General features: G+C 61.6%; 44 protein-coding genes. 9 read left to right on the forward strand and 35 right to left on the reverse strand.

All coding sequences use genetic code 11. From position 1 onward, the window contains the following. Positions 1-288, forward strand: a 288-nt coding sequence (locus tag INT40_RS20765) for a transposase (protein WP_226831632.1), incomplete at its 5' end; no start/stop codon positions are given. 86 nt (positions 289-374) lie between these two features. On the opposite strand, the gene INT40_RS18130 is transcribed toward INT40_RS20765, so the two are convergent. The 5 genes from INT40_RS18130 to pheS all read right to left on the reverse strand — a co-directional run bounded on the left by INT40_RS18130 (position 375) and on the right by pheS (position 6,870). Then, positions 375-635: a glutamine amidotransferase-related protein gene (locus INT40_RS18130; protein WP_226831633.1), complete on the reverse strand. Its 261-nt coding sequence runs from the start codon at positions 633-635 to the stop codon at positions 375-377. 311 nt (positions 636-946) lie between these two features. Then, entirely contained in the window at positions 947-1,951 is a 1,005-nt protein-coding gene (locus INT40_RS18135; RefSeq protein ID WP_146001494.1) for a HEPN domain-containing protein, read from the reverse strand. Positions 1,952-2,236: 285 nt separating this feature from the next. Next, a complete protein-coding gene (locus INT40_RS18140; RefSeq protein WP_101556972.1) occupies positions 2,237-3,118 on the reverse strand; it encodes an SDR family oxidoreductase in 882 nt (293 codons plus the stop codon). 118 nt (positions 3,119-3,236) lie between these two features. Further along, a complete protein-coding gene (gene pheT / locus INT40_RS18145; RefSeq protein WP_193096666.1) occupies positions 3,237-5,825 on the reverse strand; it encodes a phenylalanine--tRNA ligase subunit beta in 2,589 nt (862 codons plus the stop codon). A gap of 1 nt (position 5,826) precedes the next feature. Continuing rightward, positions 5,827-6,870 carry a phenylalanine--tRNA ligase subunit alpha gene (pheS, locus tag INT40_RS18150; RefSeq protein WP_193096667.1) on the reverse strand — a complete coding sequence of 348 codons (1,044 nt, stop codon included), beginning with the start codon at positions 6,868-6,870 and terminating at the stop codon, positions 5,827-5,829. 203 nt (positions 6,871-7,073) lie between these two features. On the opposite strand from pheS, the gene INT40_RS18155 reads away from it, so the two are divergent. Further along, entirely contained in the window at positions 7,074-8,729 is a 1,656-nt protein-coding gene (locus tag INT40_RS18155) for an acetolactate synthase large subunit (RefSeq protein ID WP_193096668.1), read from the forward strand. 114 nt (positions 8,730-8,843) lie between these two features. Next, on the forward strand, positions 8,844-9,623 hold the full coding sequence (locus tag INT40_RS18160) for an SDR family NAD(P)-dependent oxidoreductase (protein ID WP_193096669.1): 780 nt from the start codon (positions 8,844-8,846) through the stop codon (positions 9,621-9,623). A gap of 47 nt (positions 9,624-9,670) precedes the next feature. Here INT40_RS18160 and INT40_RS18165 read toward each other — a convergent pair whose 3' ends face one another. The 8 genes from INT40_RS18165 to infC all read right to left on the reverse strand — a co-directional run bounded on the left by INT40_RS18165 (position 9,671) and on the right by infC (position 13,955). Further along, complete coding sequence (locus tag INT40_RS18165) at positions 9,671-10,021, reverse strand: SdpI family protein (protein ID WP_193096670.1); 351 nt, start codon at positions 10,019-10,021, stop codon at positions 9,671-9,673. 9 nt (positions 10,022-10,030) lie between these two features. Beyond that, positions 10,031-10,690 (reverse strand): pentapeptide repeat-containing protein, encoded by a 660-nt coding sequence (locus INT40_RS18170; RefSeq protein ID WP_193096671.1) that lies wholly within the window; start codon positions 10,688-10,690, stop codon positions 10,031-10,033. A 113-nt stretch (positions 10,691-10,803) separates the two neighbouring features. Then, on the reverse strand, positions 10,804-10,929 hold the full coding sequence (locus INT40_RS21065; protein WP_264298433.1) for a hypothetical protein: 126 nt from the start codon (positions 10,927-10,929) through the stop codon (positions 10,804-10,806). 92 nt (positions 10,930-11,021) lie between these two features. Then, complete coding sequence (locus INT40_RS18175) at positions 11,022-11,291, reverse strand: hypothetical protein (RefSeq protein WP_193096672.1); 270 nt, start codon at positions 11,289-11,291, stop codon at positions 11,022-11,024. Between the two features lie 151 nt (positions 11,292-11,442). After that, positions 11,443-12,333, reverse strand: coding sequence for a TrmH family RNA methyltransferase (locus INT40_RS18180; RefSeq protein ID WP_193096673.1), 891 nt, complete (start codon positions 12,331-12,333; stop codon positions 11,443-11,445). A 145-nt stretch (positions 12,334-12,478) separates the two neighbouring features. Beyond that, entirely contained in the window at positions 12,479-12,868 is a 390-nt protein-coding gene (rplT, locus tag INT40_RS18185) for a 50S ribosomal protein L20 (protein WP_009885052.1), read from the reverse strand. 101 nt (positions 12,869-12,969) lie between these two features. After that, complete coding sequence (rpmI, locus tag INT40_RS18190) at positions 12,970-13,176, reverse strand: 50S ribosomal protein L35 (protein WP_009885053.1); 207 nt, start codon at positions 13,174-13,176, stop codon at positions 12,970-12,972. Positions 13,177-13,274: 98 nt separating this feature from the next. After that, the gene (gene infC / locus INT40_RS18195; protein ID WP_081448649.1) at positions 13,275-13,955 is read right to left on the reverse strand and encodes a translation initiation factor IF-3; all 681 of its coding nucleotides are present in this window, start codon (positions 13,953-13,955) and stop codon (positions 13,275-13,277) included. Positions 13,956-14,226: 271 nt separating this feature from the next. Between infC and INT40_RS18200 the strand changes: the two genes are divergently transcribed. Then, a complete protein-coding gene (locus tag INT40_RS18200) occupies positions 14,227-14,598 on the forward strand; it encodes a DUF1844 domain-containing protein (RefSeq protein WP_135447890.1) in 372 nt (123 codons plus the stop codon). 148 nt (positions 14,599-14,746) lie between these two features. Continuing rightward, on the forward strand, positions 14,747-18,145 hold the full coding sequence (locus tag INT40_RS18205) for an SNF2-related protein (RefSeq protein ID WP_193071927.1): 3,399 nt from the start codon (positions 14,747-14,749) through the stop codon (positions 18,143-18,145). A gap of 33 nt (positions 18,146-18,178) precedes the next feature. On the opposite strand, the gene INT40_RS18210 is transcribed toward INT40_RS18205, so the two are convergent. After that, positions 18,179-18,832: a TetR/AcrR family transcriptional regulator gene (locus INT40_RS18210; RefSeq protein ID WP_193071928.1), complete on the reverse strand. Its 654-nt coding sequence runs from the start codon at positions 18,830-18,832 to the stop codon at positions 18,179-18,181. A gap of 174 nt (positions 18,833-19,006) precedes the next feature. Between INT40_RS18210 and INT40_RS18215 the strand changes: the two genes are divergently transcribed. Further along, entirely contained in the window at positions 19,007-20,044 is a 1,038-nt protein-coding gene (locus tag INT40_RS18215) for a hypothetical protein (RefSeq protein ID WP_193071929.1), read from the forward strand. Positions 20,045-20,124: 80 nt separating this feature from the next. On the opposite strand, the gene INT40_RS18220 is transcribed toward INT40_RS18215, so the two are convergent. From INT40_RS18220 to INT40_RS18250, 7 genes are all read right to left on the reverse strand, one after another. Beyond that, entirely contained in the window at positions 20,125-20,892 is a 768-nt protein-coding gene (locus INT40_RS18220; protein WP_101571073.1) for an SseB family protein, read from the reverse strand. 4 nt (positions 20,893-20,896) lie between these two features. Continuing rightward, complete coding sequence (priA, locus tag INT40_RS18225; RefSeq protein ID WP_101571075.1) at positions 20,897-21,634, reverse strand: bifunctional 1-(5-phosphoribosyl)-5-((5-phosphoribosylamino)methylideneamino)imidazole-4-carboxamide isomerase/phosphoribosylanthranilate isomerase PriA; 738 nt, start codon at positions 21,632-21,634, stop codon at positions 20,897-20,899. Between the two features lie 91 nt (positions 21,635-21,725). Next, positions 21,726-22,355 (reverse strand): imidazole glycerol phosphate synthase subunit HisH, encoded by a 630-nt coding sequence (gene hisH, locus INT40_RS18230; protein WP_193071930.1) that lies wholly within the window; start codon positions 22,353-22,355, stop codon positions 21,726-21,728. Next, positions 22,352-22,954 (reverse strand): hypothetical protein, encoded by a 603-nt coding sequence (locus INT40_RS18235; RefSeq protein ID WP_193071931.1) that lies wholly within the window; start codon positions 22,952-22,954, stop codon positions 22,352-22,354. Before INT40_RS18235 ends, hisH begins: the two co-directional genes overlap by 4 nt. Further along, entirely contained in the window at positions 22,951-23,547 is a 597-nt protein-coding gene (gene hisB, locus INT40_RS18240; RefSeq protein WP_193071932.1) for an imidazoleglycerol-phosphate dehydratase HisB, read from the reverse strand. The genes INT40_RS18235 and hisB overlap by 4 nt, the downstream gene beginning before the upstream one ends. A 101-nt stretch (positions 23,548-23,648) precedes the next feature. Further along, positions 23,649-24,782, reverse strand: coding sequence for a histidinol-phosphate transaminase (locus tag INT40_RS18245; RefSeq protein ID WP_193071933.1), 1,134 nt, complete (start codon positions 24,780-24,782; stop codon positions 23,649-23,651). A 9-nt stretch (positions 24,783-24,791) separates the two neighbouring features. Further along, positions 24,792-25,130 (reverse strand): LysM peptidoglycan-binding domain-containing protein, encoded by a 339-nt coding sequence (locus tag INT40_RS18250; protein ID WP_101571085.1) that lies wholly within the window; start codon positions 25,128-25,130, stop codon positions 24,792-24,794. A 234-nt stretch (positions 25,131-25,364) separates the two neighbouring features. Between INT40_RS18250 and lexA the strand changes: the two genes are divergently transcribed. Then, on the forward strand, positions 25,365-26,120 hold the full coding sequence (gene lexA, locus INT40_RS18255; RefSeq protein ID WP_101571087.1) for a transcriptional repressor LexA: 756 nt from the start codon (positions 25,365-25,367) through the stop codon (positions 26,118-26,120). A 107-nt stretch (positions 26,121-26,227) separates the two neighbouring features. On the opposite strand, the gene INT40_RS18260 is transcribed toward lexA, so the two are convergent. Continuing rightward, the gene (locus INT40_RS18260; protein WP_193096674.1) at positions 26,228-28,195 is read right to left on the reverse strand and encodes an ATP-dependent DNA helicase; all 1,968 of its coding nucleotides are present in this window, start codon (positions 28,193-28,195) and stop codon (positions 26,228-26,230) included. Further along, entirely contained in the window at positions 28,192-29,667 is a 1,476-nt protein-coding gene (gene hflX, locus INT40_RS18265; protein ID WP_193071935.1) for a GTPase HflX, read from the reverse strand. The genes INT40_RS18260 and hflX overlap by 4 nt, the downstream gene beginning before the upstream one ends. Before the next feature lie 110 nt (positions 29,668-29,777). On the opposite strand from hflX, the gene INT40_RS18270 reads away from it, so the two are divergent. After that, positions 29,778-30,392, forward strand: coding sequence for a class I SAM-dependent methyltransferase (locus INT40_RS18270; RefSeq protein ID WP_193096675.1), 615 nt, complete (start codon positions 29,778-29,780; stop codon positions 30,390-30,392). Positions 30,393-30,481: 89 nt separating this feature from the next. On the opposite strand, the gene dapF is transcribed toward INT40_RS18270, so the two are convergent. From dapF to INT40_RS18330, 12 genes are all read right to left on the reverse strand, one after another. Then, complete coding sequence (gene dapF, locus INT40_RS18275; RefSeq protein WP_101571095.1) at positions 30,482-31,474, reverse strand: diaminopimelate epimerase; 993 nt, start codon at positions 31,472-31,474, stop codon at positions 30,482-30,484. A 66-nt stretch (positions 31,475-31,540) separates the two neighbouring features. Beyond that, entirely contained in the window at positions 31,541-32,476 is a 936-nt protein-coding gene (gene miaA, locus INT40_RS18280; RefSeq protein WP_193096676.1) for a tRNA (adenosine(37)-N6)-dimethylallyltransferase MiaA, read from the reverse strand. Positions 32,477-32,488: 12 nt separating this feature from the next. Next, complete coding sequence (locus INT40_RS18285; RefSeq protein WP_193096677.1) at positions 32,489-33,142, reverse strand: hypothetical protein; 654 nt, start codon at positions 33,140-33,142, stop codon at positions 32,489-32,491. 1 nt (position 33,143) lies between these two features. Then, positions 33,144-34,640: a tRNA (N6-isopentenyl adenosine(37)-C2)-methylthiotransferase MiaB gene (gene miaB / locus INT40_RS18290; RefSeq protein ID WP_101571100.1), complete on the reverse strand. Its 1,497-nt coding sequence runs from the start codon at positions 34,638-34,640 to the stop codon at positions 33,144-33,146. Between the two features lie 39 nt (positions 34,641-34,679). Continuing rightward, positions 34,680-35,426: a regulatory protein RecX gene (locus tag INT40_RS18295; protein ID WP_193096678.1), complete on the reverse strand. Its 747-nt coding sequence runs from the start codon at positions 35,424-35,426 to the stop codon at positions 34,680-34,682. After that, positions 35,407-36,519, reverse strand: a complete 1,113-nt coding sequence (gene recA, locus INT40_RS18300) for a recombinase RecA (RefSeq protein WP_101571104.1) — start codon at positions 36,517-36,519, stop codon at positions 35,407-35,409. The genes INT40_RS18295 and recA overlap by 20 nt, the downstream gene beginning before the upstream one ends. Positions 36,520-36,886: 367 nt before the next feature. Then, positions 36,887-37,114: a DUF3046 domain-containing protein gene (locus tag INT40_RS18305; RefSeq protein ID WP_101571105.1), complete on the reverse strand. Its 228-nt coding sequence runs from the start codon at positions 37,112-37,114 to the stop codon at positions 36,887-36,889. Beyond that, on the reverse strand, positions 37,114-37,443 hold the full coding sequence (locus INT40_RS18310) for a helix-turn-helix domain-containing protein (RefSeq protein ID WP_101571107.1): 330 nt from the start codon (positions 37,441-37,443) through the stop codon (positions 37,114-37,116). Before INT40_RS18310 ends, INT40_RS18305 begins: the two co-directional genes overlap by 1 nt. Positions 37,444-37,639: 196 nt before the next feature. Next, on the reverse strand, positions 37,640-38,164 hold the full coding sequence (locus INT40_RS18315) for a CinA family protein (RefSeq protein WP_319022021.1): 525 nt from the start codon (positions 38,162-38,164) through the stop codon (positions 37,640-37,642). Positions 38,165-38,168: 4 nt separating this feature from the next. Continuing rightward, entirely contained in the window at positions 38,169-38,888 is a 720-nt protein-coding gene (pgsA, locus tag INT40_RS18320) for a CDP-diacylglycerol--glycerol-3-phosphate 3-phosphatidyltransferase (protein ID WP_319022022.1), read from the reverse strand. Positions 38,889-38,987: 99 nt separating this feature from the next. Continuing rightward, positions 38,988-41,912, reverse strand: a complete 2,925-nt coding sequence (locus INT40_RS18325; protein ID WP_413463560.1) for a DNA translocase FtsK — start codon at positions 41,910-41,912, stop codon at positions 38,988-38,990. Positions 41,913-42,119: 207 nt separating this feature from the next. Beyond that, a complete protein-coding gene (locus tag INT40_RS18330) occupies positions 42,120-42,665 on the reverse strand; it encodes an ArsR/SmtB family transcription factor (RefSeq protein WP_101571115.1) in 546 nt (181 codons plus the stop codon). A 158-nt stretch (positions 42,666-42,823) separates the two neighbouring features. Between INT40_RS18330 and INT40_RS18335 the strand changes: the two genes are divergently transcribed. Continuing rightward, on the forward strand, positions 42,824-44,134 hold the full coding sequence (locus tag INT40_RS18335; protein WP_193096680.1) for an MFS transporter: 1,311 nt from the start codon (positions 42,824-42,826) through the stop codon (positions 44,132-44,134). The last annotated feature ends 136 nt before the right edge of the window (positions 44,135-44,270 follow it).

Consider the following 44,270-nt stretch of genomic DNA (forward strand, 5'->3'; position numbering starts at 1 on the left):
TCGGATGGGCAGTGTGAGAACTTCCATCATCGGAAGACCTCGACGTCTATCCGGGCAGCGACTCGCCCTATTTCAGATTCACCGACCTACACTCTCGTTTACGAAGAGCCCGATATCCTGGCCTACTTCGATCATCCTGGAACCTCGAACGGGCCAACTAAAGCGATCAACGGCAGGCTCGAGCATCTGCGCGGCATCGCACTGGGATTCCGCAACCGGGGCAACTACCTCATCCGTTCCCTGCTCCACGCTGGAGGACTGGGACCTCTTCTACAGCCCTATTTATGAAGAGCCATTTTAGTGTCGAATTTAGTTACCCAAAAGCAAGAACCGCAGATCGCTTACCAGCATAAACATTCAGCACCACCCTAAAATCACCAGACACCTGTGCAAGTCAGGATGGGAATCGGTGATTGCGCGACCACCTCGGCGCAAATTCCGAAGTCCGCCTGTTTCTTGGGAGTCCCTGGTCCCGGAGAGATGACGACGTTGTCGAACCCGCGCAGGTCGTCGACCGAGAACTCTGCCCAGTCATTAGGCACGAGCGTCGGGGCACAGCCATTGACCTCGGCGAGCAGGTGGAAGAGATTGAGCGTGAACGAGTCGGCGTTGTCGATGAGCAACGTGCGGATCAAGCTAGATTTCTCGCACACAACGATCAGCTCCTGATGGCCCAACAGGGTCCAGCCATCGCACGGCTATACGGTGGCACCACCCATCGTATTCGATGCGTAAGTCGCGACTCTTACCCATCATCGCCAGGTTAGTTAGGTCACTCACAACCGCCGCCAACTAATAAGGAGACCCACGATGTTCACCACGACGAAGTTGGACGTCTGAAAACCTCTCGTCATCGGGTGGTTCGTGAACGTGACACCCGACTGGCGCGGCGCTAACTGCCACAGCTCTTACCATGCATCGAGGCGCTTACAAGTCACCGCAAGGCTCAATCGTCGAATAACCACACTCGTTTCAAACGGTCAGGATCGTCGAATCCACCATAGGTACGATCGAAACACGCCTCAAGCGGCACATAACTCCACCAACCACTCTCAGTCAATACAGCGCTGGGCTCAAGCTGACGGTTCCAAGCAAGTTCGTCTAAGTGTGCAATGGCGGAATCATAACTACCCAGGTCTTCTGACAACGCTGCCATGGTTGGGACGAATCGCATCAGGGCCTGCTGGATATGAGTAACATCGGTAAACGTTGCGTGCTTTCCACTGTGGACTACAGAGGAACGAATACTATATAGCTTCCTAATCCGTCGAAGCACGCGCTCGGAATTTCCGCCCTCCAGCACCGTGGCTCGAAGAGAAAGTTTGAACGATATTTCCGTGTTTAACTTGTACCCTAGAAGAGTCTCCAACGCCACAGCAGAAAGAATGAATGCGTTGTCACGCTCACCGCGGTTCATAGATTTCACCGCCTGAGAATACAAATCCGCAGCACGAACGATTGGCGCATCGTTAGTACCGTTCATGCCCTCTCGCAGAGACTTCAGGGTTTCAAATCGCTCAGCTGGAAAGTCCTCAAACCAGGCATAATTCTCTGGAAGGTGAAACATCCCGCCCCGGACCCAAGTCCCGTCAACGAGCCTATCGAGTACTGAACCAAGTATTGTCAAAGGTCGTCTGACCACAAGATTGAACTGAGCCTCCAGCAATTGCCACTCTTCATAAACCTGATCGGCACGAACATTCAAGATCTCCAAACGATGGCCCACCGTCCAGTAGCTATGAGCTTCGTCTGAGAGATTTGCCAATCTCAATCGCTCTGATTCCGCCTCGTCCAATCGAACCAAAAATGCATCACAGCCGAGTGGAATTCGACTTGGCAATCCGTCGAATAGATCATCGTTGACACCGACCAGGGGCACTGTTATTCGATATTTTCGGCCCGTCAAATCAATCCCTGCAGCCTGGTCGCCAAAGTATTCTATTGAACTCAATGACAGCTCCTTCCCGCTATGAGACAACCGCAACCAAGAAACATAGCTCTACATGTGTTCGGCGTTGCCGTTCTCCACAGAATCTATCAATAGCGCCACGAAAACTTGGATATCTATTAAAATTGCGTCAATTCGAGCAGGGATAGCTCCTCGACACAGAAATTGACCTGGCGGCGATTTCGGCTACCTTGACCACCATTATTCGACACAGCCTGCCGCCTACATAACCTCGCACGATTCGGCATACGTGGCACCGGCTGAATCGCCTATTAAGCTTATTTCATCTCACCCGAGCACGAGTCGACGAGACGCATCCGACAGACCGGCGGCCGCCTCGGCGATGAGGGATTCCTCAGAGTCCGCCCCAGCACGCACGTACCGCCCGGTGAACGCGTCCAGCGTGCCCGAAGCCAGCGCCAGCGCCAGGCTGGTGACCTGCTGCGGGCTCGTCCAGTCGCCCTCACCGCGGAAGTCATGGACGGGCATGGACTTCGTCATCGCGGTCTCGACGACGCCGGGCGCCATCTCGAAGATGCGCAGACCCTTCTCGTGACCGAAGTGGACGACGGAATCAGCAATGCGGAACAGCGAGGCCTTCGACGCCGAGTACACGGCGTAGGCCGGCGTCCCCTGCGCCCCCGACCCTGAGTTGAGGTCGATGATGCGGCTGGGAAGTTCGGTCGCCTCGGCGTTTGTGATCAAGACGGGCGCGAAGACATTGATCATGAGGGCCACGCCGAGGACATTGGCATCAACGACACCCTTGATGCTCTCCGGCTCGGCCTCCCACAGCGGTCCTTCGGTCGACTCGATGCGACCGGCGTTGTTGATGAGGACCTGGAGACGACGGCCCGTCTCTGCTTCGAGGGCACCGATAGCCTCACGGAACGTGGTGACCGAGTCGATGTCGTCCGTGCGCAGGCCGTATCCGGTTGCCACTCCCCCTGTGGCTTCAACGATCTCTGCCGCCGCTGCTTCTGCCTTCTGGGCCGAGGTGGCCGTGACGACGACGTGGTAACCGGCCTTGGCGAAGGCCTCGGACAGGTAGCGACCGATGCCGCGGGCGCCACCGGTGATGATGGCGATGGTCTCGCCCGGCACGGCGGTGGCTTCACCGGCAACCGAATCAGTAGGCAGGGTGGTTCCGTAGGGCAGTTTCTCGGTCATTGTCAGGGCTCCTCGGTAATAATTTCTGAGTGGTCGGGTGTCGTGGTCTTCGGTTCAGATGTGACGGGGCCCGGCCGAAGCATCGAAGCGTACGACCGGGCCCTCATCAACGTATGTCTCAGCTGCGGACTTCGGCGCCGTGGCGCTCGGCGGCCAATGCCGTCGCCGCCTCGCGCATTGCCGAGGCCTCGTCGGCCTTGAGCGTGCGATCCGGTGCCCGGAAGGTCAGCCTGAACGCCAGTGACTTCTTGCCCTCGGGCAGCTGGTCACCGGTGTAGAGGTCGAAAGTCTCGAGCAGCTCAAGCTCCTCACCAGCTCCCTCACGCAGGGTCGCAGCCAGCGTCTGCGTGGGCAGCTGTGCATCGACGATGAGCGCCACGTCCTGCCTGGAGACCGGGTAGGTCGACAGTGCGCCATCCCAGGTCCGCAGGTCCTCCTGTGCCAGAAGTGCGTCAAGATCGATCTCGAAGGCCACGCTCCGCGCGGGCAGTCCGAGGTTCTCGCACACCTTCGGGTGGAGTTCACCCGCATGTCCGAGTTCCTGACCATCGGCAAGGAGGAACTTCGCCGCACGTCCTGGGTGCCAGGGTGCGATCTGGTCGGCTTCAACACTGACCTCGATGCCGTTGACACCGGCGATACGACGAACAGTATCGATGACGTCGGCGGCCTCGGCCTTGCGGCCCTTGCCCCAGACGCCGGGCAGTTCGACGTTGCCGGAGATGATGCCCGCGTAATGGTACGGCTGGACGGGAACCGAAGCGTAGACCTCATCGAGTTCGGCATCAGTCGGGTGGTAGCCGGGCAGGTGCCTAGGCCCAGGACCGGCAGGCAGTCCCGCCGAGGTGGAGACCAGCCCAGCTTCGAACAGAGCGACGTCCTTGGCTCCGCGACCGAAGTTGCGCGCCACAAGTTCGACCAGGGTCGAGAGCAGGTTGGTGCGCATCAACGGCAGGTCTTCGGACATCGGGTTCGCCAGGCGGATGTGCTTGCGGCGCACATCGTCGGCTTCGAGGCGCAGCTGATCATCACGCTTATCGGACGTGAACGGGTAGGACAGCACCTCCGTGAAACCATCGGCGGCCAGCAGGTTAGAGATCCGGCGCCGCGTGCGCTGTGCTTCGGTCATGCCCTGTCCAGCGCGAGCAGCCGGCTGGATCGATGGGATCCGGTCGTAGCCGCCGGTGCGGGCGACTTCCTCGATAAGGTCGACGTCTGCGGTGATGTCCGTGCGCCACAAGGGCACGGTCACAGCCAGACGGTCCTTGCCGATGACCTCGATGATTGCACCGATTCCTTCGAGCAGCCCGGTCACCTCAGCGGTGGTGTAGTCGACGCCGACGAGCGAGTCGACGCGCTTGACCGGAAGCTCGATAACGGTGGGTTCGGGCGCCTGCCCGACCTGTGTTGTCGCCGGGCTGAGCGTGCCGCCGGCGAGTTCGACGAGCAGATCGGCGCAACGACGTGCAGCCACCGGTCCGAGCAACGGGTCGACTCCACGTTCGAAGCGACGCGAGGCCTCGGAGGACAGCTTGTGCCTCCGCGCAGTCCTGGCGATCGAGATCGGGTCAAAGTGTGCGGCTTCGATGACGACGGCGGTGGTCTCATCGTTGACCTCGACTGCGGCTCCGCCCATGACTCCGGCGAGACCGATGATCTTGCCGCCGGTGCTGTCTGAACCCTGTCCACCGCGGTCGGTGATGAGGAGGTCCTCGGCATCCAGGGTACGTTCGACATCGTCGAGGGTCGTGAACTTCTGCCCCGCCTGTGCACGACGCACGACGATCTCCTCGCCCAGCAGCGCCGTGTCATAGGCGTGCAGGGGCTGACCGAGTTCGAGCATGACGTAGTTCGTGACATCAACGGTGAGGCTGATGGGTCGCATCCCGGCGGCGATGAGCCGGCGCTGCATCCAGAACGGGGTCTGTGCACTCGTGTCCAGGCCGGTGACCTGCAGTGCGGTGAACTGGTCGCATCCGACGTTGCCGTCGATGGGGTTGGAGTCCTCGACCACGACAGGGAACCCGTCATCGGTGGGGGCGTTCACCTCGGCGACGGTGGGGCTGCCGATGTCGGTGAAGGCCTGGCCCTTCATCTGCGCGTACTCGCGGGCGATGCCGCGCATCGACAGCTGGTAGCCGCGGTCAGGGGTGACGTTGACGTCGAGGGTGACCTGGTCGAGTCCGAGGAGGGCGATCGCGTCGTCGCCGGGCTCGCCACTGAGGCCGAGGTTCTTCAGGACGATGATGCCGTCGTGGTCCTCGCCCAGACCGAGTTCCTTGGCCGAGCAGATCATGCCATCGGACTTGTGTCCATAGGTCTTCCGCGCAGCGATCTGGAAATCACCGGGCAGCACGGCTCCGGGCAGGCAGGCGACGATGAGGTCACCGACGACGAAGTTGTGGGCACCGCAGATGATGCCGCGACTGGGTCGCTCCTCGCCGGGCTGTGGGTCCTTCGGGTCATCGGCATCTTCATTGTGCTCGGGTCCGACGTCGACCCGGCACCAGTTGACGGTCTTGCCGTTCGAGTGCTCTTCCTTGGTCAGTTCAAGGACGCGACCGACGACGAGGGGGCCGGTAAGCTCGGGGCCGAAGAAGTCCTCCTCCTCGAGTCCGATCGACGCGAACTCCGCGGCCAGGGCATGGGGATCGGTATTGGCCGGGAGATCGACGTAGTCGGCCAGCCAGTTCAGTGGGACGCGCATATCAAGCCTTCATTCCGAAACGTGCCGAGAAGCGCACATCGCCCTCGACCATGTCATGCATATCGTTGATTCCTTCGCGCAGCATCAGGGTGCGCTCGATGCCCATGCCGAAGGCGAAGCCCTGATAGACCTCGGGGTCGATGCCCGCTGCCTTGAGCACATTGGGGTGGACCATGCCGCAGCCGCCCCATTCGATCCAGCCGGGCCCGCCGACCTTGTTGGGGAACCAGAAGTCCATTTCCGCGCTCGGTTCGGTGAACGGGAAGAAGCTGGGGCGCAGGCGGGTCTTCGACTCGGGGCCGAACATCTCGCGGGCAAACCCGTCGAGGGTGCCCTGCAAGTTGGCCATGGTCAGGCCCTTGTCGATGGCGATGCCCTCGATCTGGTGGAAGACAGGGGTGTGAGTGGCGTCGAGCTCGTCGGTGCGGAAGGTCTTGCCCGGGCACACGACGTAGAGCGGGACACCGCGCTGCAGCAGCGAACGCGACTGCACCGGTGAGGTGTGGGTGCGCAGCACGAGGCCGGCATCGGCAGGATCGACGAAGAAGGTGTCCTGCATCTGCCGGGCCGGGTGATCGGGACCGAAGTTGAGGGCGTCGAAGTTCAGCCATTCGGATTCGATTTCGGGGCCTTCGGCGACTTCCCAGCCGAGGCCGATAAAGTAGTCCGCGGCCTGTTCCTGGATGAGGCTGAGAGGATGACGGGCGCCGAGGCGGTTGCGGTCTGTGGGCAGGGTGACGTCGATGGACTCTTCGATGAGAACGGCTGCGTCGCGCTCGGCTTCCAGCTCGGCCTGACGAGCGTCGAGGGCCTTCTTGACCTGACCTCTGGACTTGCCGACGATCTTGCCGGCGACGGCCTTATCGGCCTTGTCGAGTCCGCCGATGGCTCGGTTGGCCAGCGCCAGCGGGGCCTTGTCGCCCGTGAACTCGATCTTCGCGGCCTTGAGATCGTCGAGGGTGCGTGCGTCCGCGAATGCGCTCAGTGCCGCGTCAACGGCCGCATTCACGGCCGACTCGTCCAGTGGGTCGAGCTGGTCAGTCATCAATGTCCTTTACGTGCCTGCGTAGGTACTGTTCGTCTACCGCGGACAAGTCTATCGTCTGTGCCACCACGCCTGATCACACGTGGCGGATTATGTCCCAGCGGCGCCTGGGGCAATGGCCCGGTCGCCACTGGGGATCACCACTGGGGATCTCTGTGACCTGGTTCATCGAGACCTGCGGCCAGAAGATGTAGTGTCGAAGAATGACGACTCAGCGAGCTTCCGATGTCATGGTGAAGGCCCTGGAGAACGAGGGAGTCGAACGTATATTCGGCATCCCCGGTGAGGAGAATATCAACTTCATCGATTCTCTGCGCCAGTCCTCCATCGAATTCGTCCTCACCCGCCACGAGCAGGCTGCCGCCTTCATGGCAGCGACCTATGGGCGCCTGACCGGCAAACCCGGAGTGTGTCTGACGACGTTGGGCCCAGGCGCTCTCAATCTCACCACCGGTGCCGCCTACGCCCACCTCGGCGGGATGCCTATGATCATGATCACCGGACAGAAGGGCATCCGCACCGCAGAGCAGGCCCGATTCCAGATCGTCAACCTGGTCTCCACGATGGCTCCGCTGACGAAATCGAGTCAGCAGATCACCTCGGCGAGGCGAATCCCGACGATGATCAGTGAGGCGTTCCGAACTGCCAAGGCCGAGCGACCTGGCCCGGTCCACCTGGAACTGCCCGAGGACATCGCGGCCATGCCTGTTGACTCCTTCGACCTGGTGGAGCCTCACACCAATGGTCGGGCCGTGGCCAACGAACATTCCATCGAAGCCGCAGCGAAGGTGATCCGGGAGGCGAAGCGGCCGCTGCTCATGCTCGGCGAAGATGCCTCACGGGCGGACTGCACCGACTTGCTCTCGCAGTTCGTTCACCGGGTGCGCATCCCCTACTTCACCACGCAGATGGGCAAGGGCTCGGTCTCGGGTTCTTCTGAGCTGTATATGGGGACCGCGGCTCTGACCAGTGGCGATTATGTCCACGACGCGGTCGACAAGGCCGACGTCATCGTCACCATCGGACACGACACCACAGAGAAGCCTCCGTTCACCATGGACGAGAACGGTCCGACCGTTGTGCATGTCGGCTACCGACCTGCCGTCGTCGAACAGGTCTATTTCCCCCAGGTCGAGGTCGTCGGCGACCTCGGACCTTCTCTTAAACGCCTCGCGGTGGAGCTGGTCGGTCATGTCCCGAAGGCCGGCGCACTGCTGCCCTTGCGCGAGGGCATTCTCGAGAACCTCAAGGAAGGCTCAACAGACGAGCGGTTCATCCCTCAGCGCATTGTCGCCGAGGTCAGGAAGGTCATGCCCGTCGACGGCATCGTCACCCTCGACAACGGCATGTACAAAATCTGGTTCGCCCGCAACTACCGCACGACCCGGGCGAACACGTTGCTGCTCGACAACGCACTGGCAACTATGGGCGCCGGTCTCCCCTCCGCGATCGGAGCCAAACTGACCCATCCAGAGCGTCGTGTCATGGCCGTGGTCGGCGATGGCGGGTTCATGATGAACAGCCAGGAGATGGAGACCGCGGTGCGCCTGGGTCTCGACCTCGTCGTGCTCATCCTCGAAGACTATGCCTACGGCATGATCCGCTGGAAGCAGGCCGTCGACGGAATGGAAGACTACGGTCTGACGTTCGGCAACCCGGACTTCGTCAAGTACGCCGAATCCTACGGGGCCACCGGGCACCGCCTGAACGATGTCAACGAGATGCACGATGTGCTTGAGTCCGCGCTCAGCGCCGGCGGTGTCCACGTAGTTGTCGCGCCGGTGGACTATTCGGAGAACAAACGCGTCCTGATCGACGAGCTGGGTGAGCACGCGGCTGCGGAGCTGGATAACCAGTAGAACCATGCGCGCCTGAGACGAGTCCGCACGTGATCGCGCAGGCGCACGGTCTGCCGGACGTCAGGGACCCTCCGGACGACCCCGCAGATGCTCAGCAAGAAGGAAGTGTCAGTCATGACAAGCCACGAATCTCCCCGCCTCGAGCTCCCTCTTTCCGGCAAAGTGGCGATCGTCACCGGTTCCGGCCGGGGCATAGGGGCGGCAACAGCGCTGTATCTGGCTGATTTGGGTTCCGATGTCGTCGTGAACTATCTCAACAATTCAGAAGCGGCGCAGGAGGTCCGTGACCAGATCGTGGGCAAAGGCCGACGCTCCATTGCGATCGGTGCCGACGTCTCTACGCCCTCCGGTGCCGATTCTCTGGCCACGGCCGCTCTCGACGAGTTCGGGCGTATCGACATTTTGGTCAGCAACGCCGGTCCGTTGTTCCGTCCGATCTCGCTCGTCGACATGACATGGGACGATTTCGGCGGACTCCTCAATCAGGATCTGCAGGCGGCATTCAACTCCACCAAGGCTGTGCTGCCGACCATGATTGAGAGCCACTTCGGCAGGATCGTGTATGTCGGATCGGCCTCGGCGTATCATCCCACCCCGGGACTCGCCCACCACGGCAGCGCTCGGGCCTCCATCAGCACGTTCTCTGCCTATGTAGCCAAGGAAATGGGCGAATACGGCATCACATCCAATGTCGTCTCATCGGGGATGGTGCGTACAGAGCGCACAGCTGCCGCCGGTGACACGATTGCGCGCATGGACGCGATGACTCCTGCCGGACGCATCGCGGAACCGGGTGATGTTGCTCGCGCGATCGGAGTCTTTGCCGACGACGCAGAGGGATTCTTCACCGGCACGAACTTCCCCGTCGATGGCGGTCTGACTGCTGGTCGATAGGCCGAGTCCGCGTTCTTGGGTGGACTGGGCGCACTGTGTACCAGGTGTCAGTCGTGAGTTGATTTCGCTGCCCGGTTTGCCGCTATGACCGCGAGTGCGCAGCAGACGAGGATGAGCACCCAGCCGAGCAGGGACAGTACGTTTCCTGCCCTCGTGGCATCGGAGAGTTCGACGCACAGCAGTGCCACGGCATGGCCGATGCTGATGACGGCCATGGCGTAGAGGTAGGGCACGCCAGTTTCGTGCCCTGCTTCCCATGCGGCACCGGATGCCAGCGTATGCCGCGTCCGAATGCCGATCACAGAATTCCTGCCGATCAACTGTCTGCGTTGAGCAACGACGAGAAAGATGCTGACTGCTGCCACGATCAAGTAGCCGGCCATCGGCGGATAGAACACAGGCTTTCCTCACTCGACCCTGATGCCGAGTTCGCTGGCGAAGAGTTCGGCGAAGAGCATCATCTGCATCTCATCGATCGTGGCTCCGCGTAGCGAGTGGACTCCGGAGATCTTGTGCGGCTGCAGTCCTCGCAGATCCACATTGCCCAGGGCCGCACCTTCGCACTGCAGAACCCCGACAGTCGAGCCAGGGAAGGACACACGGCTGGCCTTGGCCCGGTCAAGATCGATCTCGTCGATGACACAATCACGGAATTCGACGTCGATGAGTTTGGCTGCGCGCAGGTTGAGATAAGAGATCCGACAGTTGCTCACGACGACCTTCTCCCAGACGTTGTCGTGAACAACTCCCGCACCGATTCGTGTACCCGAGATCTCGGTGTGGATGAGACTCCCCCGCGGCATCGTCAAAGTATCAGCTCGACAGTCCTCGATCTTGCTGCCGGAGAAACGGGCTCCTGTCAGGTCCACCGGCGACTCGGCGGCACCGAAATTCACTCGGGCCAGGGAACAGTCCAGGTATGTGGCCTGGGTGGAATCCACCTCGGCGAGGTCGAGATCATTGAATTCCATGCCCTCGAGAAACTCTTCGGGACCGATATCGCCGAGGTAGCCCGGAGCCAGTTGTCCCATTTTGATCTTCGGTGCGCGCGGAGCTTCAGTCGTCATAGGTTCACCGTATCGGGTGGGTGGGACACGTCCATATTGTCATCACTGCATCGACTATTCGACGACGAAGTTACTCAGCCCAGCCGCCTTAAGAATGAACGGGGCGATTGACATCAGCACCAGGATCGATGCAACGGCAGACCGTAGAACACCGGAGTGAGAACGAACGTAAGAGCCAGGAAGCCGATGAACTTCCATTCTGTCTTCGAGAAGAAGCCTTCGCGTGGCTGGGAATCCATAAACTGTACTTCTCCCCGTTTTTCAATAGGTGGATCCACCGCAGGCCGGTAGCCGGCACCACTGCTGCAGCGAACTCCACCGCTGAGGCAGGCTATGCCGACGATGCCCCGGCAGGCAACGGCTGCACGAAGTCGAATCGTCTCTTTGCACGGAAGTAATCAAGAAGATCCCTGAAAATCAAAGCGGGCATCGTCGCAGTCACGAGCAGGCGCGGGACCGAGGGCGAAGATTCGGTACCGAAGTTGACAGCCCAGAACAGCGCGGCGACCGCAATACACACCAGGACAGAGCTCAGCACACTATCGACGCACTTCGCGTGCAGTTTCGACAACGTCTGCGGCTGAAATTTCGTGTCAGGCATTGCATCGCTCCGTCCTGCGTCTCACCCTTGAATGAACAGGTACCTTGCTTTCAACGCTAGCAGACTACGCTCTGATCGAGAATACTTGGTCGGCGCAGGCCAGTCGCAGTCGCGTTCGCCGACAAAGTTCGCTGAACGAGACGCGCGCGAATCACATCCGCTGGTTGCGTGCACTCTCATAGATGCAGACGCTGGCGGCAGTCGCGAGGTTGAGGCTCTCTGCTTTGCCATAGATCGGCACGGCCGCCGATGAGTCGCAGAGGTCGAGGTCCTCTGTCCTCATCCCCCACGCTTCGTTGCCGAAGACCCATGTGGTGCGGGCCGTCAGGTCGAGCCCGCTGTCCCAGGGATGATGAATGTCGTGCGACTGCTCGTTGGCATCTGCGGCGAGCACCTGCAGCCCACGGGCACGGGCCAGTTCGGTCACCTCGGAGAGTCCGACGCCAGTGACGACTGGGACATGGAACAGTGATCCGGCGGTGGAGCGAACTGTCTTGTCGTTGTAGATGTCGACACTTGATGAGGTGAGCACGACAGCGTCGGCTCCTGCCGCGTCGGCGAGGCGGATGATGGTGCCGGCGTTGCCAGGATCACGGACCTGGGAGAGCACGACGATGAGCTGGGCTTCCGTGTCGATGACGGAGGCCAGGTCGACGTCGATGCGTTCGCACACGGCGACAACGCCCTGCGAGTTGACCGTCGCGGACAGCTCGGCCAGCACCTCATCGGTGATGATGTTCCAGCGGATGTCACAGTCTTTGACGGCCTCCACGAACTCGGGATACGCCTCGGCGGCCTCTTCGGTGATGAAGAGCTCGATGACAGCACCCTGCGGGTCAACACTCGACCCCACCCAATCCGGGACGCCCGGTGCCTGTCCGGGAAGATCCAGCTCGGCATGTCGTTCCAGAGCCTCACGCACGGCCTGGGGTCCTTCGACGAGGAACTGACCCATCGCCTTACGGGAGTGGCGCTTGAGCAGCTTGACAGCGTTCTTGACCCGTTTGGAGTTCGGTGAGGAGATGGCGTCTGGAAGTTTCATGAAGTTAGCTGACCCGCGTTCTGACTGAAGGGACTACTGGTGACTGGAGGGACTACTGGTGACTGAAGGGAGTGGTGCTTGAGAACAGATCAACGGCCCCGAACCAAGTAAGTTCGGGGCCGTTGAGAGTATGAGGACCGGCAGCTCAGGCTGCGGCGGTCTTCGCTGCGTTGACGTCAGCCGGAAGAGCTTCCTTGGCAACCTTGATCAGGTGCGCGAAGGTGGCTGAATCGTTGACGGCGAGCTCGGCGAGCATACGGCGGTCAACCTCGACGCCAGCGGCCTTGAGGCCCTGGATGAAACGGTTGTACGTCATGCCGTTGGCGCGAGCACCGGCGTTGATGCGCTGGATCCACAGGCGACGGAAGTCACCCTTGCGGGCGCGACGGTCACGGTAGCTGTAGACCAGCGAGTGGATGACCTGTTCTTTGGCCTTGCGGTACAGGCGCGAGCGCTGTCCACGGTAGCCGCTTGCCCGGTCAAGGATGACCCGGCGCTTCTTGTGAGCGTTGACCGCTCTCTTAACACGTGCCACGTGTTACTCCTTCAAAATTGGTTCTGCCGGCGGTGCCGGAGTCTGGTTCAAGCTGTGGGAACCACATCAGTGGCTGCCCGGGATGGAGACCCGAGAGGGTCTCACCTGCCCTTGAGCTTGCCCAGAAGCTTGCGGGCTTTGGCGCGATCTCCGCCGGTGAGGACCTGGTCCTCGGCAACGCGACGCTTACGGGCCGAGGACTTGCCCTCGAACTTGTGCTGGTTGTTCACGCCTTCACGCATGATCTTGCCAGTACCCGTCACACGCATGCGCTTCTTGGCGCTGCTGTTCGTCTTCTGCTTCGGCATCGAGCCGTTCTCCTTTGCATTTCGTTGTCGGTGGCGACCACCGGCAACTACTTCACACGCTGAAACCGTTCAGGCTCCAGCGAATCGGTACTTACTTCTCACGCGTCGGGCGCTGCTTGTTTCTCTGCAGCGACGCGATCGCGTCGGGACTTCACCTCGGCGACGTTGCCCTTGGCATCGGATGATGCCTTGCGGGCCTCGGCCTTGGCGTCGGACTTTGACTTATGTGGGGCAATGACCATCACCATGTTGCGTCCGTCGACCCGTGGTGAGGATTCGACGGTGCCCAGTTCCGACACATCTTCGGCCAGGCGGTTGAGCAGCTTGATGCCCATTTCGGGGCGAGACTGTTCACGACCGCGGAACATGATCATGACTTTGACCTTGTCGCCACCGGACAGGAAGCGGGTCACATGCCCCTTCTTCGTCTCGTAGTCGTGTTCATCGATCTTGAGACGGAAGCGGATCTCTTTCAGCGCAGTGTTCGCCTGGTTCTTGCGGGCTTCTCTGGCCTTCTGAGCAGATTCGTATTTGAATTTCCCGTAGTCCATGAGTTTGGCGACGGGAGGCTTCGCCTGCGGTGCAACCTCGACCAAGTCGAGATCTGCCTCGCGAGCGAGGTCGAGTGCCTTGCGAATGGCAACGATACCGACCTGTTCACCGTTGGGTCCGACCAACCGGACCTCGGGAACCCGAATCCGGTCATTGATGCGCGTCTCGCTGATGTGTTCACTCCTTTTTAGCTCAAATGATGTCGTGGCAATAGAAAAGGCTCCCATTGACCACATGCCAAGGGAGCCTGCACACACATCAGAGCACGGTATTGAAACCGCAGCACTTCAAGTGAATACACCTCGATCTGAAATCTTCTGCCTCAGGCTTGCACCTGGACTGTCGATCATCAGATCATTGGACCCGATCGCTCTACGCGATCAAGGTGGGAGTCAGACCCCGCTTCGCACCACGACTTAGTGTACTACGCTTCATGACTCTTCGCACATCGAGGCCGAACGTGCAATCGACGCGTCGTTCATATGTCAAGCTAGTCCCATGAGTTCTGAAAGTTCTGTACCCGCCGAGGCGGTTGCCGATGTCACGCGTGACATCGCCGAAGTACCAGCCATCGAGGTCATCACATCAGCAGCCGTGCACTTGATGTCCGCTGCCGCCGTCAAATGCGGACTGGCCGAAGACTCCCCCGAGGCTCCCGCAGCAGAGCTGCAGGACCTGGACGAGGCACGCAAGCTCATCACTGCGCTGGCCGGCCTGGTCACCGGCGCCGCCACCGTCATCGGCGACCACCATGCTCGCCCTCTGCGCGACGGCCTGCGCAGCCTCCAGCTGGCCTTCCGCGAAGCCTCGGCGATTCAGGATGAGCCAGGACAGGGTCCCGGCGAGAAGTACACAGGCCCTGTTCGCTGAGACACCCCACCGTGCGTGCCGACTCTTTCGTCGTGCGCCATGGCCCCAAGATATCCGCTGCGGCTCCCGACCACTGGTCGGGGGCCGCTTCTGTCATGTCAGTGCCGGGTGAGACCATCGTCCTATGTCTCCCGTAGAATTGCCGTACGTGAGTGCCAAGGAGTTGCAGGACTACTTCGGCACCACGTTCTACGAGCGCGGACGCAGCTACGCCAACAAGGGCATGGTCGGGCAGGCACGTTGGGACCCCGAGGACAATACTCTGCGGGCAGACGTCGCAGGCAGCGCGGCACAGGATTACACCAGCATCGTGCGGCTGAAGCGACACAGTCCCACGGCGAAATCATTCACCGTGCTCTCCTCGCAGTGCACATGCCCCGTGGGCGGAGACTGCAAACATGTGGTGGCTGCGCTCATGGCGGCATCGGTTCGGCAGGTGGCTCCATTCGGTTCGACGGCACTGCACGACCCGGACCAACGCAGTTCCCCCGACCCTCCCAGCTGGCAGACTGCCCGCAGCAGAACAGCTTCCCGCAGTGGGACGTCGTCACCTCGGCGTGCGGAGTCGGATTGGAAGTCGATCCTCTCCGGTTTCTCCTCCGACCGCGTCGATGCATCGGTGTGGGCCTCTGGCCCCGGCGGCACCCTGGCTGGGACTGCACCGACGCGGCTTGCGCTCGGCTTCGAGATCTCCGAACTGCGGCGCACTCGCTTCGGGAACTTCGAAGTGCACCCGATCACGCGCACGAAGCTGACCGGTTACACCGACCTCGTCGTCACTCTGCGTCCTCTGATGGAGGGGGCACGCCGCAACTGGATCAAGGGCAACGTGTCCTGGTCCAACATCGCCAACAACTCCACCACCCGCGCCTATGCGCGCGGTCAGGCGGCATGGTTCGCTCAGCTGTACGGGCTCTCTGCCATCAACTCGAATCGCCTTGTGACCAATGAGGACACTGTGGTCCTTGACTGGTTCGCCTCACCCTTGCTGTGGCATCTCTTCGATCAGGCGAGGACTTTGGGCATCGAACTTGTCGGCACCCGCCGCGAGCTCACGGTCCGCCTGGCTGACGAGGCCACCACGGAATGCGATGTGGTCGCGACGCCACAGGGGCTCGAGGTTCGCTCCCTGATCACCGTTGACGAAGAACCGTTCGACCAAGGGCTCAGCGGGCCGATCGACGATCATGGCTTCTACGGAATCTCGACCGCGGCAGGACTCGCCCTCGTCCTGGCACCTGCAGAGAAGACCACCGACCATGCGGTCGTTGAGATGCTGCGTCGTTGGGAACCGGTCACCATCTCGAAGGACCAGATGGATGACTTCTTCACAGGCTTCTATCCCAAGCTCGCCTATGCCACCACCGTCATCTCCTCTGACGATTCGGTGACCCTGCCCGTGCTCGTCCCTCCCGACCTCGCGCTCACCGTCACCTACGGAGATCATGGTGCACATCTGACGTGGGAGTGGCACTACCATCACCCGACTCATACGTTCCCGATCCGCCGAGGTTTAGCACCAGACCGCGACCGCAGCATTGAACACGAAGACACCGTGCTCGCGAATCTCAGCTCCACGGTTGCGGCAATCCCAGTCCCACTGACCCTCCCCAGTGCGTTGGGTCATGCAGGCACCGTGGACCTCGACGGTCTGCAGACGGCTGTCTTCGTCGACAAGCTCCTGCCCACCCTGAGCGACATCGACCATCTCGAGGTCCATGAGGTCGGCGATCGCCCGGACTATCGGGAAGTCACCGAAGCACCGTTGGTGTCGATGTCGACCGACGAGGCCGAAGACAGCGACTGGTTCGACATTCGCTTCCACATCATGATTGCCGGACAGAAGGTTCGCTTCGCCGACCTGTTCGTCGCCCTCGCACAGGGGGCAGAGATGATAGTCCTGCCCGATGGCGCGTACTTCTCCCTTGACGGGCCCTTCTTCGACAAGTTTCGTCGCATGCTCGCTGAATCGGATGTCATTGCGGATTGGCAGCCGGACTCACCTCGCCTCTCGCGCTATCACATGGATCTGTGGGCCGAATTCGACGAACTCGTCGACGACTCCACAGCGGCGGCCTCATGGCGACGTTCGGTCGAAGCGCTCAGCCACCTCGGCGAGATTCCGTCTCTCGACGTGCCGGAGGGAATCGAGGCCACACTGCGGCCCTACCAACAGGAAGGGTTCAGCTGGCTGGCCGCACTGTGGTCCAGCGGACTCGGCGGCATCCTGGCCGACGATATGGGTTTGGGTAAAACTCTGCAGGCACTGAGCCTGTTCACTCATATCAAGAACACGACGGCGAATGCCTCCCCCATTCTCGTCGTCGCACCCACATCGGTGATGTCGACGTGGCGTGCGGAGGCCGAGAAGTTCGCACCTGGTCTGCGAGTCACCACTATCTCGGCCACAGAGAAGAAGCGGAAGACCGCCTTGGCCTTGGAGATCGAGGATGCCGACCTCGTCATCACCTCCTATGCGATTCTGCGCCTCGACGCACAGGCCTTCCGATCGATCCAATGGGACACCTTCGTCCTCGACGAGGCGCAGTTCGTCAAGAACCGGACGGCCAAGGTCCACACTGCGGCGAAGGGAATCCAGGCGCGATTCCGCCTGGCCATCACGGGCACACCGATGGAGAACTCGCTGACCGACCTGTGGTCGCTGTACTCGATCACCTCACCGGGACTGCTGCCGGGCATCGAGAAGTTCCGTCGCGAGATCGTCTTACCCATCGAATCGGGCGAAAGTCCGGAGGGCATGGCGCTGCTGCGGCGGCGGATCAGACCGTTCATGAAACGGCGGAACAAGGAACTGGTCGCGGCCGACCTGCCGCCGAAGCAGGAACAGATCCTCAGCGTCGAACTCAGCTCCAAGCACCGGGACCTGTACAACACGATCCTGCAGAAGGAGAGGAAGAAACTTCTCGGCCTCATCAACGATATGGATCGCAACCGCTTCGCGATCTTCCGGTCGCTGACTCTTCTGCGGATGCTGGCCATCGATCCATATCTCATCGATGAGAAGTATGAATCGATCGGCTCGAGCAAACTCAGTGCGCTCTTCTCTCACCTCGATGACATCGTCGCCGAGGGCCACCGCACCATCATCTTCAGCCAATTCACCTCGTTCCTGTCTCGAGTCGGCGAGCAGCTTGAACATCGCAATATCAACTACTGCTACCTCGACGGTTCCACTCGCAACCGCGGAGCAGTCATAGGGGACTTCAGGACCGGAGACTCACCTGTCTTCCTGATCAGCCTCAAGGCCGGCGGATTCGGGCTGACACTGACGGAGGCCGATTATGTCTTCCTCCTCGACCCCTGGTGGAACCCTGCGGTCGAGGCCCAAGCAGTTGACCGCGCACACCGGATCGGACAGACGAAGAACGTCATGGTCTATCGGATGGTCGCTGAGAAGACTATTGAGGAGAAGGTGCTGGCATTGCAGGAAAGGAAGGCGCAGCTCTTCGACTCCCTGGTCAATGAGGGTGAGGGCTTCTCCTCGAAGATCACGGTTGAGGACATCCGCGGACTCCTCGACGGGTGAACTAGTTCACTTCACCCCACTCCTTGCGCTGTGTCAGTGCCCGAGCGCCGACACGAGCCCCTGCATCAGCTCGTCTTCGACTGACTCGACCCCTCGACCGAACTGCCCAAAGCGCAGAGCATTGATGAGACCGACGATCGCTGACCAGACGGTCACAGAGGCCATGATCACCCGATCATCGGGTTCCAGACCCAGTTCTTGCAGTCCTTCACGCAGCGCGTCCAAAGTGTGAGCCGGAGGCAACTGAGAACGCGAGGTCTGCACGGAAGGCTCTGCGAGCAGATTTGTCAGCGACACCATGATCCTCGTCCCCGGCACCACGGTCTCATCCCGCGGCGCCTGGTAATCCGGGATGGGCGTGCCGTAGATGAGCGCCCACCGGTTGGGGTGTGTTCGCGACCACGCCAGCATCGTCACGCCGACGGTGAGGACTGACTTGTCGTGCTCGAGGGCGTCGTCCACCTCGTTCGCGATCGAAGTGAACGCATCGCGGATGAGTATGGTCAGCAGCTCGTCACGGTTCTTCACGTAGCGATAGATGGCGCTTGAGACGATTCCAAGCTCCCGGGCGATCGCCCGCAGCGACACTCCCTCGAGCCCATCGGCATCGAGCATGCGGTTCCCGATCCGGGTGATCTGCGCTTCAGTCTCCAGCCGGGCCCGCTGGCGCGGAGTCGAGTTCGTCATGCCACAAGCCTAGAACGAGAGAGCAAAGATAACAATAGTGAGCATTGCTCTTGAATTACGATCGCCATCGGCCTAGCCTGTTTTCAGAGAGCAGTGCTCTCGTCAATCGGAGTCTCGACGGTTCTTGCGACTTCAGACCATCACTACATTTCGACGATTCGAAGGAACACCATCATGAAATCAGCACTCGTCATCGGCTACGGACAGATCGGCAGAGAAGTCGCGTCCCAACTTTCGGCAGCGGGCGTTCACACGTCGGTCGCAACCCGTTCGGCCCCATCTCCTGCCACGGCTGAGGTTGCAGCAGGCAATGTGGATACCGCACCGGCCTCGGCATCAGCAGCTGATGGAATCACGACTGCCGCTCTGAGACCTCCTGAGTCTGCCTCTCTTCCGCATGCCGATCCTCCTCCCGCCGAGATCGCTCGTGTGCGCGCAGACGCAGCCGATCCTGCTCAGCTGCTCGAGGCCGCTGCGGGTACAGATATCATCTTCGCCTGTGTCCATGCTCCCTATGACAGTCGAGTGTGGGCGCAGGTTCTACCGCAGCTGGAAAAGACCATCATGGATGTCGGCGCGAAGCTGAGCATTCCGGTCATCTTCCCCGAATCTGTCTACGCCTTCGCCGGCCTCACCACTCCGGTGACGGGGTCCTCTCCGTTTGCACCGGTGGAAGAGAAGGGCCGGATCAGACAGCAGCTGATGGAAGCTCGATCCGCACATGGAGCCCGCACAGCCAGCGTCATCGCCGGTGACCTGATCGGAGAAACCGCTCAGTCAGCCTCCTCTGTGGTCAAAATGTGCATTTCGGACAGAATCAGTCAGAGCCACAGGGCAATCGTGCCGGCCCGTACCGATGTGCCGCATGGCATCACGGTGATTGCCGATCTCGGCGCCGCAATGATCAGCGCGGCCAGGTCAGTGGAGGCCGACACCGCAGGCAGCCATCGGATGCTCCTAGCACCTGCATCGAATCCGACCCTGGCCGACATAACCGAGTTCACATACAGCTACCTGGGCACGACAGCGCGCAAACCGATTGCTCTGCCCCGCTGGACGACACGAGTCGCGGGCCTAGTCGAACGCTCCATGTTCGAACTCCACCAGCTTTCACCCATCTGGTATCAGCCAAACATCATCGAGACAGGAGAACTCGCGGAACAAGTCGGCACAACCCGCTGGCAGGACGGCGTCATCGCCATGCTGCAGTGAGCTCGGACATGCCCGGCACGCTGTTGTCTAGCTAGCTCAGCACTGTCTAGCTGGCTCGGCGCTGTCTAACTCAGCGCTGTCTAGCTCAGTAGATGCAGACGAATGGCCAGTGAGTCGATCTTCTGCACCAATTCCTCATCCGCTGCGATCGTTTCCTGGAAGTGCTGCAACTCGGATTCCGAAACCTCGGACTCCACGCCGAGGGTGATGCCCAGTTCAGGTCCCCCGACATTGACCTGCCTGCTCCCCGGGCTCAGTGACAGGCGAGTCAGCCAGGAGAAGGACTCGGCGATGGCCGCGAGACGTCGTCCCACCTCGGCGTCGGCCCAGGATGGCGTCCAACCCTGTCCGTGGACGAATGCGAACATCGCGGGTCGACGCAGCAGGAACGAGGTCGGCGCTCCAGGGTCGAGGACGACGAGCTGCGAATCGGCCTCGATCGCGCCGAGAACGAGTCTCTCCGCTTCGATCGGGACGGGCCGAGCGTCCGAATGCCATGCCGTCAATGGCGGGATTGAGCAGAACCCGGGTGTGCATTCCCGGCCGTCATCGGCCTGCAGCCGGACCATGGCCATCTCCGAAGAGTTGTCGACCATCAGCCCGTTTTCTCCGACCTCTTGGTCGAGTGCCATGGGTACGATCGGCGCATACAGCCGTGCCTCCGACAGCACGGAGAGTACGTTGCTGTGCAGCTGCGGATCCAGCGGATCCCTGCCCACCTGATGCAGGGCTTCCAGAAGGCCGGCATCGGCTTCTCCGGAATCGCCCGAGAACGGGTTAGGCCGCAGATCACGGCCGGACCAGGATTGGCCGGCAGAGTCGGAGCGATCAGCCGAGTCCGAAATCACTGCTTCAGCCTCCAGCGACTTCGAGTGCTTCTTCCAGAGTGAACTTTCCAGCGTACAGAGCCTTGCCCACGATGGCCGAGTCCACACCGAAGGGGACCAGTTCGCGTAGGTTGCGCAGGTCGTCGAGGCTGGAGACCCCGCCAGAGGCCACGATCGGCTTGTCGGTCTTCTCTGCCATCGACTTCAGCAGTTCCACGTTGGGTCCCTGCAGAGTGCCGTCCTTACGGACGTCGGTGACGACGTAGCGGGCGCAGCCGGCCTTCTCCAGGGTCGAGAGAACTTCGTAGAGGTCTCCCCCGTCCTGGGTCCAACCGCGGGCGGCGAGGGTGGTGCCACGGACGTCGAGCCCGATGGCGACCTGATCACCGAAGCGCGAGATCATGTCGGCGGTCCATTCCGGGTTCTCCAACGCCGCAGTCCCGATGTTCACTCGCTCTGCACCCGTGTCGAGTGCTCGTTCGAGGCTCTCGGTGTCGCGGATGCCTCCGGAGAGTTCGACCTTGATGCCGACGGCTTTGACGACCTGGTTGAGCAGATCCGAGTTCGATCCCCGCCCGAATGCAGCGTCGAGGTCGACGAGGTGTATCCACTCGGCTCCCCGACTTTCGAAGTCATGAGCCGCGTCGATGGGTGAGCCGTAATCCGTTTCGGTTCCGGCTTCACCCTGGACGAGACGGACGGCTTTGCCATCGGCGACGTCTACGGCGGGCAGGAGGACGAGCTTGTTGGGGGTTTGAGTCATTGTGACCTTTCTCTAGAGGCTGTGGAGACTGAGTTGGACGAACTGGAACGGGTATGACTGGAGGAACTGGAGCTGACGTGTAGGGGCAATGCTAGTGGCGTGCGCGACCGGTGTTCGGGAAGGAGCCGACCCAGTTACGCAGCAGACGCGCTCCCGCATCGGATGACTTCTCGGGGTGGAACTGGGCGGCCCAGGTGGTGCCGTCCTCGACTGCCGCGATGAAGTTGCCACCGTGAGTGGCCGTGGTCACCAGTGTGTTCGCCGGCGCTTCGGTCGCAGCATAGGAATGGACGAAGTAGAAACGCTCTTCGGCAACGCCGTCGAACATCACTGAGTTCGTCGGTGCGCTGACCTGTGACCACCCCATGTGCGGCACGATGGGGGCATCGAGTGCTGTCACTGCGCCGGGCCAGAGACCAATACCCTCCGTCTTCTGCCCGTGTTCTTCTCCGCCGGCGAAGAAGACCTGGAGACCGACGCAGATGCCCAGCAGAGGACGGCGATTTTCGTGCCAGGAGCGGATCAGGTCAACCCCGCCGACTCGCTTCAGCCCGGCCATCACGGCCGAATAGGCACCGACCCCGGGGACGAGCAGACCGTCTGCGGCATCGATGACAGCGCGGTCGGCAGTCAGCACGACCTCTGCACCAGCAGCGGCGACAGCGCGCACGGCCGAACGCACGTTGCCTGCGCCATAGTCTAAGACAGCGACCGTGCTCATTGCTTGGCACCCCTGTTCAGGACTCTGTAGATGCGCCACAGGGAGAATCCGAGGACGATCGCACCAAAGACGGCGACGACCCAGGCCATGGTGTTTCCGCTCAGACCGATGGTGATTCCGAAGGCGGTGATGAGCCCCGCGAGGACCGCCACGACGATCCACAGCAGCGCGGTCCGAGCCACGGCCGCCCGGCCTGGAGACATTGTGGCGGCGCTGGCCTGCAGTTTAGTCATGGAGGAGGTGGGAATGCTGCCTTCAACTTCGTCGGCAGACACGATCTCGAGCAGGAGCTGCTCAAGAACGTCCGGAAGGTTCTTCAGGGCCAGGCCGGCCGGCACATCCGATTCGCGGGCTCCGTGCCGGAAGTGTCCGGCGTCGATCTGTTCCTCACTGCGGGCCAACAGCAGGACCTCATGTTTGCCGGAGAGTTTCGAGATCGCCGCGGCCGCCTCGTTGCCTGCCTGAACATCAGTATCGGCCAAGACGATTCCGGTGAAGTCGCCGATGGGGACGATGGTTCCCTTGATGTTCGACAGCACGCAGGCAGCAGCCAGCTGCTCAGCGACTCCGAAAGGAGTCACGATGACGGTGGTGCTCACAGGACTCCCTTCGTGCTGGGTACCGAGTTATTGCGTTCATCGAGTTCGATAGCCTCACGCAGGGCGCGGGCGAAGGCTTTGAATTCAGCTTCGGCAATGTGGTGCGGGTCGCGGCCGCGCAGCAGGTCGAGGTGCACGGTGAGACCGGCATGGAATGCAATCGACTCCAGAGAGTGTGAGGTCATCGATCCCGTAAAGTGACCGCCGATGAGGTGGTACTGCTGGCCTTCCGGCTCACCTTCGTGCACGAAGTAGGGGCGACCGGCCACGTCGACGACGCAGCGAGCCAGCGCCTCGTCGAGTGGCACAGCGGCAAGCCCGTAGCGACGGATGCCGGTCTTGTCGCCCAACGCCTCACTCAGCGCTTGACCCAGCACGATGGAAGTGTCCTCGACCGTGTGGTGAACGTCGATATGTGTATCGCCCTCGGCCTTGATCTCCATGTCGATGAGAGAGTGCTTCGACAGCGCCGTGAGCATGTGGTCGAAGAAGGGAACACTGGTCGAGATATCGGACTGGCCGGTTCCGTCGAGGTCGATGGATACGGTGACCGCAGATTCCGAGGTCGTGCGGGAGCGTTGTGCCTGCCTCATGAAGGGCCTTTCGTAGGAAGGGTGGGTGCCGCCTGAGGACCATTGTCCTCTGATTTAAGTGATGTGGTGTGCCTCAGTGTGCGCATGCCATGGAATGCGTCTCAGCCCGTTGTCAGCAGAATGCCGGGGGGCTCGGCCAGGATCTCGTCGACCGCTGTGAGGAAAGCGTCGGTCTCTTCCTCGGTGCCTGCATTGACGCGAGCATGGTTGGTGATGCCGATGTCGCGGATCAGTATTCCTCGATCCAGCAGCTTCTGCCACAGCTCATGTGGTGAGGAGATGTTGCCGAACAGGACGAAGTTCGAATCACTGGGGTAGACGGTGAATCCGACGTTGCTCAGATGTGCCGAGATTCGATCGCGCGAGTCGATGAGTCGGTCGACGTTCTCCAGGAGAAGATCAGCATGTTCCAGCGCAGTGCAGGCGAGGACCTGGGTGATTTCCGAGAGATGGTACGGCAGGCGAACCAGGCGCATGACGTCAATGAGCTCCGGGGCCGCGATGGCGTAGCCCAGGCGCAGACCTGCACAGGCGAATGCCTTGCTCATCGTGCGGGACACGACCAGACGAGGGCGCCCGGCCAGGAGGGTCATCGCCGAGGCTCGTGCAGGCCTGGAGAATTCGGCGTAGGCCTCATCGACGATGACGATGCCCGAACAGTTGTCGTATGCGGCTTCGATGACGTCGAGACCGATCGAGGTGCCTGTCGGGTTGTTCGGTGTGCACAGGAAGACGATGTCGGGATCGGTTGCCGCAACTTCGGCGCCGACGGTTTCAGCATCAAGGGTGAAATCATCGTTGCGTGCTGACGACTGCCAGGTGGCACCGGTGCCGGTGGTGATCAGCGGGTGCATGGAGTAGCTGGGAGTGAATCCGAGGACCGTGCGACCCGGTCCTCCGAATGCCTGCACGACATGGGAGAGGACCTCGTTCGATCCGTTGGCCGCCCAGATCATGTTGGGGCTGAGGCCAACCGTGTGACCGGATCGGTCATTGACTCCGTGCAGGTAGGTCACCAGATGTTCGCGCAGTTCCTCGAACTCTCGGTCAGGGTAGCGGTTGAGTCCAGCGAAGTGCCCGTCGACCGCCGAGCGCATGCTCTCTACGACGGCGTCCGGGATCGGATAGGCGTTCTCGTTGACGTTCAGCTGCACCGGAACATCAAGGTGCGGAGCCCCGTAGGGCTTGAGGCCGACTAGGTCCGAACGTACTGGCAAAGACTCGTTATTTCCCACCGCATCAGTCTAGCGTTGGGGCACATCCAGGGTCTGACCCGGGTGCACCACAGGCGTGGCCAGATGGTTGATGTCGACGATGTCAGACACCACATCGCGAGTGTCTCGGTCGAGCCCGAGATCTACAGCCACAGCCCACAGCGACTCACCTTCGCCGACGACGACCGCGTCGGCGTCGATGCCGATGTCGGTGCTCTCGGCTTCTGCTCCGGCCGCGGCCGAGAACGACTGCGTGGCGACGAAGAATGCTCCGCCGACGATGACGAGAGCGCACACCATGGTCCGAAGCAGGCGCATCGCCTGGCGTCCACGAGTGGTGAAACGCAGTTCCTGGTTCTGTGCAGACATCGCTTAACCTCTTTCCTTCGTACGATTCCACCCGTAATAGGTAGAACGTCTGTTCTATTCAACATGCCAATCGAACATATGTCCAGTCCAACTCGAACATTTATGCGACAATGAGAGGGAACCAGCGTTGTTGATTGATCTGAAAGAACCATCTCAGGCGGCACTGACACGAGAATTCTCGACGTGAGGATCAAGCGGTGAGGCCAGCGAGAATAGAACGAAGGGGAACGAGCAATGGTTCAGAACAAACGAGGAAGAGGCCGTCCTCGTAATGAGGACGTCGCCAGCGAAATCGCGGCCGCCCGCCACGATGACGAAGACGTCTCGATTCCGGAAGGCTCCACTGGCGAGGGCGACTTCCGTCTGACCCCACGCCAGCGCCTGGTCCTCGAGACCATCGAACGTGCAGTCGTCACCAACGGCTATCCACCGAGCATGCGCGAGATCGGCAAAGCCGCCGGACTCGCCTCACTCTCCAGCGTGGCCCACCAACTCTCGCAGCTCGAACGCCTCGGCTATGTCCGCCGAGACCCGAAGCGCCCGCGTGCCATCGAAGTGGTCAATCCCTTCGAAGAGGAAGAGGCAGAGCGGGCTAAGTACGAAGAGCTGGCCAACAATACCGTCCAGGTTCCAGTGGTGGGTCGCATTGCCGCCGGTGGTCCGATCCTGGCCGAGCAGGAAGTCGATGACGTCTTCTCTCTGCCGACTCAGGTCGTCGGTTCCGGTGACATGTTCCTGCTCAAGGTTGTCGGTGATTCGATGATCGAAGCCGCCATCTGCCACGACGACTGGGTGGTCGTGCGCAAACAGCACACGGCTGACAACGGTCAGATCGTGGCTGCGTTGCTCGACGGTGAAGCAACGGTGAAGACCCTCAAGCGCAAGGCAGGCCACCAGTGGCTGCTCCCCCAGAACAAGGACTACGAACCCATCGATGGCACCTATGCCCAGATCATGGGTCTCGTCGTAACGGTCATTCGCCGCCTTTGACACAGCCGGCCAGGCCCCTGCCCTCGTCGGTCTGACAACCGCTCAGGCTCCACTAGCTGTGCCCCCGACCGATATCGGTCGGGGGCACAGTGCGTTTCAGTCTCCGGTCATTTCTCGGTGGCGGCCAGACGTCCCAGGCTGCTCTTCACGAGTGCCGAATCGGTCGTCGGCCACATCGATGGCATCGAGTTCACCAAGTAGCCGCCGTAGCGGGCCGAGCGCAGGCGTGAGTCGAGGACAGCCACGATTCCCCTGTCCGATGTCGACCGAATGAGGCGGCCCGCGCCCTGTGCCAGGCGCAGTGCGGCATGAGTGGCGCTGACGGCCATGAACCCGTTGACTCCCCGATCATCGGCATCTCTCGACCTGGCCTGCATCAGCGGGTCATCGGGGCGTGGGAACGGAAGCCGGTCGATGATGACGAGACGATTGGTCCGGCCCGGCACGTCCACTCCCTGCCACAGCGACATGGTGCCGAAGAGACAGGCTTGGTCATCTGCGGTGAATTGAGAGACCAGCGACGGCAGCCCGTCATCACCTTGGAGCAGGATCGGGAAGCCCAATTTCGCCCGCAGGTGTTCGGCTGCGGCATTCGCGGCCGCGCGTGAGGAGAAGAGTCCCAGTGCACCGCCCTGGGACGCGGTGACCAGTTCCTCCAACTCGTCCAGAGCCTGTTCGCTCAGGCCGCTGCGGCCCGGACGCGGAAGGTGGGCTGCGACGTAGAGGATGCTCTGCTTGCCGTAGTCGAAGGGTGATCCGACATCGAGGCTGTCCCATTTGGGGGCGTCGGGGCCGAAGAGTCCCAATGACGCTGCGACCGCGTCGAAGTTACCACCCAGCGACAGAGTCGCCGAGGTGGCCACCACCGTCGATTCTTCGAAGATCCCTGACCTCATGGTCCCGGCAACGCTGAGCGGCGCGACGACGAGGTTCGTGGTCTCCCGTTCGCGGAAGGTGCTTCTCGACAACCACACGACATCGTTCTTGCCCGGTGCACAGAAGCGCTCGGCGAGTTCGAAGATCTCCTGGCACCGGGCCTTGGCCATCTGCCGACCGGCGTCGGACTCTTCGGTTTTGCCGCCGATGTCATTGATGATCTGTCGCGTGGAGTCACGAATCTGGGCCAACGCGAGGGACAGTGCCTCGCTCATATTCATGATCAGGCCCTCGGCGACTCCGCTCTGGGCACGTTCGAGTGCTGCGGCGGCCGAGTCGAGCAGCGCGACGACACCGTCCTGCACGATCGTGTGCTTGCGCACGGAACTAGTGGCGGCCGCGAGCAGGCTGGTATTGATCTGACCAGACAGTGCGTTGGTGACCCGGTCCTTCAATTCGTGGGCCTCGTCGATGATGATGACATCATGTTCGGGCAGCACCGTGTTCTCACCGAAGGCGTCGATGGCCAACAGGGCATGGTTGGTCACGACGATGTCAGCCTCGGCGGCATTGTTGCGGGCCAGCTCCGCGAAGCATTCCGTGTACAGGGGACAGTTCGAGCCGAGGCAGTCGAAGGCGTTGACTGAAACCTCTGACCACGCCCTGTCGCTGACACCAGGCAGAAGATCATCGCGATCCCCGCTGTCAGTGGTCTTCTCCCACGTACGGATCCGCTGAATCTCCTCACCCAGACCCGACCGGTCGTTGGCCTTGCGACCGGCCTCCGCATCGGCACCGAGGTCGAAGAGCATCCCTTCGCCCTCATCGGGATACCCGCCGGAGAGCTTGTGCTTGCACACATAGTTGCGTCGGCCTTTGAGCAGGGCCGCGCGTGGCAGCGGGTCGAGAGTCTTCTTCACCGACTTGAACAGGCGCGGCAGGTCACGGTGGATGATCTGTGTCTGCAGAGCCAAGGTGGCCGTGGACACGATGACGCGCTTGCCTGTTCGACTGGAGTACTCGGCCGCAGGAACCAGGTACGCCAACGACTTTCCTGTGCCGGTTCCGGCCTGAACCAGAAGGTGGATGCCCTTGTCTACCGACGAGGCAACCGCCTCGGCCATCTCCGTCTGTCCGTGTCTGGGCGAGCCGCCGATGGCACCTACGGCGGACTCGAGCAGATCTTCGACCTTACTCACTTGCCGATGACCAGGTCCGGACGTCGGAAGTCTGCGAGCTCCGCTGCCAGGTCTGCCGGAACCTTCGCCTGCATGGCGGTTCCCTCGGCACCGTGTTCTTCGTGTTCGACCGTGCCCAGTGCATAGATCTTCGACACGAGGTCGCCGCGCTCATAGGGGATGAGCACTGTGACGTCAATATTCGGCGAGGGCAGCATCGCCTCGATTCTTTCGACGAGCTCGGCGATTCCCTCCTTGGTCACAGCGGAGACGAAGCAGGCATCCGGGTACTCCGCGTGGAGTCCGGTCACCACTGCTTCATCGGCAAGGTCGGCCTTGTTGAAGACCAGGAGTTCGGGGATATCTCCGGTCTCGACGTCTTTGAGCACGTCCCGGACGGCATGGATCTGTCCATGCGGATCCGGGTGCGAGGCATCGACGATGTGAAGGATCAGATCCGAGTCGGAGGCCTCTTCCAATGTCGACCGAAATGCTTCGACCAACTGGTGTGGAAGGTTTCGGACGAAGCCGACAGTGTCCGTGTAGGTGAATGTGATGCCCTCCGCGGTCCGGGACTGTCGCACAGTCGGATCCAGGGTGGCGAAGAGCGCATTCTGCACCATCACCTCGGCGTCGGTGAGCTGGTTGAGCAGGGAGGACTTGCCGGCGTTGGTGTAGCCGACGATCGCCACCGACGGGATGTGGTTGCGTGCGCGGTTCTTCCGCTTCGTCAACCGTGAGGGTGCCATCCCTTCGATCTGTCGGCGCAGCTTCGACATTCTGGCCCTGATTCGACGGCGGTCGAGTTCGATCTTCGTCTCACCGGGACCGCGGGAACCGATTCCAGCACCGCCGGCAACCTGGCCACCCGCCTGACGCGACAGTGACTCGCCCCAGCCGCGTAGGCGTGGGAGCAGGTATTCGAGCTGAGCCAGTTCGACCTGGGCCTTGCCCTCGCGGGACTTAGCATGCTGGGCGAAGATGTCGAGGATGAGGGCAACGCGGTCGATGACCTTGACCTTGATTACGTCTTCGAGTCCGCGGCGTTGGCTGGGTGCGAGTTCGGAGTCGATGATCACGGTGTCAGCACCTTCGGAGGCAACGATCTCGGCCAGCTCGGCGGCTTTGCCCTTGCCGAGGTAGGTTCCAGGGTCCGGGGTCTCGCGGCGTTGGATGATGGCGTCGAGCACCTCGGATCCAGCGGTCTCTGCGAGGGCCGCGAGCTCCCTGATCGAGTTCTCGGCGTCAGCCTGCGTGGTGTTCCACAGTCCGGCGAGGACGACCTTCTCCAGGCGGACCTGGCGGTATTCGACCTCGGTGATGTCTTCGAGTTCGGTGGACAGGCCGGCGACCCGTTTGAGTGCCGCCCTCTCAGCCAGATCGAACTGCGAGGCGTCATCGACGTTTGATTCGTTGGTACCCAAGGCTTGAGCACCTCGTGCGAGAACGCGGTCGAGCATCGCGTCCCGACGCTCTTTGTCAGTGGACGTCATTCATTCCTTTGTTCGTTTCCACTCTTCGCGGCACTGCTGCCGTGTGAAGAGTTTCCTCTCAGAACAGAGAGGTGTCCATCAATTCTCCCACAGCCGTCTAGACTGTAACGGTGTCTGAGCACTATTTCACCGAATCGCCCAGCAGCGAAGCCAAAACACGCGAGCTGACCCTTGATCTCGCGGGCCGCGAGGTCACGGTCGAGACAGTTTCGGGGACGTTCTCCCCCACGCGTTTGGATCTGGGAACAGCGGTTCTGATACGCCATCTCCCGACACCGGAGCCCGGCGAGATCCTCGATCTGGGGTGCGGTTGGGGTCCCATTTCCTTGGACGCAGCGCTTAGTGCCAAGGACGCCGAGGTAGATGTTCGTGTGTGGGCGCTCGACGTCAATTCCCGGTCCCTTGATGCCACGCGCAAGAATGCGCAGCGTCATGGTCTGAGTTCGATTCGTCCCGTCACCGCTGATGAGATCCCGTCGGACATGCAGTTCAGTGCGATCCGTTCGAATCCGCCGATCAGGGTTGGCAAGGAGGCTCTGCATGAGCTGCTGACCACTTGGCTGCCACGCTTGGCTCCCGCCGGACGCGCCGATCTCGTCGTGTCGAAGAACCTCGGTGCGGATTCTCTGCAGAAGTGGCTCATCGAAGCTCTGGGACAAGGCTTCAGTGTCGTGCGCACCGGGTCGTCGAAGGGTTTCCGGGTCCTCACCGTCACCCGGGACTGATCGAACCGCAAACCGAACAAGCCGCAGGCTGGTTGAGGTCAACATCTGGTTGAGGTCAACATCTGGCTCAGGTCAGCTGCCGGCGAAAGTCAGCTGATTGTGCCGCTGGCGACCAAAACAGCCGGTCCGGAGAGGGTGACGTTGCCGCGGGTGCCGTCTTCGTTCACAGTGATGCCGATGCGCAGCTGACCGCCGGGAACATCCACACGCCACTGCAGTGGAGAGGCAGGTCCTGCCCAGTGGTGGGCGGCAATGGCTGCGGCGCACGCTCCCGTACCGCAGGACCGGGTCTCTCCGACACCGCGTTCGAATACCCTCATGCGCAGGGCACCTTCTCCCCCGGCCACGTCGCTGCGTGCTGGTTCCATAACGATGTATTCGACGTTCGATCCTTGAGGTGGAACCGGGTCGAGGATCGGTGCGTCGCGCAGTTCTGCGCTGTCGAGTTCAGCCAGCTCGGCGAGTGCGACCACCGTGTGAGGGTTGCCGGTCTCGACGCGCATGCCGGGGCGGGGAACTTCGATGCCCGAGGTCGTTACGAGAACGTGGTCACTGTCATCCAGAGACCATTCGCCCATGTCGATCATGTACCAGGCATCGCTCGCGGAGCCGGGAAGCCTCGGTCCTGCCGCGGCCGCTGTCTCGTCACCGGTCTGCTTGCCCAGTGCAGGGTTGAGGACCGTGCGGACGGTCTTGATGCCGTCTCGTGTGCCGACGAGGATCTCTCTGGCATCGGCTGGGACGCGACCAGTGGTCACCAGCACGTGGGCGAAGACGCGGACGCCGTTGCCGCACATTTCGGAGAGGCTGCCGTCGTGGTTGTAGTAGTCCATGAACCATTCGGCTCCGGCCTCGGCCTGCTCGAGAGCGCCGGGGATCCCGCTGCTTGCCGAGCGGACGATGCGGATGACACCGTCGCTGCCCAGGCCCGAGCGACGATCGGCCAGGAGCGCGATCGTTTCAGGATGCATCTCAAGGGAACTGTCGTCGTCGGCTAAGAGGACGAAGTCGTTCTGCGTGCCATGGCCCTTGATGAAGTCGGTGCCTGCGATATCGGCGAATGGTGACTGGGAGGAACTCATGAACTTATCCTATCGGTGAGCGATCCGCGCTTGGCACAGTCGGCTTTCAGTTCTGGAGAATGGACTTCAGCTCTCGGGGTATGTTGTGCCTGCGATGGTCTCGAGGGCGTGGGCAGCATTGGCCTCATGGTCGCCGGCGGTCGCGTCGATCCAGACGGTGCGCGGATCCCTGCGGAACCAGGTGTCCTGTCTGCGTGCGAATTGCCGGGTTCTGATGGTCGTCTGCTCTTGGGCTGTGTCTTGGCCGAGTTCGCCGCTCAGGTGCTGCTGGATCTGTGCATACCCGATGGCCCGCGATGCGGTTCTGCCTTCGGCCAGGCCACGCTCGAGGAGACTGCGGACTTCGTCGACCCACCCTTGTTCCCACATGATTTTCACTCGGGCAGCGATTCGTTCGTGCAGGGTGGCCCGCTCCACGCTCAGTCCTAGGTGGAGGGTCGGTTCGATGGCCTGGTAGTCGGGCAGCTGAGCGCTGAAGGGGCGTCCGGTCAGCTCGATGACTTCGAGGGCACGCACGATGCGTCGGGAGTCGTTTGGTGTGATCTTCTCCGCGGCGGCGGGGTCGACTTCCTGCAGGTGCCGGTGCCTGCCCCACCGGTCGGCGTCGACTTCAGATTCGATTCGTGCCCGCACCTCGGGGTCGGTGCCGGGGAATTCCATGCGGTCGGTCGCGGCTCGCACGTACAGTCCCGATCCGCCGACGAGGATGGGTCGTCTCCCCCGGGTGCGGATGTCTGCGATGGCCTCACGCGCCTGCCTTTGAAAGGTCTGTACGTTCGCTTCTTCACGCACGTCGAGGATGTCGATGAGGTGGTGGGTGATTCCTCGGCGCTCATTGAGGGGCAGTTTGGCGGTGCCGATGTCCATGCCTCGGTAGAACTGCATGGAATCCGTATTGATGATCTCCCCGCCGAGGTGTTCAGCCAGGTTGAGTGCCAGGTCCGATTTTCCTGTGGCTGTGGCCCCGGCGATGGTGATGATGGGCTCTTCGGCCGTGCTCAAGGGTGGCTCATCTCAATACGTTCCGGTCCCGCACAACGAACGGACCTCGTGGACGTTCTCGTCGAAGACCGTGCTGAACGAATAGTCGGTTCCTTCGCGAAGAAGCATATGTGCGGTTGCAGCGTCGAGGAGGTCGAGGTCGGCGTGCACGTCGGCACCCGCCGACGTCGCTGCGACTACTGCGTCGACATCACCGGCTGTGAGTGCATGTACGACACGGGCGTCTGCCTCCGCTGCGCCGGGCACTGGTGCCAGTGGAGCGTTTTCGGACGCAGCGACGGACAGGTCGATGGGAATCATCAGGTCATCTGTGCTGCCCAGCGTGCCGATTCGAACACCACAGGAATGAGCGTGGAGGAGCGCCACTGCTATGGCCGGATGCGCGGATTCACTGGCGGCACGCTCGGCAGGATTGAGCGCGGACACGGTCTCAACCCATTCCTCGCCTTCGAGCAGCTCATTCGTTCGGGTATCAATGCCACGATCGATGCCCAGCCCGCCGAGGCCGGCTACGGGAGGCAGCTCGCGCACCGGAAGCGCCCACTTCGTCTTGGTCTGCAGAATGGATTCGATGACAGTTCGCAAGGGTCCGATCTGCGCGGATTCTGCCAGGTCCACACCGTCTAAGAGGATCGGTGCGGCCGGGATGATCGCAAATTCGGGCATCTCAGCCGCGGGTGCGGATGGTCGGCATGCCCAGATTCGTGGATCCGGCACTTGTCTGTCCCGGCGCTGGGGCTCCACAGCTGTCCGCCTGTGCCCGGTCATAGGCATCGCCTGCTCGGGAGGGACGTACCGCGAAGCCGGAGTCGGCCAAGAGGAAGAATGGTTTGGCTTCGGTCACGGTGGCAGTGACGAAGTCACCGGGACGCGGCATATCGATTCCGTCAGGGATCCCCACGTGGACGAGTCGGTTGTCTGCCGCGCGGCCGGTGAGTCGTGGTGAGTCATCGTGTGGTCTGGTCGTGACGAGCACTTCGATCTCCCGGCCGACCTGTACCTTGTTCTCCTCCCAGGAGATCTCGTCCTGGAGCGCAGTCAGTCGCTCGAAGCGTTCCTGCACGATGTGCTTGGGTACCTGATCGTCCATCGTGGCGGCGGGAGTGCCGGGGCGTATCGAGTACTGGAAGGTGAAGGCCTGTGAGAAGCGGGCACGACGGACGATGTCCATGGTGCCGAGGAAGTCTTCTTCGGTCTCCCCTGGGAATCCGACGATGATGTCGGTGGTGATCGCTGCATGCGGGATCTTCTCGCGCACGGAGTCGAGGATGCGCATGAACCTGCTGGTGCGGTAGGACCGGCGCATGGATTTCAGAATCGAGTCGGAGCCGGACTGCAGCGGCATGTGCAGCTGCGGCATGACGGTCGGCGTCTCTGCCATGGCCTCGATGACGTCATCGGAGAACGAGGCAGGATGCGGGCTGGTGAAGCGCACACGTTCGATGCCCTCGACCTTGCCCACGGCGCGCAGCAGTTTCGCGAATGCTCCCTTGTCCCTGAATTCGGCACCATAGGAGTTCACGTTCTGGCCCAGAAGTGTGACTTCGACGACGCCGTCGGCCACGAGCGCTTCGACCTCGGCCAAGATGTCGCCGGGTCTGCGGTCCTTCTCCTTGCCGCGCAGGCTGGGGACGATGCAGAAAGTGCAGGAATTGTTGCATCCGACCGAAATCGAGACCCACCCGGAATGCTGTGATTCGCGGCGGCTGGGCAGAGTGGATGGGAAGACGTCGAGGCTCTCGAGGATCTCGACTTGGGCTTCCTGGTTGTGGCGTGCTCGTTCGAGCAGTGCCGGCAGCGATCCCATATTGTGAGTGCCGAAGACGACGTCGACCCAGGGGGCCTTCTTGACGATCGTGTCCCGATCCTTCTGTGCCATGCAGCCGCCGACTGCGATCTGGAAATCAGGGTTGCGTTCCTTGATGTGCGCCAACTGACCCAGGTTTCCGTAGAGACGGTTGTCCGCGTTCTCGCGGACCGCGCAGGTGTTGAAGACGATGACGTCGGCTTGGTCATCGGTGTCTGCGGGAACATAGCCCGCATCATCGAGAAGTCCGGACAGCCGTTCGGAATCGTGGACATTCATCTGGCAGCCGTAGGTCTTCACCTCGTAGCTGCGCGGTGATTTCTCGGTGGAGGTGGGTGCATCAATCAGTTCAGTCATGGCGAAACTATTCTAGCTGTTGTCTGTCATCGGCGAAGCTCAGTCTTCGGCGAGGACTTCGCGTGTCACCTTGATACAGATTGAGGATGCGAATCCGCGTCGTGCGAGCATGCCCAGAATTCGACGCTCACGGACCTCGTAGTCGAGTCCGCGTGTCGATGCGGCCTTCTTCTCGGCGACCTGGCGGGCGAGGTCGTCTTCCCCGTCCACATCCTCGACGGCGTCGGAAACGATCTCTGCGGGCAGGCCCTTTTTGTTCAGTTCTCGTTTGAGCGCGGTGCGGGACAGTTTTCGACGCTCCCTGTGAGCTCGGACATAACGGTGTGCGAACTCTTCGTCGTTGAGGAGTCGTGACTTCTGCAGTTTGGCAATGAGTTCGTCGACTGCTTCGGGCAGGAAATCGCGCTTGAGCAGTTTGTCCCGCAGTTCGCCGCTGGCGTGATCGCGCATGGCCAGCATGTTCATGGCCGTCTTCTTCGCCTTCGCATAGGAGGCGTCGAAGTCCAGCGGCTCATCGTCGTCATCGAATGACAGCGCGTCGGCGAATGAGGGAACGTCCTCAGATGGTGCAGCACCCACACCCATCGGAGACTCCGACGACGAGGCGGTGTCAGCGAAGTACTCGGGCTCCCCTTCGGCGTGGCGTTGGTCGATCTCGGTGATGGCTTCGCGCAGCTGCGTCAGCTTCGCGCTCGGCGCATCTGATCTCGCCGAGTCGCCCCCGTGGGGACGTGACTCGGCGAGATCGCTGTCGCGATCGATCGGATCAGGAAACTTCGACGTCATCCGATTTCGAGCTCTCTGCTGCGCTGCCCTCGGCCTTGTCTGCTCCTGCCTCAGCTTCAGGCTCGTCGACCTTGATCAGACCCATCTTGTGTTTGATCTTGAGTTCGATCTCCTCGGCCAGTCCTGGGTTGTCGCGCAGGAAGTTGCGCACGTTTTCCTTGCCCTGGCCCAGCTGGTCACCGTCGTAGGTGAACCATGATCCGGATTTGCGGATGATGCCGTTATCGACGCCCATATCGATGAGGCTGCCCTCACGGGAGATGCCCTGGCCATAGATGATGTCGAACTCGGCCTGCTTGAACGGCGGTGCGATCTTGTTCTTGACGATCTTGGCGCGGGTGCGGTTGCCGACCGCGTCCTGGCCTTCCTTCAAAGTCTCGATGCGTCGCACGTCGATGCGCACGGAGGCGTAGAACTTCAGTGCCTTACCACCAGAGGTGGTCTCCGGTGAACCGAAGAAGACGCCGACTTTCTCACGCAGCTGGTTGATGAAGATCGCGGTGGTCTTCGACTGAGACAGGGCGCCTGCGATCTTACGCAGTGCCTGCGACATCAGTCGCGCCTGGAGGCCCACATGGCTGTCGCCCATCTCGCCTTCGATCTCGGCCTTCGGCACGAGGGCCGCGACGGAGTCGATGACGATGACGTCGAGCGCTCCGGAGCGGATGAGCATATCGGCGATCTCGAGTGCCTGCTCACCGGTGTCCGGCTGGGACACGAGGAGCTGGTCGGTGTCGACGCCGAGCTTCTTCGCGTATTCCGGATCTAGGGCGTGCTCAGCATCGATGAATGCTGCGATTCCGCCCGTCTTCTGAGCATTGGCGACAGCGTGCAGGGCCACTGTTGTCTTACCCGAGGATTCCGGGCCGTAGATCTCGACGACGCGGCCGCGGGGCAGGCCGCCGATGCCCAGAGCGATGTCGAGTGCGATGGAACCGGTGGGGATGCAGGCGATGGGTTCACGGACCCCTTCGCCCAGACGCATGATCGCGCCCTTGCCGTAGTTGCGGTCGATCTGTCCCAGCGCGGCGTCGAGCGCCTTCGACTTATCGCCGCCGGTAGGGATCTGCAGGTTCTTCGGTGTACGAGCCATGGTCTCTCCTAAAAGTTTCGTTATCCGTTGAGACCAAGGCTAGAAGGTGGCACTGACATAACAACAGAGGAACGAATTCCCCCGTGGATAATCGGCCACTCATGGTCACAGGTCCCGTGAATCATTACCAGCATAACCGACATGGGAACAAGTGTTCTATATGTCGGTGCGTGTCGCGCTATTTTGCACCGTCCGCCGCTCCTCGACCTGAAGATCGATGCTGGATGGATCGAGTGATTTCGCCGTACCCGTCGGATTGACTGCCGTACCGGTGAGACTGAGTGCCTTGCCAGTCAGCACGAAGCAGCGTATAGATGAACAGATGCGAGGAGCAGTCGTGGGAAGGACGGCGCTGGACAGTCAGATCCTAGAACGGACGTGAACGTGGCTTCTCTTTGCCCAGTCGACGAGATTCGGGTACGCCCGAGGCGTCACAGACTGCAGTCCAGATGTCCCGGGGTTCGACGCCTGCGCTGAATGCCTCTTCGGCGGTGCGAGAGCCCAGGCTGCTCAGGGCGAGGTCTGTGTGCAGTGATGCGGCTCGAGCTTCGCCGAATTCCTCATTCATCAGAACCCAGTAGAGGGTGTGCCGCATTACGGCTTGGCTGCCAGTCGTGGCACGGTATATCCACCGGGGCGACCGAGGATCTTGTCGGAGAGTTCCTGTGGAATGGTGTCCGGGATTTCGACGCCCTCCTCCAGTGCGAAACGGTCGGAGACCGATGACAGCAGAGCCGACAACGGCAGGTCGAGGGCTTCACAGATCGCGGAGAGGAGCTCAGAGGAGGCTTCCTTCTGTCCGCGTTCGATCTCGCTGAGGTAGCCCAGCGAAACGCTGGCCCCCGTAGAAACATCGCGCAGGGTCCGCCCCTGGCGCCGACGGACGGAGCGCAGTGCGTCACCGATTTCAACTCTCAGTAGCATTGCGCGTCCCTCCTCTTGTCTCCGCGAACAGTCTTGATGGTGTACTCAACTTTACAACCCGGTCGTTGCCGAGCGCCAACCTGGGTGTGTGACCTGATGGTTTTGCCAGTCCATTCGAAGGTACCGATGCATGTTCGTCCAATTGCCATTGCTTCGTTAACTGCGCCGAGGCTGTACTTATTCCACGGCGCCGGAATCATGATTGGTTCGCGTCATCGGCTTCGGGTCCGAACGCCATCTGTGTGGCGAAGTCGTCGAGGTCTGCCACCATGGCCGCCACCGTCTGACTGCGGATCGCGTCCCGGTCCCCAAAGAAATGGTGCTCGCTGACCTGCGCCTTTCCGGCGAAGGCGATGGCGGTGTAGACAAGACCGACCGGCTTGTCGTCCTGTGGTTCGGGTCCGGCGACTCCCGTGCAGGCCGCCCCGATGTCGGCGACGCATTCCCTGGCTGCGCCGGCCGCCATCTGAGCTGCGACGACTTCGTCGACGGGGCCGGTCTCCTCAATCTGCTTGGCGTCGACTCCGGCCAGGCGCGATTTTAGGTCGGTGGCATAGGTGATGAGTCCGCCGCGGACGACTGCAGAGGCACCAGGAATGTCGACGAGTGTGGCCACGAAGCGACCACCGGTCAGCGATTCTGCTCCGGCGATCGAAAGTCCCACCTGTTTGCAGGTGGTGATGAGATGCTGGCTTCGGGCGAAGAGTTCTGTCTCGTTCACAGGCTCACTTCGAGTCCGGACCGGTTGGATTGGCCGAGGAGGGACCATCTCCGGACGGACGGTCAGCCGAGGGACCGCCGGCAGCAGTCTCGCCTCCTCCACGTGAGTCCTTGGCCAGTTTTGCCGCCTGGGCGCAGTAGTCGATTCCTGTCACAACAGTGACGATGATGGCCGCGACCAGGGTCAGCCAGGCCAGGATCAACAGTGCGAAGGTCACGCCTTCGGGAACGATCTGCGCCACAGGGCGCAGCAGCAGGAACAGCCCGATGGCGACGGTCTGCAGCACCGTCTTGATCTTGCCGCCTCTGGACGCGGGCATGACGGCGATGCGGATCATGAAGAAGCGCAGCACGGTGATGCCCAGTTCACGGATGAGGATGATGACGGGAACCCACCAAGGGATCTCCGTGATCACAGCGAGGCCGATGAGTGCCGCCGCCATAAGGGACTTGTCAGCGATCGGGTCGGCGATCTTGCCGAAGTTCGTGATCAGGTTGTATTTGCGGGCCAGATCTCCGTCGAGCTTATCCGTGGCCATCGCCAGCAGGAAGACGGCCAGCGCCCACCACCGCATGGTCATGTCCTGGCCGCCATCGACCAAGAGAAGGACGAGGAAGACGGGGACGAGCAGGATCCGCAGCACGGTCAGGGCATTGGGAACATTCCACGGGCTGGGCTCTGCCGGTGCGGGTCCCGGGGCGCTGTTCTCTGGTCGATCATTCACAGAGCAACCCTATCGGAATGACATGTGAATGGCGTGGAGCCGACCGCTCGTTTCAGCGGTCGGCTCCACGCCGTTCTCAGTTCTGCTTTGCGGTGCGAGTCAGCGACCGGTCAGTGACCAGGCGTCCTCTCCGCTGGTCTCAACGACTTCCAAGCCGGTCTCGGGGTCGACGTCGCCGATATGCAGATCGTCGGCATGCCCGACTCCCGCCGAGTAACGGTCGTTGGCACCAGAACCTGCTGACCTCCCCGAAGTGTTCGTTCCTGAATCTCCGAAGTCGTCGAACTCCTCGTCGTAGTCTGCGGCGGCCGACGCTCCGCTCGCACCCTGCGTGCTGTGACCCGCGCCGTAGCCCGAGCCGTCGTCGTCCGAGCCGCCGCCACCGCCTGATGCCGGGTTCGGGTCCTCGTCGGGTGGGGTCTCGCCCTTGATGATCGCCAGTGTGCCTGGCAGATCCTCGGGACGGACCAACACGTCACGTGCCTTCGAACCTTCGGAGGGTCCGACGATGCCACGTGATTCCATGAGGTCCATGAGTCGCCCGGCCTTGGCGAAGCCGACGCGCAGTTTGCGCTGCAGCATCGAGGTCGAACCGAACTGTGTGGTCACAACCTGTTCGGCCGCCTGGAGCAGCAGTTCGAGATCGTCGCCGATCTCCTCATCGATCTGTTTCGTCGGCTTCTCCACCGCGACGTCTTCACGGTAGTTCGGCTTGAGTTCGCCCTTGACGTGTTCGACGACCTTTTCGATCTCGGACTCGTTGACCCAAGCGCCCTGGACGCGCATCGGCTTGGCAGCACCCATGGGCAGGAACAGTGCGTCACCCTGTCCGATGAGCTTCTCCGCACCGGGCTGATCGAGCACGACTCGGGAGTCAGCCAGCGATGAGGTGGCGAAGGCCAGCCGTGAAGGTACGTTGGCCTTGATCAGACCGGTGACAACATCGACGCTGGGTCGCTGGGTGGCGAGCACCAGGTGGATGCCTGCCGCACGTGCCAGCTGGGTGATGCGCTGGATCGAGGCCTCGACGTCGCGCGGCGCGACCATCATCAGGTCGGCGAGCTCGTCGACGACGACCAGCAGGTAGGGGTAGGGCTGCAGGACCCTTTCGCTTCCGGCCGGAACCTGGACGCGGCCCTCCCGGACGGCCTTGTTGAATTCGTTGATGTGTTTGAACCCGAAGTTCGCGAGGTCGTCGTAGCGGGCGTCCATTTCGCGTACAACCCATTCGAGCGCCTCGGCGGCCTTCTTGGGGTTCGTGATGATCGGTGTGATGAGGTGTGGAATGCCCTCATAGATCGTGAGCTCTACGCGCTTCGGGTCGACGAGGATCATGCGCACCTCGTCGGGGGTCGCACGCATCATGATCGAGGTGATCATGGAGTTCACGAAGCTCGACTTACCGGCACCGGTGGCACCGGCGACGAGCAGGTGGGGCATCTTCGAGAGGTCGGCAACGACGAATCCGCCTTCGACATCCTTGCCCACGCCCATGACCAGTGAGTTCTCGGTCTTGCGGGCGGCCTTCGATCGCAGCACATCGCCGAGGGACACGTTCTCACGGTCGGAGTTGGGGATCTCGATGCCGATCGCCTTCTTGCCGGGGATCGGCGAGAGGATGCGGACATCGGCGCTGGCCACCGCGTAGGCGATGTTCTTGGACAGCGCTGTGACCTTCTCGACCTTGGTGCCTGATCCCAGCTCCACCTCGTACCGGGTGACCGTGGGGCCACGTGAGAAGCCGGTGACCTGTGCGTCGATCTTGAACTGTTCGAGCACGTCGCGCAGGGCTTCGACGACGCGGTCGTTGGCCTCGGAGCGCTCCTTTGCCGGTGGGCCGGGCAGAAGATTGTCGGAGGCAGGCAAGGTGTAGGTGACGTCCCCGGCCAGAGTGAGCTGCTCGACTCGTTCGGGCAGCTGTTCCGTGGCTGGCGGTGCAGGGTTGTTGGTCACCGGCACCGGCGCCGAGGTGTCACCTGGGGTAGCCTTCTTCGTCACCGAGGCGGCATCGTCGTCCATGCCGATGGTCTTCTTCAGTGCGGCAGTTTCGCGCTCGGCCTTCGTCGGTCGACGTTCACCGGGTTTGAACTGCGGCCGTTCGATGACCGTGGTGTCAGCTTCTTCTTCGCTGACATCGTTTTCGTGGATATAGGCCTTGTCGTAGGCCTTGGTCGTCGTGTCATCGTCGGGATGTCCGCCCTCGGGCAGGTCGGTCTTCTTTTTCTTGGTCCGACGTTTGCTGCCCATGACGGGTTTGAGGGTGGAGGTGCGCGCGTTGTCGGCGACGAGGTCGGTCGATTCCTGCCCGTCCTGCTTCTCGGAATTGGGTCGCGCTCCCCCAGTCAGACGCAGGTAGAGATCCATGAGGCGTTTGGGAATCGAACGCACCGGTGTCGCGGTGATGACCAGCAGGGAGAAGAGCCCGAGCAGGATGAGCAGAGGGACCGCCACATAACTGGTGGTGGCGGTGACCAGTGGTGAGGAGATGACGAAGCCGAGCGCCCCTCCCCCGTTGGCCATGGCTTCTGGGGAGTTGGTGAACGTCGGATTGCCTGCGGCAATATGGGCCAGACCCGAGGAAGAGAGGAGCAGGAGGATGATTCCGATGAGGATCCTGTTATTGCCCCGGTTATCGTCTCCGCGCAGGAACAGTCGAATCGCGTAGCAGGTGAAGATCACTGGCAGCGCCAGTGCCACTCTGCCGAAGGTGCCCTCGACGATATTGCGGACGACGTCGCTGATCGCGCCGGGGATGTTCCACCATTCGAAGGCCGCGATGATGATTGAGAGACCGATGAGGAAGAAGGCTGTGCCGTCTCTCTTCGTCGGTGACTGGTCACTCGGTTCGTCGCTGAGGATCTTTCGCGCACGGTTTCCGGCCATGTGGGCCACTCCCCTCCACGCACCGGTGACAACGTTTGTCCCGGGGTCTTCCTTTGTCCCCGCTTGCCCGGTCCGACCAGCAGCTTTGCGCGCTGTGCCTTTTCCTTTACCAGAAGCGGGGGAAGTCGTTCTGGTCGCCATGCTTCTTATCTTAGGGCGATTATGCGCTCCTGCCCAGTAAATCCGCAGGGTTCGGCGCGCCATAAGAGGGGTGGAAACTGGCGAATATCCACGTCAGACCCTACGTGCAATGAAGACGAGCTCACGGCCGAGGCGGTGGAATACGTCGTGTCCTCAGTCCAGCCTTCCCCGGCGCGCAGCGCGCGTCATGATAGCTATCGCTCATGGTCACTCGGGTGTATAGCTGCTCGGGTGCATGGCGATGAACAGTCCCCACTGTGTGGCGTCCGGTTTCTTGCGGCGGGAGCGGAACTCTTCGAAGAGGGCGTCGATGCGGGCGCGGAACTCCTCAACCTCATCCTCGGTGAGCATCGCCGCCATCCGTCCCATCGTGCGCTCCGCGTAGGGAGCCGCCGTGAATTCGGCGGTGAAGGCATCGAGCATCTCATTTGTCATGTCACCGGTGTTGAGGAACCAACTCTTGCCCGTTGCAAGGTACGGGATCTCCCGGGCACCTCGGCGACCTCGTCTCGGCTCCTGCGCCTCAAGGAAACCCGTGTCGGCGAGCATCCGCACATGGTGCAGCGATGTCGCTGGGTTGAGGTCGGTCGCCTCGGCGATCTCACGATTACTCAGTGCCTCGTCGAGGCACAGCCGCAGGATGCGTATGCGAAGACTCGAGGCCAGAGCCTTCGCCTCGGAATCGGTGGCATCACGGCGTTCGACGGCTCGCGCGACGGTCCGCGCCGTGTTCTCGGCGCGCTCAGCATTCATACCTCAACGCTAACGAGTGATCGGGAGAAGTCAATTGGTCACACCACAGTGATTGACTTAACTCAATCACTCCTGTCAGACTGCAATTGAGAGATCTCAATCACTCCCGATCTAATCTCCGTCGTCAGTTCACCGATACCCCGACTCAAGGACGAGCCATGGTTACAGCCCACCCCGCACCGCCAGGACGCTCACCCTTGTGGAACCACCGCGACTTCATGAAACTGTGGGCGGGCGACACGGTCTCAGTGTTCGGTTCGCAGCTCGTCTTCTTCGCACTCCCCCTTATCGCCGTCAGTCTCTTAGACGCCGATGCCTTCCAGATGGGGCTTCTGGCGACACTGGAATCGGCTGCCTTCCTCCTCATCAGTTTGCCGGCGGGCGCTTGGATCGATCGACTGCCGAAGAAGATCGTCATCGTCTCCGGCGACATCGTGCGTGCTGGCATCCTGTTGACGATCCCGCTGGCCTGGGCGCTCGACGCACTGAGCATGCCCCAGCTCTACATTGTGGCCGCAGGAGTCGGGATCGTCACCGTCTTCTTCGATATCGCTAATCAGTCGTATCTGCCCGAACTCGTCGACGGCGGATCCATCGGGGACGGCAATGGCAAGCTCCAGGCCAGTCAGCAGACGGCAGGAGTCGTCGGGCCGACTTTGGCCTCAGGCCTCGTCACAGCCATCGGAGCCCCACTGACAGTGGGCCTGACCAGTGTCTGTATGGGCCTGTCGAGTCTTTTCGTCAGCAGAATCCGCCACCGCGAAACACCGCCGGAACCAGAGACCCGCAACGGCTTCATCTCCGAGATCCGTGAGGGATTGGGCTTCGTCCTCGGCCACAACCTGCTGCTGCGGATCACCGCGTGCACCGGCCTCACGAACTTCGCAGCATCAGGCATCTTCGCTCTCCTGGTGCTGTTCGTGTTGACGACTTTGGGACTGAGCCAGGTTCAGCTGGGCATCATCATGTCGGCCAGCGCGATCGGGGGAATCCTCGGTGCTCTCAGTGCCGCCAGGGTGCAGACACGACTCGGTGAAGGAACGAGCATCTCGGTGTCCGCAATGCTCGGTGGGTTGAGCTTCTTCGGGATGCCCCTGGCCACGGTTCTGCCGACCTTCCCGACGATGCTCGTGGCCAGTCTTGTCACCGGCTGGGCGGTCGTCGTCTACAACATCGCCCAGGTCAGCTTCCGCCAGCGCTTGTGCCCGAAGCCGCTGCTGGGACGCATGAACGCCTCAATTCGTTTCCTCGTCTGGGGGCCGATGCCGCTGGGTTCACTACTCGCCGGTTTCCTCGGCGACAGCCTTGGCGTGTCCACGACGATGTGGATCCTCGCAGCGTGTTCGCTTGCCGCGTCGATCCCTGTGATCGCATCCCCGCTCCTGCAGATGCGGACTCTGCCGCGCGAGCTGGACCTGCTTGGTGCCGACAGTGACGCCACCAGTGATGCTGAAGAGGAATCTGCTTAAGACTCACACCAGCTTGAATGGTTCGTGATTCCAGAATCCATTGCGAAATGCGATGACACCTGAACTGAGCTCGGGGGTGCTGTGATGCTCCTATAGATGTCAAGCGGCTTGAAGAAGGAAGTCCCGGTACTGCGCT

The sequence above is a fragment of the Brevibacterium sp. FME17 genome, from assembly GCF_014897515.1.
Classification (GTDB): Bacteria; Actinomycetota; Actinomycetes; order Actinomycetales; family Brevibacteriaceae; genus Brevibacterium.

Coding starts and splice junctions, on each gene's coding strand:
- INT40_RS18170 (WP_193096671.1), bottom strand. CDS start 10,690: ATGACGACTGAAGCTCCGCGCGCACCGAAGATCAAAATGGGACAACTG.
- INT40_RS18200 (WP_135447890.1), top strand. CDS start 14,227: ATGAGTTCTGAAAGTTCTGTACCCGCCGAGGCGGTTGCCGATGTCACG.
- priA (WP_101571075.1), bottom strand. CDS start 21,634: ATGACTCAAACCCCCAACAAGCTCGTCCTCCTGCCCGCCGTAGACGTC.
- INT40_RS21065 (WP_264298433.1), bottom strand. CDS start 10,929: ATGGATTCCCAGCCACGCGAAGGCTTCTTCTCGAAGACAGAATGGAAG.
- INT40_RS18310 (WP_101571107.1), bottom strand. CDS start 37,443: ATGCTACTGAGAGTTGAAATCGGTGACGCACTGCGCTCCGTCCGTCGG.
- INT40_RS18335 (WP_193096680.1), top strand. CDS start 42,824: ATGGTTACAGCCCACCCCGCACCGCCAGGACGCTCACCCTTGTGGAAC.
- pheT (WP_193096666.1), bottom strand. CDS start 5,825: ATGCGCGTCCCACTGAACTGGCTGGCCGACTACGTCGATCTCCCGGCC.
- INT40_RS18305 (WP_101571105.1), bottom strand. CDS start 37,114: ATGCGGCACACCCTCTACTGGGTTCTGATGAATGAGGAATTCGGCGAA.
- INT40_RS18250 (WP_101571085.1), bottom strand. CDS start 25,130: ATGTCTGCACAGAACCAGGAACTGCGTTTCACCACTCGTGGACGCCAG.
- INT40_RS18295 (WP_193096678.1), bottom strand. CDS start 35,426: ATGACGTCGAAGTTTCCTGATCCGATCGATCGCGACAGCGATCTCGCC.
- INT40_RS18210 (WP_193071928.1), bottom strand. CDS start 18,832: ATGACGAACTCGACTCCGCGCCAGCGGGCCCGGCTGGAGACTGAAGCG.
- rpmI (WP_009885053.1), bottom strand. CDS start 13,176: ATGCCGAAGCAGAAGACGAACAGCAGCGCCAAGAAGCGCATGCGTGTG.
- hflX (WP_193071935.1), bottom strand. CDS start 29,667: ATGACGTCCACTGACAAAGAGCGTCGGGACGCGATGCTCGACCGCGTT.
- INT40_RS18325 (WP_413463560.1), bottom strand. CDS start 41,912: ATGGCGACCAGAACGACTTCCCCCGCTTCTGGTAAAGGAAAAGGCACA.
- INT40_RS18180 (WP_193096673.1), bottom strand. CDS start 12,333: ATGAAACTTCCAGACGCCATCTCCTCACCGAACTCCAAACGGGTCAAG.
- recA (WP_101571104.1), bottom strand. CDS start 36,519: ATGGCTCGTACACCGAAGAACCTGCAGATCCCTACCGGCGGCGATAAG.
- INT40_RS18175 (WP_193096672.1), bottom strand. CDS start 11,291: ATGCCTGACACGAAATTTCAGCCGCAGACGTTGTCGAAACTGCACGCG.
- hisB (WP_193071932.1), bottom strand. CDS start 23,547: ATGAGGCAGGCACAACGCTCCCGCACGACCTCGGAATCTGCGGTCACC.
- dapF (WP_101571095.1), bottom strand. CDS start 31,474: ATGAGTTCCTCCCAGTCACCATTCGCCGATATCGCAGGCACCGACTTC.
- hisH (WP_193071930.1), bottom strand. CDS start 22,355: ATGAGCACGGTCGCTGTCTTAGACTATGGCGCAGGCAACGTGCGTTCG.
- INT40_RS18155 (WP_193096668.1), top strand. CDS start 7,074: ATGACGACTCAGCGAGCTTCCGATGTCATGGTGAAGGCCCTGGAGAAC.
- INT40_RS18160 (WP_193096669.1), top strand. CDS start 8,844: ATGACAAGCCACGAATCTCCCCGCCTCGAGCTCCCTCTTTCCGGCAAA.
- infC (WP_081448649.1), bottom strand. CDS start 13,955: ATGGGAGCCTTTTCTATTGCCACGACATCATTTGAGCTAAAAAGGAGT.
- INT40_RS18215 (WP_193071929.1), top strand. CDS start 19,007: ATGAAATCAGCACTCGTCATCGGCTACGGACAGATCGGCAGAGAAGTC.
- INT40_RS18285 (WP_193096677.1), bottom strand. CDS start 33,142: ATGCCCGAATTTGCGATCATCCCGGCCGCACCGATCCTCTTAGACGGT.
- lexA (WP_101571087.1), top strand. CDS start 25,365: ATGGTTCAGAACAAACGAGGAAGAGGCCGTCCTCGTAATGAGGACGTC.
- INT40_RS18330 (WP_101571115.1), bottom strand. CDS start 42,665: ATGAATGCTGAGCGCGCCGAGAACACGGCGCGGACCGTCGCGCGAGCC.
- miaB (WP_101571100.1), bottom strand. CDS start 34,640: ATGACTGAACTGATTGATGCACCCACCTCCACCGAGAAATCACCGCGC.
- INT40_RS18140 (WP_101556972.1), bottom strand. CDS start 3,118: ATGACCGAGAAACTGCCCTACGGAACCACCCTGCCTACTGATTCGGTT.
- pheS (WP_193096667.1), bottom strand. CDS start 6,870: ATGACTGACCAGCTCGACCCACTGGACGAGTCGGCCGTGAATGCGGCC.